The sequence below is a fragment of the Pseudomonas sp. GW460-12-10-14-TSB1 genome (assembly GCF_017349775.1).
GTDB lineage: Bacteria > Pseudomonadota > Gammaproteobacteria > Pseudomonadales > Pseudomonadaceae > Aquipseudomonas > Aquipseudomonas piscium.
The window spans coordinates 1-57,671 of the sequence record NZ_JACNAC010000013.1 but is presented as its reverse complement, the minus strand read 5'-3'; the positions used below and the strand labels follow the sequence as shown (position 1 = coordinate 57,671).

The 57,671-nt window shown below is 61.2% G+C and carries 41 protein-coding genes and 1 pseudogene (1 of these 42 running past the window's edge); 21 read left to right on the top strand and 21 right to left on the bottom strand.

The window, feature by feature from the left end:
* On the bottom strand, nt 1-523 hold the 5' portion of the coding sequence (locus tag J4D52_RS10980; RefSeq protein WP_063431629.1) for a LysR family transcriptional regulator. Its footprint begins 401 nt before the window's first position; the window shows 523 of its 924 coding nt (coding positions 1-523); its start codon is at nt 521-523; its stop codon lies off the left edge, out of view.
* 286 nt (nt 524-809) lie between these two features.
* Here J4D52_RS10980 and J4D52_RS10975 point away from each other — a divergent pair, with 286 nt between their 5' ends.
* Nucleotides 810-1,235 (top strand): AraC family transcriptional regulator, encoded by a 426-nt coding sequence (locus J4D52_RS10975; protein ID WP_063431631.1) that lies wholly within the window; start codon nt 810-812, stop codon nt 1,233-1,235.
* Between the two features lie 93 nt (nt 1,236-1,328).
* Here the strand turns inward: J4D52_RS10975 and J4D52_RS10970 are convergent, their stop codons facing one another.
* Complete coding sequence (locus J4D52_RS10970) at nt 1,329-2,153, bottom strand: alpha/beta fold hydrolase (RefSeq protein ID WP_063431633.1); 825 nt, start codon at nt 2,151-2,153, stop codon at nt 1,329-1,331.
* A gap of 30 nt (nt 2,154-2,183) precedes the next feature.
* Entirely contained in the window at nt 2,184-2,759 is a 576-nt protein-coding gene (locus J4D52_RS10965; protein WP_025810215.1) for a flavodoxin family protein, read from the bottom strand.
* 386 nt (nt 2,760-3,145) lie between these two features.
* On the opposite strand from J4D52_RS10965, the gene J4D52_RS10960 reads away from it, so the two are divergent.
* Entirely contained in the window at nt 3,146-5,962 is a 2,817-nt protein-coding gene (locus tag J4D52_RS10960) for a winged helix-turn-helix domain-containing protein (protein ID WP_102676943.1), read from the top strand.
* On the opposite strand, the gene J4D52_RS10955 is transcribed toward J4D52_RS10960, so the two are convergent.
* Together J4D52_RS10955 and J4D52_RS10950 are read right to left on the bottom strand one after the other, a co-directional pair.
* Entirely contained in the window at nt 5,909-7,405 is a 1,497-nt protein-coding gene (locus tag J4D52_RS10955; protein ID WP_063431637.1) for a winged helix-turn-helix domain-containing protein, read from the bottom strand. The genes J4D52_RS10960 and J4D52_RS10955 overlap by 54 nt on opposite strands.
* A gap of 153 nt (nt 7,406-7,558) precedes the next feature.
* Nucleotides 7,559-8,509 (bottom strand): GlxA family transcriptional regulator, encoded by a 951-nt coding sequence (locus tag J4D52_RS10950; RefSeq protein ID WP_063431639.1) that lies wholly within the window; start codon nt 8,507-8,509, stop codon nt 7,559-7,561.
* 223 nt (nt 8,510-8,732) lie between these two features.
* On the opposite strand from J4D52_RS10950, the gene J4D52_RS10945 reads away from it, so the two are divergent.
* From J4D52_RS10945 to J4D52_RS10930, 4 genes are all read left to right on the top strand, one after another.
* Complete coding sequence (locus tag J4D52_RS10945; RefSeq protein ID WP_063431641.1) at nt 8,733-9,455, top strand: pirin family protein; 723 nt, start codon at nt 8,733-8,735, stop codon at nt 9,453-9,455.
* Between the two features lie 185 nt (nt 9,456-9,640).
* Nucleotides 9,641-10,585: a chromate resistance protein ChrB domain-containing protein gene (locus J4D52_RS10940; protein ID WP_063431643.1), complete on the top strand. Its 945-nt coding sequence runs from the start codon at nt 9,641-9,643 to the stop codon at nt 10,583-10,585.
* A complete protein-coding gene (gene chrA, locus J4D52_RS10935; protein WP_102676944.1) occupies nt 10,578-11,936 on the top strand; it encodes a chromate efflux transporter in 1,359 nt (452 codons plus the stop codon). The genes J4D52_RS10940 and chrA overlap by 8 nt, the downstream gene beginning before the upstream one ends.
* Nucleotides 11,937-12,019: 83 nt before the next feature.
* Nucleotides 12,020-12,472, top strand: a complete 453-nt coding sequence (locus J4D52_RS10930; RefSeq protein WP_102676945.1) for a chromate resistance protein ChrB domain-containing protein — start codon at nt 12,020-12,022, stop codon at nt 12,470-12,472.
* A 103-nt stretch (nt 12,473-12,575) separates the two neighbouring features.
* Here the strand turns inward: J4D52_RS10930 and J4D52_RS10925 are convergent, their stop codons facing one another.
* Nucleotides 12,576-14,183: an MFS transporter gene (locus J4D52_RS10925; RefSeq protein ID WP_102676946.1), complete on the bottom strand. Its 1,608-nt coding sequence runs from the start codon at nt 14,181-14,183 to the stop codon at nt 12,576-12,578.
* A 109-nt stretch (nt 14,184-14,292) separates the two neighbouring features.
* Entirely contained in the window at nt 14,293-14,937 is a 645-nt protein-coding gene (locus J4D52_RS10920; protein WP_110721750.1) for a hydrolase, read from the bottom strand.
* A 395-nt stretch (nt 14,938-15,332) separates the two neighbouring features.
* Here J4D52_RS10920 and J4D52_RS10915 point away from each other — a divergent pair, with 395 nt between their 5' ends.
* Nucleotides 15,333-16,691: an OprD family porin gene (locus J4D52_RS10915; protein WP_102677943.1), complete on the top strand. Its 1,359-nt coding sequence runs from the start codon at nt 15,333-15,335 to the stop codon at nt 16,689-16,691.
* Here the strand turns inward: J4D52_RS10915 and J4D52_RS10910 are convergent.
* Nucleotides 16,661-19,543: an ATP-binding protein gene (locus tag J4D52_RS10910; RefSeq protein ID WP_102677942.1), complete on the bottom strand. Its 2,883-nt coding sequence runs from the start codon at nt 19,541-19,543 to the stop codon at nt 16,661-16,663. The genes J4D52_RS10915 and J4D52_RS10910 overlap by 31 nt on opposite strands.
* A 308-nt stretch (nt 19,544-19,851) precedes the next feature.
* On the opposite strand from J4D52_RS10910, the gene J4D52_RS10905 reads away from it, so the two are divergent.
* From J4D52_RS10905 to J4D52_RS10845, 13 genes are all read left to right on the top strand, one after another.
* Complete coding sequence (locus tag J4D52_RS10905) at nt 19,852-20,370, top strand: MarR family winged helix-turn-helix transcriptional regulator (protein ID WP_102677941.1); 519 nt, start codon at nt 19,852-19,854, stop codon at nt 20,368-20,370.
* Between the two features lie 162 nt (nt 20,371-20,532).
* Nucleotides 20,533-21,711: an MFS transporter gene (locus tag J4D52_RS10900; protein WP_256581577.1), complete on the top strand. Its 1,179-nt coding sequence runs from the start codon at nt 20,533-20,535 to the stop codon at nt 21,709-21,711.
* Nucleotides 21,712-21,828: 117 nt separating this feature from the next.
* On the top strand, nt 21,829-22,635 hold the full coding sequence (locus J4D52_RS10895; RefSeq protein ID WP_102677939.1) for an AfsA-related hotdog domain-containing protein: 807 nt from the start codon (nt 21,829-21,831) through the stop codon (nt 22,633-22,635).
* Between the two features lie 50 nt (nt 22,636-22,685).
* Nucleotides 22,686-23,384, top strand: coding sequence for an HAD family phosphatase (locus tag J4D52_RS10890; RefSeq protein ID WP_102677938.1), 699 nt, complete (start codon nt 22,686-22,688; stop codon nt 23,382-23,384).
* Entirely contained in the window at nt 23,384-23,950 is a 567-nt protein-coding gene (locus J4D52_RS10885; protein ID WP_173678575.1) for a DUF2165 family protein, read from the top strand. Before J4D52_RS10890 ends, J4D52_RS10885 begins: the two co-directional genes overlap by 1 nt.
* A complete protein-coding gene (locus tag J4D52_RS10880) occupies nt 23,947-24,615 on the top strand; it encodes a hypothetical protein (protein ID WP_102677936.1) in 669 nt (222 codons plus the stop codon). The genes J4D52_RS10885 and J4D52_RS10880 overlap by 4 nt, the downstream gene beginning before the upstream one ends.
* Nucleotides 24,616-24,657: 42 nt before the next feature.
* Entirely contained in the window at nt 24,658-25,887 is a 1,230-nt protein-coding gene (locus J4D52_RS10875; protein ID WP_102677935.1) for an efflux RND transporter periplasmic adaptor subunit, read from the top strand.
* Nucleotides 25,884-29,066 (top strand): efflux RND transporter permease subunit, encoded by a 3,183-nt coding sequence (locus tag J4D52_RS10870; RefSeq protein WP_102677934.1) that lies wholly within the window; start codon nt 25,884-25,886, stop codon nt 29,064-29,066. The genes J4D52_RS10875 and J4D52_RS10870 overlap by 4 nt, the downstream gene beginning before the upstream one ends.
* A gap of 165 nt (nt 29,067-29,231) precedes the next feature.
* Nucleotides 29,232-29,708 (top strand): RidA family protein, encoded by a 477-nt coding sequence (locus J4D52_RS10865; protein WP_256581576.1) that lies wholly within the window; start codon nt 29,232-29,234, stop codon nt 29,706-29,708.
* A 124-nt stretch (nt 29,709-29,832) separates the two neighbouring features.
* The gene (locus J4D52_RS10860; protein WP_063431670.1) at nt 29,833-30,117 is read left to right on the top strand and encodes a hypothetical protein; all 285 of its coding nucleotides are present in this window, start codon (nt 29,833-29,835) and stop codon (nt 30,115-30,117) included.
* Between the two features lie 305 nt (nt 30,118-30,422).
* The gene (locus J4D52_RS10855) at nt 30,423-31,142 is read left to right on the top strand and encodes a FadR/GntR family transcriptional regulator (protein WP_063431672.1); all 720 of its coding nucleotides are present in this window, start codon (nt 30,423-30,425) and stop codon (nt 31,140-31,142) included.
* Nucleotides 31,143-31,317: 175 nt separating this feature from the next.
* Entirely contained in the window at nt 31,318-32,208 is an 891-nt protein-coding gene (locus J4D52_RS10850) for an amidohydrolase family protein (RefSeq protein WP_063431674.1), read from the top strand.
* A gap of 69 nt (nt 32,209-32,277) precedes the next feature.
* A complete protein-coding gene (locus J4D52_RS10845) occupies nt 32,278-33,507 on the top strand; it encodes an MFS transporter (protein ID WP_063431676.1) in 1,230 nt (409 codons plus the stop codon).
* Nucleotides 33,508-33,519: 12 nt separating this feature from the next.
* Here the strand turns inward: J4D52_RS10845 and J4D52_RS10840 are convergent, their stop codons facing one another.
* From J4D52_RS10840 to J4D52_RS10805, 8 genes and pseudogenes are all read right to left on the bottom strand, one after another.
* A complete protein-coding gene (locus J4D52_RS10840) occupies nt 33,520-34,458 on the bottom strand; it encodes an AraC family transcriptional regulator (protein ID WP_063431678.1) in 939 nt (312 codons plus the stop codon).
* A gap of 22 nt (nt 34,459-34,480) precedes the next feature.
* On the bottom strand, nt 34,481-35,314 hold the full coding sequence (locus J4D52_RS10835) for an oxidoreductase (protein WP_102677932.1): 834 nt from the start codon (nt 35,312-35,314) through the stop codon (nt 34,481-34,483).
* 438 nt (nt 35,315-35,752) lie between these two features.
* Nucleotides 35,753-36,745, bottom strand: coding sequence for a hypothetical protein (locus J4D52_RS10830; protein ID WP_309147409.1), 993 nt, complete (start codon nt 36,743-36,745; stop codon nt 35,753-35,755).
* A gap of 93 nt (nt 36,746-36,838) precedes the next feature.
* Complete coding sequence (locus tag J4D52_RS10825) at nt 36,839-43,468, bottom strand: DUF3320 domain-containing protein (RefSeq protein ID WP_063431683.1); 6,630 nt, start codon at nt 43,466-43,468, stop codon at nt 36,839-36,841.
* Between the two features lie 463 nt (nt 43,469-43,931).
* A pseudogene (locus J4D52_RS10820) lies at nt 43,932-44,249 on the bottom strand (ATP-binding protein); the annotation flags it as partial.
* Nucleotides 44,250-44,497: 248 nt separating this feature from the next.
* A complete protein-coding gene (locus J4D52_RS10815) occupies nt 44,498-45,820 on the bottom strand; it encodes an OprO/OprP family phosphate-selective porin (protein WP_102677931.1) in 1,323 nt (440 codons plus the stop codon).
* Nucleotides 45,821-46,138: 318 nt separating this feature from the next.
* Entirely contained in the window at nt 46,139-47,026 is an 888-nt protein-coding gene (locus tag J4D52_RS10810) for a LysR family transcriptional regulator (RefSeq protein WP_158246976.1), read from the bottom strand.
* 44 nt (nt 47,027-47,070) lie between these two features.
* Nucleotides 47,071-47,403, bottom strand: coding sequence for a DUF2790 domain-containing protein (locus tag J4D52_RS10805; protein ID WP_025810157.1), 333 nt, complete (start codon nt 47,401-47,403; stop codon nt 47,071-47,073).
* A 333-nt stretch (nt 47,404-47,736) separates the two neighbouring features.
* Here J4D52_RS10805 and J4D52_RS10800 point away from each other — a divergent pair, with 333 nt between their 5' ends.
* Nucleotides 47,737-49,065 carry an OprD family porin gene (locus tag J4D52_RS10800; protein WP_110721749.1) on the top strand — a complete coding sequence of 443 codons (1,329 nt, stop codon included), beginning with the start codon at nt 47,737-47,739 and terminating at the stop codon, nt 49,063-49,065.
* A 218-nt stretch (nt 49,066-49,283) separates the two neighbouring features.
* On the opposite strand, the gene J4D52_RS10795 is transcribed toward J4D52_RS10800, so the two are convergent.
* The 5 genes from J4D52_RS10795 to J4D52_RS10775 form a co-directional block, all read right to left on the bottom strand.
* Nucleotides 49,284-50,546, bottom strand: coding sequence for a tetratricopeptide repeat protein (locus J4D52_RS10795; protein WP_063431684.1), 1,263 nt, complete (start codon nt 50,544-50,546; stop codon nt 49,284-49,286).
* 72 nt (nt 50,547-50,618) lie between these two features.
* Nucleotides 50,619-51,836: an HlyD family efflux transporter periplasmic adaptor subunit gene (locus J4D52_RS10790; protein ID WP_081251659.1), complete on the bottom strand. Its 1,218-nt coding sequence runs from the start codon at nt 51,834-51,836 to the stop codon at nt 50,619-50,621.
* Nucleotides 51,837-51,855: 19 nt separating this feature from the next.
* Nucleotides 51,856-54,012 carry a type I secretion system permease/ATPase gene (locus J4D52_RS10785; RefSeq protein ID WP_063431686.1) on the bottom strand — a complete coding sequence of 719 codons (2,157 nt, stop codon included), beginning with the start codon at nt 54,010-54,012 and terminating at the stop codon, nt 51,856-51,858.
* Complete coding sequence (locus J4D52_RS10780; protein WP_063431688.1) at nt 54,009-55,523, bottom strand: TolC family outer membrane protein; 1,515 nt, start codon at nt 55,521-55,523, stop codon at nt 54,009-54,011. The genes J4D52_RS10785 and J4D52_RS10780 overlap by 4 nt, the downstream gene beginning before the upstream one ends.
* 259 nt (nt 55,524-55,782) lie before the next feature.
* The coding region (locus J4D52_RS10775) for an FG-GAP-like repeat-containing protein (protein ID WP_207272127.1) at nt 55,783-57,671 on the bottom strand (1,889 nt) is incomplete at its 5' end.

Genomic DNA, 57,671 nt, shown 5'->3' with positions numbered 1-57,671 from the left:
TGCAGCCGATGTCCCGCAGCTTCTTGCGCTTGGCATTGGCCGGCAATTCGGTGGTGTAGCTGACCCCGACCGAGATCTCCCCCGAGGCCAGCAAGGCCGGCATCAACAGATAATTGGCCCGGCGCACTACCACCACTATGCCCGGGGCCTCCTCGCGCAACTGGCTCAACAGCGGCGGGAACAGGCCAAACTCGGCATCGTCCGACAGGCCGATGCGGAACAGGTCGCAACTGGTCGCCGGGTCGAATTCCTTGGCCCGGCTGACCGCGCCCGAGATCGCGTCCATCGCCGGCTGCAGCTCCTTGAGGATCACCAGCGCCCGGGCCGTCGGCTCCATCGCGCGACCGTTGCGCAACAGCAGCGGATCGTCGAACAGGTCGCGCAGGCGGCCGAGGGCGGCGCTCACCGCGGGCTGGCCCATGAACAGTTTCTCGGCAACCCGGGTCAGGTTCTTCTCGAACATCAGGGCCTCGAAAATCACCAGCAGGTTCATGTCGATGCGGCGCAGATCGTTACGGTTCATAGGTGCAGTTCCATTGTCTTGTCAGCCAGGCACGAACTATCCGCCGGTATGCCGCCCCGGCTTGCGGGAGCATGCACGCCTGCCCCACGGAAAAATTGCAGCCATGTGCTGAGTTGCCGCGGCTGCCCAGCCTTGCAGGTGAGCGGAATTAACAACGTTTAACTCGCAAGCCCCCCTTCCTGCCACCAAGAATGAAGCCCTCTGCGCAGACCTGTTTTCTAAATCGGGAAGCGCCCGGCCCACCCCGTGGTGCGCCGGCGCATGCCCACCGACACGGAATTTCGTCATGGCCCACGCTCAGCACAACGCCGTCAGGGCGTCCGTCCCGCAACCCCGCAAAACCACCCCCGGCGGCCTTTCTGCCTGGCGCGAAAGCCTGGTCAAGCAAATGATCCTCGACGGCCTGAGCGACACCCTGGAAGTCAGCCAACTCGCTCGGGCCTGCGCCCTGTCCCGCAGCCATTTCTCCCGCGCCTTCAAGTGCAGCACCGGCCTGTCGCCCCAGGAATGGATTCGCTGCCAGCGCATCGCCCGGGCCAAGCAACTGATCCGGAACACCGACCTGAGCCTGACGCAGATCAGCCTGGAATGCGGCTTCTGCGACCAGGCGCACTTCTGTCACATCTTCACCCACAGCGAAGGCATCAATCCGTTCGCCTGGCGGTGCCGGGTCCTGCGCGCCCGCCCCTGCCTCAACCAGGCGAGCGCATAAGGCCGCGGCACGCTCGATAGCCGGCAATAAAAAACGCCGAGGGGTAAACCTCTCGGCGTTCTTTCATGGGTTAGACGCAGGTCGCCGAGCAACTCAGGCCTCGACGAACGCCAGCAGGTCGGCGTTGAGCTGATCCTTGTGGGTGTCGGTCAGGCCATGGGGCGCGCCTGGGTAGACCAGCAGCTTCGCGTCCTTGACCAGCTGGGCCGAGGCGATGCCGGCGGCTTCGATCGGCACGATCTGGTCGGCGTCGCCGTGCACCACCAGGGTCGGCACGTCGAACTTCTGCAGGTCTTCGGTGAAGTCGGTTTCGGAGAAGGCCTTGATGCAGTCATAGGTGTTCTTGTGGCCGGCCAGCATGCCCTGCATCCAGAACCAGTCGATCATGCCCTGGGACGGCTTGGCGCCAGGCAGGTTGAAACCGAAGAACGGCCCGCTGGCAACGTCCTTGTACAGCTGCGAACGGTCGGCCAGGGACGCTTCGCGCAGGCCGTCGAAGACTTCGATCGGCAGGCCGCCGGGGTTGGCCGCGGTCCTGAGCATCAGCGGCGGCACCGCGGAAATCAGCCCGGCCTTGGCGACCCGCGCCGTGCCGTGGCGACCGATGTAGCGCGCCACTTCGCCACCGCCGGTGGAGAAGCCGAACAGCACCGCGTTCTGCAGGTCCAGGTGTTCGATCAGCTGCGCCAGGTCGTCGGCGTAGGTGTCCATCTCGTTGCCGGACCAGGGTTGGCTGGAGCGACCATGCCCGCGGCGGTCATGGGCGATGACCCGGTAGCCCTTGGACGCCAGGAAGATCATCTGCGCCTCCCAGCTGTCGCTGTTCAGCGGCCAGCCGTGGCTGAAGACTATGGGTTGGCCACTGCCCCAATCCTTGTAATAGATCTCGGTACCGTCGCGGGTGGTGAATGTACTCATGGCATGTGCTCCTTCAGGGGGGTGGGTGACTCATATCGATGAATGGCCCAGGCGTTCGGCCAGGCGCGCCACCCGCTCGCCCAGGTGCGCGGCGGTGCGGCGGTCTTCCAGAGGGGGGGCGTGTTCAGGGGACTGTTCGACATTCGACTGGGCCATGGCGCCCAGGGAACTGCCGAGGCGATTCAACTGGCCATCGAATACTCCGATGCTGGAACGCGCCGGCAGCAGGTCGAGGCCGACCCAGATCATCGAGTGCTGGGCGGCGAAGACCGCCATCTGCAATAAGGTGTTGAGCTTGTCGCCACACAGGCAACCGGAATTGGTGAAGCCGGCGGCGAGCTTGTCGCGCCAGGGCTGGGCCAGGTAGAACGCCGCGGTGGCCTCCATAAAGCCCTTGAACGGCGCCGAGGCGCTGCCCATGTAGGTCGGGGCGCCGAAGATGATGGCGTCGGCCTGGTGCAGGCGCTCCCACTGCTCGTGCACCTCCTCGACCGGAATCAGCCGGCAGGCGCTGTTCAGGTGACTCTCCACCCCCTGGGCCACGGCTTCGGCCATGACCCGGGTATGGCCATAGCCACTGTGATAGACCACCACCACCTTGCTCATTCCGGCATCCTCCAGACGTGTTCATCCCTTCTTTCTTCACGCGGCACACACAATCGTCCCTTCGATTGGCCAAGGTGAAGGCCTGGAGTTTTGGGCATAGAGCAGAGGCAGGACGAGTTAAACGTTGTTAATTTTCAATGACGCGGGCACCGCCCCTGCCCGCTGGTCGCCAAGGCCGCGGCCAATGAATACGGGTCCCATCGCTGGCAAGGAGATTGCTGCGGCCAACGCACAGGACGCACGCTCGTCCGCGTTGCGTTGCGTTGTTCGAAAAACCTGAGGAACATGCTCGAAAACCGCGAGATAGAGGCCGTGCCCTCGTCCGCCCGCCCCGCACAGGTGCAACGGGGAGGACTAAAAAAGATAACAGCAGCAGGAGTGAGCCGTTGACCCTAGCCCCCGAACAGGCCGTGCATTTCGGCCCCTACCGGATCTACCCCGGGCAACGCCTGATCCTGGAAGCCGAGCGGCCCTTGCGCCTGGGCCGCCGTTCCATGGACATTCTGCTGATCCTGCTGGAACACGCCGGCGAGGTGGTCAGCAAGCAGCAACTGATCACCCGGGTCTGGCCCAAAAGCGTGGTCGAAGACACCAACCTGCGGGTGCACATGGCGGCGCTGCGCAAGGCCCTGGGCGACGGCCAGGCCGGCCAGCGCTACATCGTCACCGTGGCCCAGCGCGGCTACAGCTTCGTCGCGCCCTTCTCCCTGGAGCCATTTTCCCCCGAGCGCTTCGAGCAAAATCCCGAAGGCGACCGAGCCGAGCCGGGCGGCCATAACCTGCCGGTGCGCCGCACCCGCCTGATCGGGCGCCAGGTCCTGGTGGACAATGTGATGAGGCAACTGGCGCGCCAGCGTTTCATCACCCTGGTCGGCCCCGGCGGCATCGGCAAGACCACCGTGGCCCTGCGGGTCGCCGAACAGCTGATCGGCCAGTATCGGGACGGCATCCGCCTGGTGGACCTGGCCCCGCTCAACGACCCGCGGATGATCACCAGCCACCTGGCGACCCTGCTCGACCTGGCGCTGCACGACGACGAGCCGGTGGCTAGCCTGGCGAGCTTCCTGCGCGAGCGGCAGATGCTGCTGGTGATCGACAACTGCGAGCACCTGCTCGACGCCATTGCGCCGCTCTGCGAAAGCATCCTGCGCGCGGCGCCACAGGTGCATGTCCTGGCCACCAGCCGCGAGAGCCTGCGGGCCGAGGGCGAATTCGTGCAGCGCCTGGAATCCCTGGACTGCCCACCGCCCATCGCGGTGCTGGACCGCGCCCAGGCCCTGACTTTTTCGGCCCTGCAGTTGTTCGTCGAACGGGCGATGGCCAGCCACGACAGTTTCGAACTGAGCCATGACGAACTGCCCCTGGCCATCGATATCTGCCGGCGCCTGGACGGCATTCCCCTGGCGATCGAACTGGCGGCCGCCCAGGTCGGCAACCTGGGGCTCGCCGGCTTGCTCAACCAGTTGCAAGGCAGTTTTCGCCTGCTGACCCAGGGCTGCCAGATCACCCCGGGGCGTCATCAGACCTTGCGCGCCACCCTGGACTGGAGCTTCGAGCTGCTCAATGTCTGCGAGCAGGCTTGCCTGCGCCGGCTGGGCATCTTCAGGGGCGGCTTCACCCTGCAATCGGCCGCGGCGGTGATCGTCGGCGAACACATCGAAGCCCGCGTGGTTTTTACCTCGATCACCCAACTGGTGGCCAAGTCCCTGCTGAACGTGGAGGTCGGTGACGAGGAGGTGTTCTATCGCCTGCTGGACACCACCCGCAGCTATGCCCTGGAAAAACTCGAACAGGCCGCCGAACTGCCGGATACCCGCAAACGGCACGCCGAACGTTGCCTGGCCTTGATGCATCAGGCCCGGGATGACTGGGAACAGACCCCCTCGCCCCTCTGGATCGAGCGTTACGCCCGCAACCTGGAAGACATCCGTGCGGCGCTCGACTGGGGCTTGAATGCCCAGGGTTCGCAACAGCTGGCGATCCACCTGGCCGCGGCGTCCGCGCCGCTGTGGCAGGAACTGTCGCTGCTCAAGGAACACGGCGGCTATGTACGCCAGGCCCTGGCCTTGCTGCACGCGGCGGGCGAGCCCTGTCCGCGCCTGACCCAGGCCCTCAAGCTGGCCCTCGGCAGCGCCTGCTACCACACCCAGGGCAGCAGCGTCGAAGCCATCGATGCCTTCGTCGCGGCCAGGACCCTGGCCGAAAGCAGCGACGACGTGGCCGGCCAGCTCAAGGCGGTGTCCGGGCACATGGCGGTCAACCTCAGTTGCGGTCACTACCGACTGGCCCTGGAACAAAGCCGGCAGTTCGACCGCCTGGCGCTGCGCGACGCCGGCCCGGCCGCGATGTCCCTCAGCACCCAGCGCCTGCAGGTGCTGGCCCTGCACTTTGCCGGCGACCAGCCGCAGGCCCGGGACCAGGCCGAGCGAGTCCTCCAGCTGATGGCCCAGAGCGGGAACCTGAGCCGCTTCACCCGCGGCTTTGCCGTGCAGTACGACCAAAGCGTCGCCGCCCTGACGATCCAGGCGCGGATCCTCTGGCTGCAAGGCCATCCAGAACAGGCCTGGCGCACCGCGCGCCAGGCGCTGGATATCGCGCTGCAGATCAACCACGGCACGTCCATCTGCTACACCCTGGCCCTGGCCGGCTGCCTGATCGCCCACTACAACGGCGACACCGCGACCGCCCGCGAACTCTTGCGCCTGCTGCTGGAGCAGGCGCAGAAGCATTCGGTGCTGCTGTTCTACACCTGGGGCCAGCACTATGCGCAGGTCATCGAAAGCGGCCCGGCGTTCTCGCCGCCGCAATCCGGCGTCGGGCTGATCGGCGAAATCATGGTGACCCTGGACGGCGCGTTCATCGATAACGCCTTGCTGCAACGGGCCGAAAACGGCACGGCAGGCTGGAGTACGGCGGAGATCCTGCGTGCCAGGGCCGAGGCGCTGCTGACCGAGCATGCGACCGACGCCGCCGAGGCGCTGCTGCACAAGGCGTTGGCAGTGGCCAGGGCCCAGGGCGCGCTGACCTGGGAGTTGCGCAGCGCCACCTCGCTGGCCCGGCTCTGGCAGCGCCAGGGCCAGGCCCGGCGCGCCCATGAGCTGCTCGAACCGCTCTACGCCCGGTTCACCGAAGGTTTTGCCACGCCGGACCTAACCCGCGTCCGTGAACTGCTCGATGAGCTGCAACGACAGGCTCTTGACTGACAGCCAGCGCGCCTTGCCGATGGCATGGGCATGCCGCCTTTCGAACACCCGTAGCTGCCCGCTGCGTTCCAGCTTCTCCAGCGCGTAGGCGCGGGTGGTGTTGAGAAAGCGGTAATGCGTCGTGTCCTGGCCCTGCTCCACCGCCAGCAGCGATTTGCGCGCCAGTTGCGCCATCACCTCGGCCACGCACTCGGGCCGCAGCACCGCACAGCTGATGACGTCGATGGCGGCCCGCACGCTGAAGGCCGCGTCGAACACCGCCAGGCGCTGTAACAGGCTCTGCTCCAGCGGGTTCAGCCGCCGATAGCTCCAGTCCAGGGCGGACTTGAGCGTCTGGTGCCGCGCCACGGCGGTGCGCCGGCCCTGGGTCAGCAATTGAAAGCAGTTGTCCAGTTGCGCTTGCAGCCCCACCAGCGCCAGCGCGTCGATCTGCGCCGCTGCCAGTTCAATGGCCAATGGCAGGCCATCGAGCCGCTGGCAGATTTCGCGCACCGCTGCCAGGTCCTGTTCCCGCAAGGCAAAGCCCTGCTGGCAGGCCCGGGCGCGGCTGACGAACAGCTGCACCGCCGAATGACTCATGACCTCGGCCACGCTGTGCAACGACGAAGCCGGCGGCACCGACAGGGCCGCCAGGCCATGCACAGTCTCCCCCGAGGCCCGCAGCGGTTCGCGGCTGGTGGCCAGGATCGACAGCCGTGGCGCCGAGGCCAGCAACTGCTCCACCAGGGCCCGGCAGCGGTCGAGCAAATGCTCGCAATTGTCCAGCACCAGCAAGGCATGTTGCGTTGCCAATGCCTCCAGGCCGGCGTCCAGTTCAAGGCTGTGCCTCAAGTGCTCGACCAGTTGCGCCGGGTCGGCGATGGCCGCCAGGTCGATGAACCACACGCCGTCGCGGTAGTGCTGCAACAGCAGCTCGGCGACCCGCAGCGCGACGGTGGTCTTGCCGATTCCCGCCGGACCGACCAGGGTCATGAACCGGCGCACCGGCAACTGCCGGACCAGGCTGCCGACCACCGGGTCGCGGCCGGTGACCGGGGTCAGTCGTACCGGCAGGTTGTGCTGGGGCTTGTGCAGAGCCGCGAGTGAGACGGTCTCTTCTTGCGCTTCACGCAGCACCGGGGCGCTGAAGCAATAACCGCGCTGCGGAATGTTGAGTATGTAGCCTTGCCCGTCCGGGCCCTCACCGAGGGCGCGTCGCAGGGCGGCGATGTGCACGCGCAGGTTGATGTCCTCGACCACCGAGTTCGGCCAGACACGAGCGATCAATTCGTCCTTGCTCACCACCTGGCCGGCGCGCTCGACCAGCACCCGCAGGATGTCCAGGGCGCGCCCGCCCATGCGCAACGGCCGATCGCCGTCGAGGATCAGCCGCTGCCGCAGGTGGAAGACGTAGGGGCCGAATCGCAGCACCCCGTCGCTGTTCAAGTCTCTGACGCTGTTCATGCACATCCACGTGCTGGAAACCCGGCCCGGCGCCAGGCTCCCGCACCTCCATTGCCAAGAATTCCCCGGTATCTTGGCAGGCAGCGATGACCGCACAACCGCCATGGAGGGAGCGTCACGGCCATCAGGGTGCGCCAGACGGACAAGCCGGCGCTAGCTGAACTGTTCGCGGTACTGGGTGGGGGTCAGGCCGAGCTTTTCACTGAACAGGAAGCGCATGTGCCGCACGCTGCCGAAGCCGCTTTTGTAGGCCACGGTCTTGAGCGGCAGGTCGCTGCTCTCCAGCAGGTTCCGCGCGCGGTCGATCCGCGCGCTTTGCAGGAACTCCATGGGCGTCATGTTCACCTCGCGGGCAAACACCCGGGCGAAATGCCGCGTGCTCATGTTCGCCAAGCCGGCCATGCGCTCGATGCTGAAGGCTTCGTCCAGGTGTTCGAGCACGTGATTCTGCACCCGGGTCACTGGCGTTTCCTGCGGCGCCACCGCGGCCGTCAGCGGGCTGAACTGGGCCTGCCCGCCCTGGCGCTTCATCACCACCAGCAACACCTTGGCCACGTCCTGGGCGACTTTCTTGCCGTGGTCCCGGGCGACCACCGCCAGCGCCAGGTCGATGCCCGCGGTGACCCCGCCCGAGGTGATCAGGTTGCGATCCTCGACGAAGATCTGGTCGGTCTCCACCCTCGCCTCGGGGAAAGCCCGGATCAGGCGTTCGGTGTAGTGCCAGTGGGTCGTCACCCGATATCCGTCGAGCAAGCCGGCATGCCCGAGGATGAAGGCCCCGGTGCAGATCGAGCCATAGACGGCCGAGCGGCGCACGGCCCCCGCCAGCCAGTCGAGCAAGGGTGGGTGCTTTTCGTTGTAGGCCCCCGGTCCCCCGGGCACCAGCAGCAGGTCATAGCGGTCGCGTGCCTGGTCGATATGCACATCGGCCTGGACGCTGACGCCGTTGGAAGCGCGCAACGCGCCGTGCTCGGTGCCGATCGTCGAGAGCTGGTAATGGTCCTTCGGCTCCAGATAACGGTTGGCGATGGAAAACACCTCCATGGGCCCGGCCATGTCGAGCAGGAGAAAGTCTGGAAACAGCACCATTGCCACGGTTTTCATGGGTTGAACATCACTGATATCAAAGGGTTGGAAGCCTAACGCCGACCCTGGAGATTATGCCCGGACGGCGCGCGGCCATTGGCCAAGAATACGTGATTCGGCGCACAAAATTGTCAACTCAAAAGGGACAGTATTTCAGTTTCCATCTACTTATTGCACCACAGGGTAACCATTAGCCTTCTCCTCAACCGGACGAATTCCCGTTCCGACAGGAGATTCCCTCATGCTGACCCTTCGCAAAGCCTCTGATCGCGGCGCCGCCAACCACGGTTGGTTGAAGTCCTTCCATACCTTTTCCTTCGCCAACTATCGCAACCCGCGGGAACAGGGTTTTTCCGACCTGCTGGTGATCAACGACGACCGGGTCGCCGCCGGCAAGGGCTTCGGCCAACACCCGCACCGGGACATGGAGATTTTCTCCTATGTGCTCGAAGGCGCCCTGGAACACAAGGACACCCTGGGCACAGGTTCGGTGATCCGCCCTGGCGACGTGCAACTGATGAGCGCTGGCAGCGGCGTGGCGCACAGCGAGTACAACCACTCGGCCACCCAGCCGGTGCACTTCCTGCAGATATGGATAGTGCCGGATGTCAGCGGCGCCAAACCGCGTTATCAGCAGGAGCATTTCAGCCCGCAGCAAAAACGCGGCCGCCTGCAATTGATCATCTCCCCCGAGGGGACCGGGGGTTCGCTGCAGGTGCGCCAGGATGCGCGGGTCTATGCCGGGCTGATCGACGGCCAGGAAAGCGCCAGCCTGAAGCTCGATGCCAACCGCTACGCCTATGTGCATGTGGCCCGCGGCTCGGTCGACCTCAACGGCCTGCCCTTGCAGGAAGGCGATGGCGTGCGGGTCCGCAAGGAACAGGCGCTGACCTTGAGCAAGGGCGTGGATGCCGAAGTGCTGGTGTTCGATCTGCGTGCGCAGGAACTGCCAGAAATGCCTTGACCCTCACCTGCCCGGGGCCCGTGCCCCGGGCTTTTTTTGCCCGGTGACAAGGCCTCGACAGCCCGGGCGCCGGTCCAGGCCGGGGCAACGCCTCGCCGTTCACCACAAGCCTGTTGAAACCCCTTTGCAATCTCTGCGTGCAAGAATAATGTAGCGATATCTACATTTTTCAGATCTTTCACTACATGAATAATTGGCTAGCGCTGATCCTCGGATTGCCGACCGCGAACGCAACGGCGCGCATGCGCGCCTGGCGGGCCCTGAAAGCCTCCGGGGCCGCGGTGTTGCGCGACGGTGCCTACCTGTTGCCGGACACCGCTGCCTGCCGCGAAGCGCTGGCCGCGGTTGAGCGGGACATCCTGGCCATCAATGGCACCGCCTTTGTCCTGCCCGTGGTGGACCCCAACGGCGAACGCTTTATCGGGTTGTTCGAGCGCAACGAGGACTACAGCAAGCTGCGCAACGATATCGAGGAGTGCCGGGGGCAACTGACGGCGCAGAATGCGCTGGCCAGCACCCGGCAGATTCGCAAGCTGCGCAAAGCCTACGATCAGCTGGCCAGCATCGATTTTTTTCCCGGCCAGCCGAAGCAGCACACCGACGCCGCCTTGCAAGAGTTGGAGACGGCGGTCAGCAGGGCCTTGTCCACGGATGAGCCACATAGCCGGGACCTGCCAATCACCCTGCTCAGCCCGGGCGACTATCAGGGCCGGGTCTGGGCGACCCGCAAGCGCCCCTGGGTCGACCGCCTGGCGAGTGCCTGGCTGATCCGCCGTTTCATCGACCCCAAGGCGCGGATCCTCTGGCTGGACCAGCCCCAGGACTGCCCGGTCGACGCCCTGGGTTTCGACTTCGATGACGCAACCTTCAGCCATGTCGGCAACCGCGTGACCTTCGAAACCCTGCAAGCCAGTTTTGCCCTTCAGCAACCCGGTCTGAGCCGCTTCGCGGCCCTGGTGCACTACCTCGATATCGGCGGCATCCAGCCCGTGGAAGCGGCCGGCATCGAACGGGTACTGGCCGGGCTGCGCGAAACCATCAGCCATGACGACCAACTGCTGGCCGCTGCCAGTGCCATCTTCGACGGCCTGCTCGCCGAGTTCGTGAAAGAGGAGCCACCCCATGAGTAAGGTTTCCGAGTCGGCGCTTGAAACGGATCTGCCGAGGCCCGAGCCGATCGGTTTGCGCGAGGCCTTCTGGTTCTGGCTCAAGCTCGGCTTCATCAGCTTTGGCGGGCCAGCGGGGCAGATTTCGATCATGCACCAGGAACTGGTGGAACGCCGGCGCTGGATTTCCGAGCGGCGCTTCCTGCATGCCCTCAACTACTGCATGTTGCTGCCCGGGCCCGAGGCCCAGCAACTGGCGACCTACATCGGCTGGCTGATGCATCGGACCTGGGGCGGCGTGATTGCCGGCGCGCTGTTCGTATTGCCTTCGCTGTTCATCCTGATCGCCTTGTCCTGGCTGTACATCGCCTTCGGTGAAGTACCGGTGGTGGCCGGGCTGTTCTATGGCATCAAGCCCGCGGTGACGGCAATAGTCGTGCAGGCGGCGCACCGGATCGGCTCGCGGGCCCTGAAGAACCCTTGGCTGTGGGCGATAGCCGCGGCGTCATTCACCGCGATCTTCGCCTTCAATGTGCCGTTTCCGCTGATCGTGCTGGGGGCCGCCTTGATCGGTTACCTCGGCGGTCGCCTGGTGCCCGAGAAGTTCAAGGTCGGCGGGCATGGCGCGGCTAAAAAGTCCTTCGGCCCGGCCTTGATCGATGACGACACCCCCTCCCCCGAACATGCCCGCTTCAGTTGGCTGAAACTCACGCTGCTGGCGTTCATCGGCGCCCTGTTGTGGGCCTTGCCGATGGGCGCCCTGACCGCGCTGTTCGGCTGGCAAGGCACCTTGACCCAGATGGGCTGGTTCTTCACCAAGGCCGCCTTGCTGACCTTCGGCGGTGCTTATGCCGTGCTGCCGTATGTCTATCAGGGCGCGGTGGGTCACTACGGCTGGCTGACCCCGACCCAGATGATCGACGGCCTGGCCCTGGGGGAAACCACCCCCGGGCCGCTGATCATGGTGGTGGCCTTCGTCGGCTTCGTCGGGGCTTATGTCTCCCAGGTGTTTGGCGCCGATCAGGTGTTTCTCGCTGGTGCGGTCGCGGCGGCCCTGGTGACGTGGTTCACCTTCCTGCCTTCGTTCCTGTTCATCCTCGCCGGCGGCCCGCTGGTGGAATCGACCCACAACGAGCTCAAGTTCACCGCGCCGCTCACCGGGATCACCGCCGCGGTGGTGGGGGTGATCCTCAACCTGGCGTGTTTCTTCGGTTACCACGTGCTGTGGCCGAACGGCTTCAGCGGCGCCCTCGACTGGCCCTCGGCGCTGATCGCGATTGCCGCGGCGGTTGCCCTGTTCCGCTTCAAGCGCGGCGTGATCCAGGTGTTGATGGCCTGTGCGCTGGCGGGCCTGGCCGTGCACCTGCTGCGTTAGAGCATGTGAACTGATTGACGATCTCTGGCGGGCGCCGGGCCTGCCAGCTCACCCAGCCTACCGAGTCAGGCAGGAGGTGTTCCATGAGGTGGATTACCCGCGAACGACCCAAGATCGACCGCATCGCCTGTCCCTGGTTGATCACCCGTTTCATCGATCCTCAGGCGGAGTTTTTATACGTGCCCAGCGCCGATGTGCTGCGGATCGCCGCGGAGAAAGACGAGGCGCCCTACGACATACCCGGTGTTGAACTGAGCCACGAGGGCGAGTTGTGCAGCTTCGACGCCTTCCTGAAGAAGTACCGACTCAGCGAGCCGGCCTTGCAGCATCTGGCCAGAATCGTGCGCGGGGCCGATACCTCGCGCCTGGACCTGACCCCGCAATCGGCGGGGTTGTACGCGATTTCACTGGGCCTGTCGCAGCGCTATGGCGATGACCAGGAAATGCTCGCCCACGGCCTGGTCCTGTACGACGCGCTCTACGCCTGGTGCAAGGATTGCCAGGGCGAATCCCATAACTGGCCTCCACAGATGTGAGGCGGCCAGCTCGTCACCAAGCCCAGCCTGACGCTGGGCTTTGGCTTTTAGAGGCAGTGGCAATCGTGGGTCCTGTGATCGATGGCTGACGGCAAGCAGCCCCTCAGCCCTGCCCCTTGAGGAAATGGCGGATGCGGATCTTCACCCCGTCGCTCTGGAAGCGGCGGGCGGCCGCCTCGATCTTCAGTTCGGCGCGGGTTACTCGCTCATGGTGACGCAGGTGGCCGACCCAGGATTCGTCGAAGAACACTTCACACCACAGGCGCGGGTTTTCGCTGTCCTGCAGCAGGCACCAGGAAAACGAACCGTTGCGCTGGCGCATGCGGCGCACCGGGTTCATCGCCTGCTGGAAGGCCTGGGCGTGTTCGGGGGCGATGTCGTATTCCAGGCTGATCATCACCGGGCCGCGCTCCAGGTCCTGGTCGGCGCTGAGCAGCGGTTGCGGCCAGTGCAGCGACGGCGCCAGGTCTTCGGCGCTGCGCTGGGGCAAGCCGACCCGCCAGGTCAGCCCGACCCCGGCCAGCAAAACTGCTGCCGCCGCGCTCAGGGCAAGGCTCATGGACAACAGGCTGGCCACCCAGCCCCAGAGCAACCCGCCCAGGGCCATGCTGCCGAAGAACATCAGGATGTACACCGCCAGCGCTCGCGCCCGCACCCAGGCCGGCACCGAAGTCTGGGCCGCCACCTGGAAACTCGAGAGTACGGCGATCCAGGCGCCGCCGCTGATCAGCATCACCGGGATCAACAGATAGAAGTCGCGCAGCCAGGCCAGGGCGAACAGCACCAGGGCGTAGGTCACGCTGGCCAGCGCCACCAGGCGATCCACCGCCAGGTGCTGGCGCAGCCGCGGCAACAGCATCGCCCCCAGCACCGCGCCGAGGCCGACGCTGCCGAGCAACACGCCGAACTGGGTCGCGCTGCCCTGCAGTTCGCCGCGCACGATCAACGGCAGCAAGGACATGCCGGCGCTGGCGCCGAAGAAAAACCCCAGGGTGCGAATCAGTACCCGTTGCAGAGGATGGGAACTGCGGGCGTAGCGCCAGCCCACGCGGATCGCACTGAACAGCCGCTCCGCCGGCAACACCGCGACCTTCGGCTCGCGCCGCCAGCAGGCGAGCACGGCGATCACCGCAAAGAACGACAGCGCATTCACCGCGAAGGTCGCCCAGGGACCGGCCAGGCTCACCAGGACTCCGGCGATGGCCGGGCCCACGGCGCGCGCCACGTTGGTCCCGACGCTGCTCAAGGCGATGGCCGCGGGCAATTCGCCGGCAGGCACCAGTTCCGGGGTCAGGGCCGACCAGGCCGGCATCATCAGCGCCGTGCCGATGCCCATGGCCAGGGTCAACAGCAGCAACAAGGGCACCGTCATCAGGCCGCTGAGGGTCAGGAACGCCAGGAGCATGGCCACGCTGGCCATCCAGCCCTGCACCAGCAACAGGTAACGGCGCTTGTCGACGATATCGGCCAGCGCCCCCGCCGGCAGCGCGAGGAAGAACATCGGCGCCGCGGCGGCCACCTGCACCAGCGCCACCGTCATCGGGCTGGCCGACAGCGAGGTCATCAGCCAGCCGGCGCCCACCTCGTGCATCCAGGTGCCGATGTTCGAGGCGATGCTGGCCAGCCACAGCCCGCGAAACAGGCCATGCTTGAGCGGGCTCCAGGGCGAAAGGGAGGCCGCGCTACGGGAGGAATCGAGGGTCTGTTTCATGACGGTCCTTGAGTCGTGGGAAGGGTTTGCAGTCCGGGCGTTTTTGCGCGCCAACGACCTCCGGCCGGCGCAAGCGGGTTGCGTCGACCGGAGGTCATTCGCGGCAGGCCTACTTGACCTGACGCTGCGGTGCCTTGTGCACCATGGTGTAGGCGTAGTCCACGCCCATGCCGTAGGCGCCGCTGTGCTCGCGCACCAGATCCATCACCGCGTCGTAGGTTTCCTTGTGCGCCCAGTCGCGTTGGAACTCGAGCAGCACTTGCTGCCAGGTCACAGGCACCGCGCCGGCCTGGATCATGCGTTGCACCGACATGTCATGGGCTTCCTGGGTGGTACCGCCGGATGCGTCGGTGACGATGTACACCTCGTAGCCTTCGGCCAGGGCTTCCAGGGCCGGGAAGTTCAGGCAGACCTCGGTCCACAGCGCGGCCATGATCAGTTTCTTGCGTCCGGTGGCCTTCACCGCTTCCACCAGTTTCTTGTCTTCCCAGGAGTTCATCGAGGTGCGCTCGATCGGCTGGTGGCCAGGGAACACGCCGAGCAGTTCCGGCCAGATGTAGCCGCTGAAGCTCTCGGTTTCCACCGAGGTGAAGATGGTCGGCACGTTGAAGATCTTCGCCGCCTTGGCCAGGCCCACGGTGTTGTTCTTCAGGGTCTGGCGGTCGATCGACTGCACGCCGAAAGACATCTGTGGCTGGTGGTCGATCAGGATCAGGGCGGAGTTGCTTGGGTTGAGCAGTTCACGGATAGACATGGCGCGTTCCTTTTGCTGTCGAGTGGGTTCAAGCGTTGATTTGCACAATTCAGGGGCTCGGCGCAGGTTCCGCTGGGGAGGCTTGGCTGCCGGCTTGGTGGCTAATTTAGGGCTCAAAACAAAAAGGGACAATTCAGCAAAACCGAGAATAATTGATTCCAAAATAGGGACAATTCAAAAACGGCCGCACAGCCCACCGCGAATGACGCCTGCCTGCGCAAACGACCGAATGCAGCACAGCCGTACAATCCCCGCGCCCTGTAATAGGCAACCATGCTTCGCCTCGATCCGATGGCCACGCCGAGCGGACGCGGGTTGACCGAAGGCCAGCCGGCAGTTGCCGGAACCGAGGCCAGCCGCGTCCCGGGCCACCCACCTTGACGCGGAAAATAAGCATGCTGCTTGCCTCGAAACACCTCACCGTCCCAGGGCCGGTGAGCCTGCGCCTGAAGCCGCTGTGGCTGCTCGCCTTGCTCAGCGGCGGCGCCCCGGCACTGGCCGCACAGAGCGCGCAAGACACCCCAGGTTTCCTTGAGGGGGCGAGGCTTGAAGTGCTCAGCCGCAACTTCTACCTCAACAACGACTATCGCTCCCCTACCCCGGCCGGCAAGAGCTACCAGCAGGAATGGGCCCAGGGCTTCATCGCCTCGTTCGAGTCCGGCTTCACCCCCGGCACTGTTGGCGTGGGGGTCGATGCCCACGGTTTCCTCGGCTTGAAACTGGACGGCGGCAAGGGGCATTCCGGGACGGGCCTGTTGCCGCTGGATCATCACGGGCGCAGCGAAGACAGTTACTCCAGCGCTGGCGGCGCGCTGAAATTCAAGGCCTCGCGGACCACCCTGGCGCTCGGTGAAATGACCGTGGCGACCCCAGTGTTCGACACCGCCGACAAACGCCTGCAACCGGAATACGCCAGCGGCCTGCTGCTCTCCAGCCGGGAGATCGAGGGGCTCGATCTGCAGGCCGGTCACTTCAGCGCCTTCAAGAACCAGGACGCCTCGACCGGCCAGGGCGACTTTTCCGGTTACGGGGCAACCACCCGCCACGCCAGCATCGACTTCATCGGCGCCGACCTGTTCGCCGGCCAGGTCCTGGGCGGCGCCCTCTACGCCTCGGAGCTGAGCGACACCTGGCGCCAGTACTACGCCAACCTGCATGCCAGCCTTGGCCAGCTGTTCCTCGACGGCAACCTGTACCACAGCCGCGACCAGGGCCAGGCCGTGGCCGGCGCCATCGACACCACGGCCTACAGCCTCTCCGGCAAGTACCGGATCGACGCCCAGGCGTTCACCCTGGCCTATCAGAAAGTCCACGGCGACACGCCCTTCGACTTCGTCGGCGGCGACTCCATCTACCTCGCCAACTCGATCAAATACGCCGACTTCAACGGCCCCGGCGAGCGCTCCTGGCAAGCGCGCTACGACCTCGACCTGGGCACCCTGGGCATTCCCGGCCTGAGCTTCATGGCCCGCTATGTGAGCGGCCGCGGCATCGACGGCAGCCACGCGCCCCAGGGCGGCGCCTACAACCCCTTCGATAGCGCCAGCGGCACCTACAGCCCGCAACAGGGCCGGGGCGGACGCCACTGGGAACGCGACCTGGACCTGCGCTACATCCTGCAGTCGGGCCCGGCCAAGGACCTGTCGCTGCAACTGTCCCACGTCAGCCACCGGGCCAACGCCGCCCAGGCCGGCGACGACATCGACAGGCTGTACATCGTCATTCAGTACCCGCTCAAGCTCGGGCCGTTCTGATCTTGCGCGGCAGATGCGATAGCCTGCTGCAGCGTTTCCAGCGTCGCAGGCTTGAACAGGATCTCGTCCATGCCTGCGGCCTTGCATCGTTCCACCGCGCTCGCTTCGATGCTGGCCGTCAGGGCAATGACGCGACAGCGTGGACGGCTACTCTGGGACTCCTCCCAACGGATCCGCCTGGCCAGTTCGAAGCCGTCCATCCTCGGCATCATGCCGTCCGTGAGCACGATGTCGAAGTCCGCGCTCAGCCAGCGCATGAAGGCTTCCTGCCCATCTTCCGCGACCACGACCCTATGCCCCAGGGTTTCAAGCTGGGTGGTGAGGGTGGCGCGATTGAAGGCGTTATCTTCGGCCAGCAAGATGGACAATGGATGCGCTTCGGCAGCAATGGGCTGAGCCTGCTGCGCAGCTTCGCCCTCGACAGCGGCTGGAGGGTCGCAGATGGGCAGGCTCAATTCGAGGCTGAAGCAGGATCCTTTGCCGGGTTCGCTACGCGGGTTGATCTGGCCCCCCATCAGCTGCACCAGACGGCGGCTGATGTTCAGCCCCAAGCCGCTTCCGGACGCCTGCCCCGCGCCCGGTGCGCCCACCTGAGAGAAGGGCTTGAACAGCTTGCCCATGTCCTCGGCGCAAATGCCGATGCCCGTGTCGATGACATCGAGGTCCAGACGCAACCTGTCCCCGTCACGGCGGGTGCGGGCCTGTAGGGTGACGCCTCCACGTTCGGTGAACTTGATGGCGTTGCTGAGCAGGTTGAACAGCACCTGCTTGAAATGCAGCGGGTCCATCAGCACCCATGCCTGCAGGTCGCCTTCGACCTTGACGTCCAGGGTCAGGCCTTTTTGTCGCGCCATGCCGAAGGCGATAGAGGCGACGCCTTCAATCTGGTGGTTGATGAGCACCGGCTCGGGAAACGAATCAATCTTTCCGGACTCGATGCGAGAAATATCCAGCACATTGCCCAGCAGCAACAGAAGCCCCTGGGCCGCTTCCTGGGCCACGGACAGGGACAGGCTGTCGGCCTCCCCCTGTTTCGCCCTCCGCAACGCGAGTTCCTGCATGCCGATGATCGCGTTCAGCGGCGTGCGTATCTCATGGCTCATCGTCGACAGGAAGACCGTCTTGGCCTGGTTGGCGGCCTCGGCCCGCTCCTCCGCGGCCCGGGTCCTGCGGACCTGGCGTCGCAGGTAGAACGCCCAGATCAGCGAGATGGCGATCAGGACAGCGAAGAGCCCGCCCAGTTGGAGAATCTTGTCGCGATGGTCACGCCAGAAGTCGCTCCCGCCCTTGGCGAAGCGCGGCGCCCAGGCCTGGACTATTTCCGCGACCTCTTCCGGCGTGATTGCCAGCTGCGCCTTCTCCAGGATGCTGCGCAACTCCGGCTGGTTCTTCGCCACACCGATGCCGATGGGCGTGGAGATGTTCTGCAGGATCCCGGTGACCTGGATGCGATTGTCGAAGTATTGGGCCGACAGATAGCGGCCGGTGTAGTCGCTGCTCAGGTACACCTCGCTCTGCCCCGAATCGACCGAGCGCATGGCCTCGAGGAACGTGGGGTATAGCTTGAGCTGAATCGCCGGATAGTCACGTCTTATCGTATCGATGAAAAAGTAGCCCTCACCCGTCGCCAGCGTCCTCCCATTCAGATCGGCAAGGCCGGTGAAACGCCGGCCGGCGTGACGGCCACCACTGGCGGCGGTCATCAGTACGGTGGAGCTGCGCAGGTACGGCGGCAAGACATCCAGTGGTGTCTCGAACAGGTCGGACTGAGGCATGGCCGGGGTCAGAAGCGCCCGCCCCTCGGCGATGAGCTTGTTGGTTTCAAGGGTGTTTTGCGTGCCCAGGTAAGAGAACTTCAGGCCGCTGCGCTGGCTGATCAATTCCAGGTAGTCGCGGCCAATGCCGGTGACGCTGCGGTCCCGTCCCAACTCACCCAGCGCCCCAAGCGAGTAGTTGATGGCGACGGGCACCTGCGGGTGGCTGTCCAGCCAGCGCTGTTCCGCGGGTGTCAGCTTCACCCGCTCTTCGTCGATACTCAAGCGGCGGCCAGCGCTCCAACTGCGCAGGATGTCTTCCCCATAGCGCCTGGATATCCTGGGTATCGCCCGGTCGATGATGTCCCTCAGCGACTCGTCTCCCGGACGCAGAAGGAAGCGGAAACCCTGGCTGTCGACGGGGGCGAAGTTATCGATCCGCAGACCCAGCAGATAATGGGTTTGAATCAGGTAATGCGAGGACACGGCGTCCCCCAACACCGCGTCGACATCCCCCAGCACCAGCCCTTCGAGCGCCCGTTGAGGCGAATCGAAATACTCCACCTGGCTATGGGGGTAGGCCTCCCGTACCGCCTGTTCCTGAAGATAACCGACGGTCATACCCAGCACGCTACCGGCCTGGTTGGGATCGAAAGACTGGGCCTGGGACGTCACCAACACCGGGCGGTCGGGCAGATAGGACTCGCTGAGCAGCAGCCCGTTTTCCTGGCCTTCAACGTCGCTGCCCGCGCCCAGCAGGTCGATCTCGCCACTGCGCAAGGCCGCCAGCGCGGAGGCCCGCGACGAGTAGGCGCGCACCTGGGGCGGCCGTTCGAACATCAGGGCCAGGTAGTCGGCCGTGATGCCCTGGTAGCGATCTCCATAGAACACCGACAGGGGCGGATAATCGAGAAGCACGACCCCGACCCTGAGCGGCCCGCGCCCTTCCAGCCATTGCCGCGCCTTGGCGTCCAGCCAGGGGTGGCTGCTCGCGGTCATCCGACCGGACAACGCGATGTCATGTGCGTGAGCGGGAAATATCGGTGAAAGAAAACCCAGCAACAGAATGCCAATAGCTGCGAGGGACCTCAGTAGCATGGGGAACCTTCCTTGAGGTACTTGCGGGATTTGTGGCAGGTGGCGCTTCGCAGGCGGTCACTGCGGCGCGGTCGAAAATGTCGTGAACTCAACTGCAACTCTAGGCCTTGGCGGCTTTGCCGACAGCAAATAGCCCATCCTAGACCATCGAGGGCAGGGGCTGACAGACGAATACCGCACAATGAGCAGCACTGCTTCTCGCCCCCTCCATGATTTATCTGAATTGGTCAGCCCAATTCGCGTTGGCTTGACATCTCGACTACTCGGTCACCAACATGCAGCCGACTACACAGCCATGCACAGATATCATGTTCGAACTGAAAGACCTGCCTTCCCGCGAAACACTCGAGCACTTCGGCAAGCTCTATGACAACCCCGACGTCGAAGGGCTCTATACCTGGCTGGTATGGGCGTCGGCGACGGATGAAATGCTCTCGGCATTCAACGCCAACCTGGCGCGCGAGAATCTTGCACAAACCCCCTTCTTCGTCCTGCTGCTGCTCAAGCGCAACCCCGGGGGACTCTCGATCGGCGCGTTGGCCGATGGGGTGGCCGTGGCTTCGCAGACGATGACCCGGGCCATCAAGCAGATGGAAGCCGCCGGCCTTTGCACGAAACATCCGGACCCGGACGATGGGCGCTACTGGATCGTCCGGCTGACCCCGGAGGGCGACAGCACCCTTGGCCGGGTGCTGCCCAAACACTATGAGTGGGTCGCCAAGTTCATGAGCCACTTCAAGGAAGATGAGCGCGAGCTTTTGGTGAAGCTGATGATGAGGGTGGCCCCTGCCCTGCGAACCATGCGCCTGGAAACGGAACTCGGCTGATCGGCCGAGTTTCTTGGAAACCATGTAGCACGCTACACAGCAACCTACAGAAAATGAAACCTTGGGCGGCTCCCTCAGGTCGCGGCCAGTAACGTCGTGACTTCAATGCCCTGGCGCCTCTATTAATCGAGATATGTAGCAATGCACACATCTACACAGGATATGACTCAACAACCCACAGCCATCTTGCTGGTGCAGATGGTGTTCTGCGCGCTCGCCGTGGTCTCTCTCTTGTATATCCCGGTGCCTATCCTGCCCCTGTTGGCACGGGCCTATCAGTTGCCGCCGGAACAGGCTGGCCTCGCACTGGGCGCCTTCGGGTTCGCCTACGCCACCGGTTTTCTGGTGTTCGGTCCCTTATCCGATCGCCTCGGCCGCAGGACGGTCATGGTCAGCGGCCTGGTGCTGCTGGCCATCATCACGGCGGGGCTCGCCTGGGTGGAGACGCCGGCCCTGTTCATCTCGGGCCGGGCATTGCAGGGATTCGCCGCGGCCTCCTTCCCGCCCGTGGCCCTCGCCTACTTGTCCGAACGCGGTACCCCCAAGCAACGGGTGTGGGGCGTGGCCTGGATGAGCACGGCATTCCTGTCGGCAGGTTTGCTCGGACAGATCTACGGCAGCCTCGTTGCAGGGCGCTGGGGCCTGGGTTACGCCCTCATGCCACTGGTGGTGATCTATGCCGTGACCGCGTTGCGGCTGGCCAGGGTCCCGGAAGGAACTCGAGCGGTACGTCCGAAGGGCTCGATGTGGGAAGGATATCGACCCATCTTCACCTTGCTCGGTGACCCGGCCTTGCGCCGTGTGTATCTGCCCGCGCTCCTGCTGCTGATGTCATTTGTCGCCTTTTACATAGGACTGGATATGCACCTGGGCGAGGTCATCGAAAGCCAGGGCATCAGCAGGATGCAGGCACGTGGCGTGGCGTTGCCGGCGTTTCTCGCGCCACTGCTCGCCGCCAAATTGATTGGTCGCTGGGGAGCCAACCGGGTCGCGACCACGGGGCTTGGCGTCGCGGCGTTCGGACTGGTGCTTTGTGCAGGCGCCGGTCAAGAGCACATCCCCCTGCTGCTGGCAGCCAGCGTCGTCTATGTCGCCGGAGTGGCCATCAGTGTCCCCGGGCTGATCGCTCGAATCGCGGCGGCGGCATCGCCCGACGTCCGCGGCCTGGCGGTGTCCTTCTACACCTTCGTGCTCTTTGTCGGGGCGAGCCTTGGACCCTGGCTGGGAAACATCAGCCGCGCCTGGCAGGTGGAATCTTTTCTTCTGGTACTCGCAGCGGGGCTCGGCGCTGCAGCGTTGTACAGCGCAGTACGGGTAGCTGACAACTCTCGTGCGCGCTAATCGAGCGACCTTGGTTTCCACGCAGGATGTCAGTGGGAAGTGGGTCTGTTTTTGTAGTAATCCGGTATCGGCCAAACGACCTGCCGAAGGCCCCGGATATTGAAAGGGAATCCATTGATGGGTATCTACGTTGTAGTTGCAAACCAGTTCGAAGACTTCGCAAGGCATGAAAACGTGATGTCCTACAGCACGCTGCTGCAGGCGCTGAAGACATCGGGACAATCCGTGCTGAGAGGTTGCAAGGTCATTGCCGGGCAGGGGCTTGGCCGCAAGGAAATTCAGCATGCCTATCGCATGGCGATCGCCAGCGGGTATGCCGATGAATTCGATCACTGGAACCTGTGGACGGACGCGGAGCTGGCAGGCCAGGAGCTCGCCCACAAGCGCCAGCGCAAGAACGTGCTGATCTCCGTTCCCGAGAAGCATGATGAAGGTCTCTATACCGCCAACCTCCTGCTCCATGCCGAAAACGAGCTGATGCTCGACCACCTGACTGGACAGCATGTGCAAGGCATGGTGCTGCTCGAAGCCTGCCGTCAGATGTTCCTGGCGGTAACGGAGCGTTTCCACCTGGACGACTACAAACCGCATAAACGCTACTTCGTCCTCAACGAGATGAATGTCCGCTACACCGCCTTCGCCTTTCCGCTGCCGGCGCAGATCCGCTATCGCTTGATCGACCTGAAGCAACCACGCCCCGACCGCGTCGAAGTGCAGGCAACGATGGAGGTCTGGCAGGGCGAACACCCCGTCACTGGCGTGGAGGTCAAGTTCTGTGTCATGGATGCCGAGCGCCTCGGTCTGCGCGAGGCCACCCTCGCCTCTCGCGCCCTGTCCTCGCAAGTCAGCACCTTGCGCCGCCGCTTGCGCATGACCCCGCGCACCGATGCGCAGTTGATGACCGAGCCAATTCCCACTCTCTGATCCAATCGTCCGCTTGCACCCAGGTGCAAGCGGCCTTTCGAGTAATCGCAATGAAAGCACGAAGAATCGCGTTCTTCGACGTCGATGAAACCCTCATCGACCTCAAGAGCATGTTCAGTTTCCGAGCCTTCTACTTCCGCCGGCTCTGGGGAGAGGAACGTGGCGGCGAGGCGGAAGCGGCCTGCGCCAAACGTATCGATGAGTACGTCAGAAAAGGTTTCGATCGCTCTGCCATCAACACGCTGTTCTACGAAGACTTCCGCGACCACCAGCCTGCTCTGGTGGCCGACGCGGCCCTGGCCTGGTACGTCCAGGAAAGGACGCGCTCGGGATTCTTCATCCTTCCAGTCCTGCAGGCACTTCAGAAGCACCAGAGCAACGCAGACATAGTCGCCTTCGTCTCGGGCTCGGCCGTGGAGTTTCTGACCCCACTGGCGACGGAGCTCGGGGTCACCCACGTTCTGGCGAATCGAATGGAGACGCGCGACGGGCGTTTCACCGGCCAGCTCATCCCACCGCAAACCATTGGGCTGGGCAAACAGCAAGCGGCCTTGCGCCTGATGGACAGGCTCAACGTCGATCCGGCCGACTGCTACGGATACGGTGATCACCTGACGGACCTCCCCCTCCTGATGAGCATCGGCAACCCCACCGTAGTGGCAGGCGACCCGGCCCTGCTCAGGCATGCAGCGCAACTTGACTGGCCAATCCTCTACCCCGGCGCCTCCCTGCATCGAGGAGAAGCATGATGTCGTTTCACGTGTTCGCCTTCAGCCGCCTGGCGGTAATGGCCAGCCTTGCCCTCTGGTTGAGCATCGCCGTCCTCAACAACCTCACCGACCCGGAAACCAACCGTTTCCATATCGGCAACACGCTTTCCATGGTGCTGCTGGAAGAGGAGGAACTGCTGGGCGCGGCCCTGCGTTGGCGGGCCTGGCCGGCGCACTGGGCCGAAACCGCGCTGTACGCGGTGGCAGGCATTCAGGTCGCCGTTTCGGCACTGCTCTGGTATGCGGCATTCGGCTACGTCAAGGCCTGGCGCCTGGGCAGTCGTGCCGTGCTGGACAGCGCACGCAACCGCGCCGTCGTCGCCCTGACCTGCTTCCTGTTGCTGTGGTTCGGCTTCATCTGTGGCGGCCTGTGGTTCGGCTACTGGCTGAAGCAGGGTGCCATTCAATCCGTCCACATGACCCTGATCCTGATTGGCCTGGTCGCCCTGCTCTTCGTGCAGGGCGAACCCCAGCCATGGCCAGCCGTACAGCCCGCTGCCCCTGCCACGCCTGGCAGTCAACCGCTCGAAAGGAGCCTTCCATGATCTCGTCAGTTCGCACCGCAAGCGTTGCCCTCGCCATGGCCCTGGCAGCGATCACTGCCAACGCCAATACCGACTCGCCCAAGGAGAAACCTGCCATGAACCAGCCCGCCACCCGCCCGATCGCAGTGCCTTCTGGCTACCAGGAGTCCGATCACCGCCAAGTGACGGTCGATGACGAGCAAGGGGTACTCACACGGTACGTCCGCACCGATGGCCGCAACCCAAGGCTGGGTGGCGAACACTTCAGCACCCTGGTTTCGGACAGCGGCGTGCTCAAGGGTTTCGCCAATATGTCGCTGGACCTGGTCGGCAAGCCCCTGCCGTCGCGCGAACGCGCCGAGGAAGTAGCCAGGCTGTTTCTCCAGCAGCATGCCCCCGACCTGATCGAGCGCATGAAGATCAGTTGGATCGAACCCCACGACGAGCCGTTGAAGGTCACGCACGAGGGTCGCGAGGAGGTCGTCACCTTGAGCGGTATGAAAGTCAAGGCACGCAACCTGGCTGACGGTCGGTGGTTCTGGATCATCGTCGGCAGCGACGGGAAACCCATGGTGTTCGAACGCGACATCGTCTGGATCACCTTTCCCGGCAAGCGCAAGACCGAGAAATGGCTGCATGACAGCTGGCTGGCAACCCAGCCTGGCCCTTGGGCCCAGTCACTCTGACGCCGCCGTCAGGGCCAGGTGAACCATCTTTGGGAGTCAATCATGCGTATCTCCAGTTCCAACAGCATCAAGCACGCCTTGGCGCTGGTCGCCGTCAGCACGCTGAGCGCTTGCGGCCAGTCCGAACAGGGAGCGACGGCTGAACCATCGCCCCCCGTGGTCAGCGTCGCGGAGGTCGTCGTCCAGCCCCTCGCCGATTGGGACGAATTCTCAGGCCGGCTTCAAGCCCCGGAGTCAGTCGAGCTACGGCCACGGGTCTCCGGGCATATCGACCGCGTTCTGTTTCGCGACGGCTCGCTCGTCAAGAAGGGCGATCTGTTGTTCCAGATCGACCCCAGGCCCTTTCAGGCCGAGGTCGATCGCCTGGACGCCCAGCTGCAACAGGCCCGCGCCAGGCAGACCCGCGCCGCCAGCGAAGCCCAGCGCGGCGAGAAGCTGCGGGCCAACCAGGCGATTTCCGCCGAGCTGGCCGACGCGCGCAAGACGGCGTACCAGGAAGCCAGTTCCGCCGTTGCGGCGACCCGCGCCCAACTCGAAGCCGCACGTCTGAACCTGAGTTTCACCCGCATCACGGCGCCCATCGACGGCCGCATCAGTCGAGCGCAGGTGACCGCCGGGAATCTGGTCAATGAGAGGGCGACCCTGCTCACCACGATAGTGGGCACCAAGGAGCTCCATGCGTACTTCGATATCGATGAAGCCACCTACCTGAAGCAGGTCCGTCGCATACCCAGCAAAAAAGCCCTCGCCCACTCGCGCGTGCCGGTGCATCTGGCCCTGAGTACCGATGAACGACCGGCGTACGAAGGTCGCCTGGACTTCCTCGACAACCAGGTCGATCCGCGTACCGGGACCCTGCAGGCACGCGCTGTCGTCGACAACGGCGCAAACGAGCTGACACCGGGGCTCTACGTTCGCCTGCAATTACCTGCCAGTGACCTCTACCCCGCCATGCTGGTCCGAGACGAAGCGATTGGCACCGACCTGGGCAATCGCTTCGTACTGGTGCTGGGCAAAGACGCGGTGGTGAGCTATCGCGCCGTCCGGCTCGGCCCCAAGGTCGAAGGCCTGCGCGTGATCCGCGAGGGTCTGCAGGAAGGCGAGCGCATCCTGGTCAATGGCCTGCAGCGCGCCCGCCCTGGCGCCAGGGTTACGCCGGAACAGGTGGCAATGGCGACCGATGAGGTGCTGGCTCGCTTGACACGACTGAATGCCTCCACCGAACCGATGCCTGTCGCACAGCAAGGCCGAGAGCGGAGGACATCGCCATGAACTTCTCGCAGTTTTTTGTGCGACGCCCGATCTTCGCCATCGTCCTGTCGCTGCTCATCCTGATCGGCGGGATCGTCTCCCTGTTCCAGTTGCCGGTCAGCGAGTATCCGGAAGTCGTGCCGCCCACCATTGTGGTGCGGGCACAATTTCCGGGCGCGAACCCCGACGTGCTCGGCAAGACCCTGGCCTCGCCGCTGGAGCAGGCCATCACCGGCGTGGAGAACATGCTCTACATGTCCTCCCAGTCGACCTCGGACGGCTCGATGACCCTGACCCTGACCTTCGCGCTGGGGACGGACCTCAACGCCGCACTGGTCCAGGTACAGAGCCGGGTCACCCGCGCGACCACCCAGCTGCCTCCGGATGTCCAGCGGTTGGGCGTGACCGTGGACAAGACATCGCCGGCGCTGGCCCAGGTCGTTCACCTGTATTCGCCGAGCGGCCAGTACGACCCGACCTATCTTGCCAACTACATGACCATTCACGTCATCGACGAGCTGTACAAGATCGAGGGTGTCAGTGATATCCGCCTGCTGGGGATGGGCGACTATGCCCTGCGGGTCTGGCTGGATCCGGACAAGGTGGCTTCCTACAACCTGGCCGCGACGGATGTGATACGCGCCATCCGCGAGCAGAACCGGGAGGTCGCCGTAGGCTCTCTCGGTACACCGCCAAACGCGAGCGACAACGCCTTCCAGTTGCTCATCAACGCCCGGGGCCGGCTGGTCGACGAGGACGAGTTCGAGCGCATCATCGTGCATGCCGGCGAGCGCGGCGAAATCGTCCGCCTGCGCGACGTCGCACGCATCGAACTGGGCTCGAGCCAGTATGCGCTGCGCGCGCACCTTGACGGTCGCCCTTCCGCCGCCTTGCAGATTTTCCAGGACGCGGATGCCAATTCCATCGAACTGTCCGACCGGCTTCGCAAGCGGATGAGTGAGCTCGCTCAAGACTTCCCACCGGGCGTCGAACACTCGATCGGCTACGACCCCACCATCTTCGTGCGCAGCTCCATCACCGCGGTGGTGTATACCTTGCTGGAGGCCGTCGCGCTCGTCGTGCTGGTGGTCATCCTCTTTCTGCAGACCTGGCGCGCGTCGATCATTCCCCTGGCCGCAGTGCCTGTGTCCCTGATAGGCACGCTCGCGGTCATGCAACTGCTGGGCTTTTCCATCAACGCGCTATCGCTGTTCGGCCTGGTGCTGGCTATCGGCATCGTGGTCGACGACGCCATCGTCGTGGTGGAGAACGTCGAGCGCAACATCGGCCTGGGCAAGTCACCCGTAGAGGCAACCCGCCAGGCCATGAAGGAAGTCACCGGTCCGGTCATCGCCACCGCCCTGGTGCTGTGCGCGGTGTTCATTCCGAGCGCTTTCATCACCGGCCTCACCGGGCAGTTCTACCGACAGTTCGCGCTCACCATCGCGATATCGACGGTGATCTCGGCGTTCAACTCGTTGACCTTGTCGCCGGCCCTGGCGGCGATACTGCTCAAAGGCAAGGACGTGCCCAAGGATCGTCTGTCGAAGCTGATCGACCGCCTGTTCGGGGGTTGGCTGTTCCGTCCGTTCAATCGACTGTTCCAGCGGGCAAGCGCGGGTTACGTCAACCTCGCCACGCGACTGCTGCGAGCCGGCGCCATCGTCCTGATGCTGTATGTCGGTCTGCTGGGGCTGGCCTATCTGGGATTGGAGAAAACCCCCACCGGCTTCATCCCTCAGCAGGACAAGCAGTACCTGGTCGCCTTTGCCCAGTTACCCGAAGGCGCCAGCCTGGACCGTACCGAGGCCGTCATCCTGAAGATGTCCGAGCTTGCCCTGAAGCACCCGGGGGTGGCCAATACCGTGAGTTTCAGCGGCCTGTCCATCAACGGTTTCGTCAACAGCGCGAGCGCGGGGCTCATGTTCATCCCGCTTGAGTCCTTCGCTGAACGCAAGGACGCCTCGATGTCCGACACCGCCATCGCCCAGGCCTTGGCCGCCGAGTATGGGCGGATCCAGGAGGCCTTCGTGATGGTGGTTCCCCCACCGCCCGTGGAAAGCCTGGGCTCTATCGGAGGCTTCCGGGGGCAGATCGAGGACCGCGGCAGCCTGGGGCATGAAGCGCTCTACCAGCAGATTCAGTCACTGGTGGACAAAGCCCGGGCGCTGCCCGAACTGGCCGGTGTGTTCTCCAGCTACCAGGTGAATGTCCCGCAGATCGACGCGGATATCGATCGGGACAAGGCCAAGGCCCATGGGGTGGCGATCGACGAAATCTTCGACACCCTGCAGGTCTACCTGGGCTCGATATACGCCAATGACTTCAACCGCTTCGGGCGGACCTACCACGTCAATGTCCAGGCTGAGCAGGCCTACCGCATGGCGCCGGAGCAGATCGGCAGGCTGAAAGTACGCAACCGACAGGGCGACCTCATCCCGCTGTCATCCTTCGTCCGGATACGGGAATCGGCCGGTCCTGACCGTGTGATGCATTACAACGGTTTCCTCTCCGCCGAGATCAACGGCAGCCCGGCTCCAGGGTACAGCTCCGGCCAGGCCCAGGCGGCCATGGAGCGGCTGTTGCAGCAGGAACTGCCCAACGGCATGGCTTATGAGTGGACCGAACTGACCTACCAGCAGATTCTCGCCGGCAATACCGCGCTGCTGGTTTTCCCCTTGTGCGTGCTGCTGGCGTTCCTGGTGCTGGCCGCGCAGTACGAGAGCTGGAGCCTGCCGCTGGCGGTGGTGCTGATCGTCCCTATGACCCTGCTGTCGGCCATTGCCGGGGTGCTGCTCACCGGCGGCGACAACAACATCTTCACCCAGATCAGCCTGATCGTGCTGGCGGGGCTCGCGTGCAAGAACGCCATCCTGCTGGTGGAGTTTGCCCGGGAGAAACAGCAGCAGGGCCTGGACTGCGTCAGCGCAGTGCTGAAGGCCTGCCATCTGCGCTTACGCCCGATTCTGATGACGTCCATCGCCTTCATCATGGGCGTGGTGCCTTTGGTGTTGTCCTCCGGCGCCGGCGCCGAGATGCGGCGGGCCATGGGCATCGCGGTGTTCTCGGGGATGGTCGGTGTCACCTTCTTCGGCCTGCTCCTGACGCCGGTGTTCTATGTGTGGCTGCGTCGCCTGGTGGAAAGACGCAGCCAACGGCGCGCCGCCATGAAGAAGGTGCTTTGGGAGGGCAAGGCATGAGTCGCCTGTCATCTCCCGTCAACATCGGCCTGGCCGCGCTCCTGCTGACGGGATGCACGGTTGGGCCGCAGTACAGCCGCCCGACACAGTTGCCCTCTATCGGGCCCTGGGAGGCGGCTGGCAATCCAGTTGAAGCAGCATTTTTGTCGAAGGAGAAGTAGCGTTATGAAAGCTCTCGCAGTTGCCTGTGCTCTGGCAGGCCTGATCAATGCTCTGCCCGCATCGGCGGCAGACACCCCCATTTCAGGTAATGGAGAAACCTCAATGGTCATCAGAAAGAACTATCCCACCTTGCCTGAACCGGCCGGCCCCTACTCCGTTTCGGTTCGTCACAACGGCACCCTGTACCTGTCCGGCATGACCGCATTCGATACACCGGCCCAAGGCAAGGACATCGCCAAGCAGGCCGAAGCCATATTCGAACAGGTCAAGCGCGTCACCCAGGCTGAGGGGATCACTATGCGCGACCTCATCAAGGTGACCATCTTCGTGACCTCCATGGACGAAGTCGGCGCGTTACGTGAAGTCCTGTCGAAGCACTATGACGGCGCCTACCCGGCCAGCTCGCTGGTAAAGGTGGCCGGTTTGTTCTCGCCAGAGGTCAATATCGAGGTCGAAGCGGTATTCGCAATACCTGGCTGAGTTCGGCCACGGAACCTGTGGATGGTCCTCATTGGAGAAGAGACGCCATCCCGGTATAGCCGCCGGTTTTGTAGCAGTAATTGCTATGCCCGGCGTTCACATCGATGGAAACAAGGAGTGGTAGATGTCTGTTTTTTTGGTCACATGGAATCTCAATAAGGAACGCAGCAATTACGATCAGGCTCGTCAAGCATTCATCCAACATCTGGAGCGCTATCAGAATGTTAAGGACCCTGGACTGGAGTCCGTTCGCTGGATCAGCAGCAACGCCACGGCAGCCCAAATCGATGAAGATCTTCGACTTAAACTTGATAGTAATGACCGCATCTTCATCACCAAACTGAACAATAGGGAATATCAAGGTTGGCTTAACAAGGATGTTTGGACCTGGATCGATACACGGCTCTAACGTTGTTCCAGATCCCCTTGCGCCTTATGGGTTGCTAACTTAGATCCTCAGACAGGCGCTCGATTAATCGAGCGCCCTCGATGCGAGGCTCCAGACAGAGCACTGACATCCACATGACTCATTGGCAACGCCCCCAAGACGGTAAGCGGTCAACGCGATGAGCAGCAGTCACAGCGCGGCTTTGCGCATGAAGCTTTGAATTCAGAGCCAAATTAAATCAGATATCCCCTACTTGATAATCATCCCAATCTGCAAGCGTTCGCTCTTAAACTCTTGGCCATGTCTGACAACCGGACTATAAGTTCATGCGTACGCTCAAACGTCCCGACTCCCTCGTCACCCGTGTCGCCAATACCATCCGCCACGAGATCGACTCTGGTCGGCAACCGCCTCAATCACAGTTGCCCACCGAGTTCGAACTGGCGGAACGTCTGAACGTCAGTCGTTCGGTGATTCGCGAGGCGGTATCCCAGCTCAAGGCCGATGGCGTGCTGATCAGTCGCCGGGGTGCCGGGTCATTCGTTTCGGATAAACCGACCGGGACGGTCTTTCGCCTGCCGGAGATCCGGGGCCGACGCTCCGACCTGGAGCAATTGTTTGAAATGCGCCTGTGGGTCGAAGTGCAATCGGCCAGCATCGCGGCGGTCAGACGCTCAGCAGGCGACCTCGAACGCATGAGCAATGCCCTGGACACCATGGACAACGCTTCTTTGGACCTGGCGAAATCTGCCGCTGCGGATGTGGCGTTTCACCGAGCAATCGCTGCCGCATGCAAGAACGAATACTTCCTGGCCTTTCTGGATTTCCTCGGTCAACAACTGGCCGAGGCCCGGCGCGGGGCCTGGGAGAACTCCGCACGCATGATCGGAGGTTCAGAACCGGCGCAGGCGGAACATCTGGCCTTGTTCAAAGCCATTACGCAGCGCGACCCCGAAGCCGCCGCCCGTACTGCCGCAGCGCACCTTGAGGCGTCTGCTCAACGCCTCGGTATCGTTTTACCCAAAGGCACATTCATCACCCGATAGCCGTCCGCGGCCATCCGGGAAGCAATTCTATTGCCTTATATGTCCGACAACCTGACATTAAACGGCAGTCATAAAACAACAGGTGACAGCTTCACCCTCCATCGCTTTCAACCCCCCACAAACCAAAGGAACCTCCGCTTCAACATCCTGATCGCTTCCACATGAAGAGGCTTATATGGACAACTTCTCTCCCGATATCCTGCGCTCCACCGTTCAATGCCTGGCACCGCTGGACAGCCTGGAATCCGCCCGGTTCAAGGTGCCTGAAGGTGCCTGCGATACCCACGCACATGTCGTGGCCCAGGACCCTGGCTACCCTATGGTCGAGGGCCGCAGCTATACCCCGCCACCAGCGCCAGAAGAAAAGTATCTGGCCATGCTTGCTGCCACTGGCATGAGCCGTGGCGTGCTCGTGCAGATCAGTGTGTACGGCTCGGACAACCGCTACATGCTCGAGGTACTCAAGCGCAACCCCGACCGGCTGCGTGGCGTGGCGGTGGTTACGGAGGACGTTTCAGATCAGGAACTGTTGGAGATGCACGCCGCCGGCGTCAGAGGTTTGCGCATCAACGTCCTGTTCGGCGGGGGAACAGGTTTTGATGCTATGGAAACGCTGGCATCGCGTATTGCGCCCCTGGGATGGCACATGCAATTTCTGATGGACCTGCGCCAACTGCCCGAACTGATGCCGCGCATGCAGAAGCTGCCCTGCCCATGCGTCGTCGACCATATGGGACATATGCCCGTATCCCTGGGGCTTGATCACCCGGGCTACCAGGCACTGCTGCACATGGTCACGGCTTACGGCTGGTGGAGCAAACTCTCGGGCGCTTATCGCATCAGCGAATTGTGGCAAGACAACTATCGCGACGTCGTCCCTCTCGCGCAAAAGCTTATCGAAGCCGCACCTGAACGCATGCTCTGGGGCAGTGACTGGCCGCATGTCGCCCTTTCTCGCATGCCCGACACTGGGCGATTGCGCAATCTGCTCGCCATCTGGGCTCCCGATGAGCAGGTACGCAAGCGCATCCTGGTCGATAACCCTGCCCGCCTTTATGGCTTCTGAATAAAAACAAAAAACATTGTCGAGCGCCCACTGAGGGGCGTCGAGACAAGACCAGCAGGAGGCATATCCATGAGTTGGTTCAGCGATCTCAACAAAAAAGAAAAGAGCACCTTCATCTCCGCCTTTGGCGGCTGGGCCTTGGACGCTCTGGACTTCATGATTTTCACTTTTGTCATCGCCACACTGATGAGCCTCTGGCACATCGACAAAGGCCAGGCAGGCATGCTGAGTACCGTCACCCTGCTGTTCTCCGCCGTAGGCGGCTGGGGCGCGGGCATTCTTGCCGACCGCTATGGCAGGGTGCGCATCCTGCAGATCACTATCCTGTGGTTCTCCTTGTGCACGGTGCTGATCGGCTTCGCCCAGAACTTCGAACAGATCTTCGTCCTGCGCGCTTTGCAGGGCCTGGGCTTCGGTGGTGAATGGGCGGTGGGCTCGGTGTTGATGGGGGAAATCGTCCGCTCCGAACACCGAGGGAAAGCCGTAGGCACGGTACAGAGTGGCTGGGCCATCGGCTGGGGCGCGGCGGCGCTGCTTTACACCTTGGCATTTTCGCTGCTCCCCGAGGACTGGGCATGGCGCACGCTGTTCTGGATAGGCGTGATTCCGGCATTGCTGGTGCTCTACATTCGTAAGCATGTGCCCGAACCGGAAGTATTCCAGCGCGCGCAACGTGAGCAGCAATCCAAGGCGCAACGCGTTTCGCCCCTGGTCATCTTCTCGCCGGCATTACTCAAAACAACGCTATTGGCCGCGCTGCTGTGTACTGGCGTACAGGGTGGCTACTACGCCATCACTACATGGCTCCCCACTTTCCTCAAGACCGAGCGACACCTGTCTGTGGTAGGAACGGGCGGCTATCTGATGGTGATCATCCTCGGCTCATTCGTGGGCTATATCTGTGGGGCCTACCTCACCGACAAACTGGGAAGGCGAGCCAACCTGCTGATCTTCGCGCTGCTTTCGAGCGTCACCATCTTCGCCTATACCCAACTTGAACTGAGCAACTCACAAATGCTGTTTCTAGGCTTCCCTCTGGGTTTCGCGGCCTCAGGGATCTTCAGTGGCATGGGGGCGTTCTTGACCGAACTCTATCCTTCGGCGGTGCGCGCCACTGGGCAGGGATTCACCTACAACTTCGGCCGAGGAATCGGTGCGCTGTTTCCCGGCCTTGTGGGCTACCTGAGCCAAACCAGCAGCCTGGCCTCCGCCATCGGAATGTTTGCAGGCGGAGCCTATGGAGTGGTTCTGGTAGTGACCCTGCTGCTGCCGGAAACCAAGGGCAAACAGCTGGATTGATCGATTCCGATGCTAATGCGACGAGACATAGACAGATGGCGTGGACGGCGCAGGCAATACATAGGTCGCCTTCATCCATTCGATCTCCGCCTGGGGCGTTCGGCCGAAGAAGCGTTTGAACTCGCGGCTGAATTGCGAGGCGCTTTCGTAGCCTACGTTGAAGGCCGCCGTCGAAGCGCTCATGGCGTTGCGCAGCATCAGCAGTCGCGCCTGGTGCAAGCGCGTCGACTTCAGGTACTGCATCGGAGAGGCGTTCGTCACGCTGCGAAAGTGCAGGTGAAAGCTGGGTACGCTCATGCTGGCTTCCTGGGCCAGAGACTCCACGTCCAGGCGCTCCTGATAGCAACTGTGGATCTTGCGGATCGCGCGAGTGACCTTGCCGAAGTGCCCCTGGCGATTGAGCGCGACACGCATCGAGCCGCCCTGCTCGCCCGTCAGGATGCGGTAATAGATTTCCCGCACCAGCGACGGCCCGAGTATCTGCGCGTCACCTGGAGTACTCATTGCCTCGAGAAAGCGCAGTGTCGAGGCGCGCAGCAGATCGTCCATTGGCGAGGCATACATCCCCTTGGGCTGGGCGTTGCTTGGCCCGAGGATTTCATCCACTTGCAGCATCAATTCGCTGGCCACCTGCAAGTCGAGACGCATATAGACCGCCAGCATGGGCTCTGCCTCGCTGGCGTCGGTCTCCATGGTGAACGGCACGGGCACCGACACCACCAGGTAATGCTGGGCGTCATAGACGTAGACATCATCCCCCAGATAGCCACGCTTGCGCCCTTGGCACAGGATGACGATGCCAGGGTCATACAAAACCGGAGTGCGGGTCAGAGGCCGGTTCGAACGCAGGAAACGGATATCCTCCAGCAAGCTGAGATTGTAGCCTTCGACCGGAGCCAGCTTTTCCATCAGCTGCACCATGCGCGAGGTCTGTGAGTCGGCCTGATTCATTGACGTCCCCTTGGCTGGCCGTTCAACCATCGGTCGAACGGCTCAGCGCTTCCCATTGATCGATCTCACTGGCCGCCTGCTCCAGCCTGCCGCGCACCAGGCTCAAGGCATCGCTGCCCAGCAGCAGGTGTGCGGGTGGCGTCGGGCTGGCAATGACCTGCAGCATCGCTTGCGCGGCTTTGCGCGGGTCGCCCAGCTGCTTGCCGCTCTTCTCTTCGCGGGCTTTGCGCACCGGATCGAAACTGGCGTCATAGTCGGCAATGCTTCGTGGAGTGCGCTGCATCGAACGACCGGCCCAGTCCGTGCGGAACGAGCCTGGCGCCACGGCGGTCACGAAGATATTGAACGGCCGCAATTCTTTGCTCAGCGTATCGGAGATGCCTTCGAGCGCAAACTTGCTCCCGCAGTAGTAGGCGATACCCGGCATGGTGATGGTGCCGCCCATGGAGGTGATATTGAGAATGTGACCGGCACGCCGCTTGCGAAAATAAGGCAGGAATGCCTTGGTTACCGCGACCGCGCCGAACACATTGACGTCGAACTGGCGACGTAGCTCCTCCAGCGGCGACTCTTCGAAGATGCCCTCATGACCGTAGCCGGCGTTGTTGACCAAGACATCGACCGGGCCATGAGCGGCTTCGACAGCCGAGACCACGCTGTCGATCCGCTCGAAGTCAGTGACATCCAGAATCACCCCATGAGCGTGATCCACGGAAAACGCCTGAAACGCCTGCAAGGCCGCTTCATTACGCACAGTGCCGATAACCCGGTGGCCCGCGGAAAGCGCTTCCTGCGCCAGTGCATTGCCAAAGCCGCTGCTGACACCGGTGATAAATAGGGTTTTTATGCTGTTCATGGCGGGCTCCGATAAGTAGGGATGGGCCATGCTATCTAGCGAAAACCCGGTCACCTATGCCGGTTTGTCTCTGAGCATTGCCTATTCCTATCAGGGCCAATAGTTAAGTGGGGTACGCGTTTAACCACACAACATGTGTTGGCCGTACGTCTCCCTGAAAAACAGTTCAAACAGCGAGCGAATGGAAGGGTCCAACCCCAAACTGAATCAACCCAAGCGGCACCGCCTAAGTTCGGGGTGACAGGAAGCAGTTGGCAGCATAGCGACTCTTTATCGCGAGCCGACCAGCAACAACTAGTAAGCGATACATCTGTTTCATCCCTCTCCGTCATGAAGACATTCACACCTCAAGACAAGAGGGGCAACATAGAGTAAGAACCTAATCCCTACTCTATTTTGCCCCCAAAAAAGGTTAGCTCTCGCACTAGCAGTTGAAGGCTACGAAATAACCTTCGTGGCAAACCGCCCCGATTCGAGAGCGCTCACCGGGAAGAAACCAGCTGTCTTTTTAAACGCCATGTTGTGCACGAAGTTTTTCATGGCATCGGAAGGATCAATAGCCTCCACGTTGAGAGCATCAACAGTGGAGCGAGAGAATGCCACGCTGAGGATTGGCTGCTCCTCCATGTGGCCCGTTGAGCTATTGAGCACGTTGTCCAATGCGGTAACAATCACCAAATCGTCCGGCAGGATTGCCAGAAATTCGCGCCCCACACGCAAAGCGCAGCTGCAGACGTAGTCCTGGTGAAGTTCGTTAAACCGGCCTAAGGGCATTGTCTTGGTCGACAACTTGCCACTCTTAAGCAGGGATTTGACCTCTGTCGGGATCACGTGGGAACCATGAATCGACAACTGGGCCTCCAGGATGCCGTTTTCATGGACAATCATCTGAATGGCTGATCCGAGATGTGAGATTTCTGTTAAGGGCTCGAACGCTTCGATGGCATCAAGCTTCGCCTGATAATCACCCTCCAGGATACGCTTGGCGAGATCTCGCTCCTCCGCCCAATCGGAGTGAGCGACTTTCCACTCTTCCAACTCTGCTTGGTACCGATTCTCGTCCTCCATCTGGGCAGTCCCAATCTTTATGACAAGTGCTTCTCGCTGACGAGCATCTAGCTTAAACAGGCGAGCCCAGAAATTCGGTCGATAGGTTGCGCAGGCATGTGTAGCAGCTTGCTCGAGCATGTCGTTCTTCTGAGGTTTCTTAGGCTCAGACTTGGAGAGAAGTTGCTTCCATTTGATGGGCTCACCACATTCCTTGTGCACGGAGAGGAGAACCTCAAGGTGATTTTCATACACCTCAACTTCGTACGCAGCTTGCTCAAGAGCCTCCATGCGAGAGTACTCTTTGCTTTGCCGCTCCAGTTCACGCTGCCGGCGATGAGCATTGCGCTCAGCTCGTCGTGCTGATGCCTGCAGCGAACGCACAGTCCCCTTCCACCCCATCTCAACTCTCCCTAGTTTGATCAAGTAAATGAAGGGGCCCCTCGCGGCGCGCGCCCCCTCTTACAATGAGTGCTATTAGTATTCGCGTTTTTGGCGAATAGCTTTCTCGATCCTCAATCGACCTGCATGAGCAAGTTTGCTAACACCCGCCTCTTTAGCAACTGCATAGACCAAAGTTTCGCCCTCATGGCCTCTTAGAGCCATCTCCTCAGCAAGAGCAGACAACTCTGGAAGGCAAATCTCAGCAAGCCCTCGAGTAGAGTCATCGTCACCCGCTCTACGGAACACGACACTGGTGTCTGTTTCGAGATGAGCAGGCCAGAAGAAGAAGCCAATCTGCTCTTCCTCGTGAGATCTGAACCGCGAACGAGCGATCTGATCAACGCGATCACGTATACGTGAGCCCGTCCGAACCCAACCATGTGCCCGAGCAATACGCCTCGCTAGCTCGGTGTCCAGTACCGGCCCCTCTTCAGACACTACGTAAGCAATCATCTGCTCCAGAGTGGGCGTATAGCTCGGATCAAAGAAACGATCTGGATCGACACCTTCGACTGCTTGGCTTGGGTCTGTTTCCCTGTATAGGGGATGATTCAGCACAGGGGCAAACGCAACCACTTCTTCAGCAACGCTTACTGTCGCCGCCTTGGCGTATTTCAACTCCGGTAGTGCGCCTTCAAGGTCATTGGCAACGGGGACGGTCTCTTCCGCCACTACAACGCTTACTTGATCTACAACCTCAATTACCTTGGCAACAGCTGCATCTATTTTCAGCCGCTCGGCCTCTTGCGCAGCATCGATGACCGCCTGCTTGGCACGCGATTCAGCCAAGATCTCATTCAAGCGCTGATGAACCTTCTCGGCCGTCCCAACGGCATCAACCCACCAATCCGTTGACCAAATCCGTACGATCTCCCAACCAAGTCCCCGCAGTACGAATTCACGGAGTTTGTCACGATCTCGAGCGGTGGCACTACGGTGATAGGTGGCTCCATCACACTCCACTCCAGCAAGGAACCGACCTGGTGCGTCTGGGTGAACGACCCCCAAGTCAATACGGAACGAAGATACGCCAATCTGCGTGTGTACTTGCCAGCCCTTCTTTGCAAGCGCGGCTGCGACTGCTTCCTCGAACGGGCTATCAAAGCCACCAACACTTCCAAAATTCGCCTCCGCCAGGGCACGAGGGCCACGCTCAGCGAATTCCAGGAAGTGCTTCAAGTCACGCACACCTACCGCCTGTGTGCGAGCCAGATCAATGTGCTCTGGACGTAAGGTCGAGAACACTACCAGCTCCTGACGGGCGCGAGTGATGGCTACGTTCAAACGACGTTCGCCACCGGGACGGTTCATCGGTCCGAAGTTCATGGACAGAACGCCCGCAGCATCTTTCCCGTACGTGGTCGAAAAGTAGATAATGTCTCGCTCATCACCCTGAACGCTTTCCAGGTTCTTGACAAACACCGGTTCAAGCTCGGACTCAGAGAAGTAAGAGTCCAACGAAGGATCCTTCCGGCATGCCTCATCCAGCATGTCCATGATGAGTTTCTGCTGCTCGCCATTGAAGGTTACAACCCCCACGGTTCGCCTGCTTTCACGGAACGTTGGTGACTGAAGACGAGTGATCAGCTCAGCAACCAAAGCTCGTGCTTCAATCAAGTTTGTCCTCGACCCGCCTTTGTCATAGACACCCGCGACAGGGCAAAGCCTTACCGCTTTATCAGCTGTAAACGGCGATGGGAAGGTCACCAACTTAGACTGGTAATAGCGCTGATTCGAGAAGGCAATCAGGCTTTCATGACGACTACGGTAGTGCCAGTTGAGATTACGCATTGGGAGATTCGCACTGATACACTCGTCCAGGATGCTCTCCAAATCAGCCTCAACATCCTCGTCATCAGCAGTCGACTCAGCTCGGTCAAAGAAGGACGTAGGCGGAAGTTGCTTGGGGTCGCCTACCATCACTACCTGACGCCCTCGAGCCATTGCACCGATAGCGTCCCAAACAGGAATCTGAGAGGCCTCATCGAAGATCACGAGGTCAAACGGACTGGAAGCAGGAGGCAGGTATTGGGCGATGGATAGCGGACTCATCAGCAAGCACGGTGTCAGCTTGGTCAGCGCCTCCGGTGCACGATTCATTAGCTCACGCAATGGGATGTGCTTCGTCTTCTTGCCCATCTCGTGACGCAACAGCCCCCATTCCGAAGAACGACTCACGCTGTCTTGGCTTGGAAGATCCGCGCACAAGCGGGCACGAAGCCAATCCTTGGTCAACGCTGTGAACTTATCATCCAATGTCCGGAAATCGCGAATGCGCTGCTCGTGCTCGACGCTGACGAATGTCCGGATCACTTCCTCGTTGTCCACCGTGGTGTTCAGCCACCAGCGAGCATAGTTAACTTCCAGTACGCGACGGACTTTACCTGAGGAGATAGAGCCGGTTTCCATCGCTTGAACAATCGGTGCCAAGCCAACGGCATATGCCTCGTCGCGAACTTTACGCCAGGCACACCATGCCTTGAGTCGTGATTCGGACGAGACAACAACTTCGCAGTTTTGCTTGAGCTCACTCAGACCCAGATCAACTGCTTCGTTGACACCCGACTCAGTAAAGTGCCCTACTGCCATCAAGTGTTCTGACCGGCCGCCTAGCTGCTCAAGCTTCTCGCGAAGACTGACGCCCGCAATAGCAATGGCACCCTCCGGTTCTAGTAGTGCGTTGCCATCCCCCAGCAGAGTTTGAAGCGGCGATTTATAACCAGCGACTTGTTCAGGATTGAGCGCTAGTTTGGCAATCGCGATGGCCAGCCGGCCCTGGAACTCAATCGCCTGTCGAGCAGGCTCGACCTTTGTCTTCAAATCGTTCCAGAGTGGAATAACTTCACGCAGGTCGGCCAGTTCCGACAGGTCTCGCTCAATTGCCGCCCTTTGTTTCAGTAACTCGAAGTCACCTTTCAAGGAAGATCCGCAGCAGCCTTCCTCCACTTGAGGGTGATCGTCAACCAGACGGCCACGCTCCTCAATATCACGTCGTTCAGCTTGGAAGCGTAGCGCTGCGGTCAGCAACTCGGTGTCGGTGTGCAGGCCTTTCCAAAGTTCACCAGTATCAGCACTCAGATCTGCCAGCTCGCCAAGATCAATACCAAGACGAGTGATAGTACGCAGCCGGATGAGTTCTGCCTTCAAAGCTTCACCAAGGTGGCCTTGCTCAATCAGCTGGAACTCCTCATCCACCCAAGTAGCATCATCCTTCTGATGCCTGATGGCCTCCTGCAGCTTGATTGCCGCTGCAAGGTGGGCCGCTTCAGATTTCGCACCGTGCCAAACAGCAACGCACTCATGACCCGGTTCCAGTTCATCAATCGCTCTACGTACCGAGCGGATCTCAGTCCATGTGGTGAGATCCTTACCGACATCTGCTTCATCGGTGGCGGTCTGAGTCGAGGTCATTACACCGGCAATCCGGCGCTTGCCGAACCAAGACTTAGGCCAGAAAGCCTCCTCTGCTTCTTTCCACTCGCGCTGCAGGAGCTCTACATCTAGAGCCTCAATTGCGTCTCCATAGTTAACTGTTAGCTGCTGCTTAAGACCGTCAATCTGACTCAGCATCTCCAACGCTTGGTGAAGTACCTCAGTAGCGGTTTGCGACCAGGTGGGGCCGAGCTCTGCAAAGGTAGCGCGACGTTGCTTCAGAAGGTCGATACCACGCTTGACTTCAGAAACAACGCGGGTAGACCAAATAGGTGAGAGCTTGGCATTGATGTCACGATGCTGTTCGACCCAGGCACAACCGTCACTCAGGCGCTGAGACAATGAGCGGGCATCCGGTCGCAAAGCGAAGCGCCAATCCTGGCCTGCAGCGGTAGGTAGCGCTTGCGAGAGTATCGACAACCCCTCAAGGGTAGAAGGTGTATATGTCGTAGCAGGCAGTCCGGACAACTCAACGAAGCGATCGGCAGATCGCTGTATTTCAAGGACAGCGGGAAGTACATCACGGGCGGCCTGTACGAATTGCTGCTGCCAATGAGGCGACCACTCTGCCTGGCCAACAGCCGATAAGGCGTTGCCAGTTAACTGACCATAACCCACGGCTTGAGCATTGACCTCAAGACGGTCACCCAGCTCTCGGAGCTCGAGTATGGCTTTCTGGTCATGTACGTCAGGGGATGCCCAGCCGAGCGGAGCTACTGGCTCATCAGTACCTGATGTAACCACGCCAATCGCATCGTAAATGGAGTAACCGTTGCGATGCCGACGGTGCAGACGCTCGACGTAAATATTGAGGCTATCTCGAATTGAGGCGAGTCGCTGCGCTTCCACTTCCCACGCGGCAGAGTCGACCTGCCCCTTCGCTTCCCAAGCGGACTGCAATTGAGCCAGGACATCAGTCTTTCGAGCCTTACTGGAGTGAAGCTCGAGGCAGAACTCACCGAGGCCAATCTCACGTAAACGCCTATACACAACATCCAGGGCCGCGATTTTCTCTGACACAAAAAGCACACGCCGCCCCTGGGCTATCGACTGGGCGATCATGTTGGAAATTGTCTGACTCTTGCCGGTACCCGGCGGACCTATAAGAACGAAGTCCTTCCCCTTTGCCGCGCCCATCACTGCAGCAAGCTGGGATGAGTCCGATGGCAGCGGGCAGAACACGTCGGTGGGGCCGTAGTCGCGATCCAGCGACTCAGCTTCGGGGAAAGGAGCGTCAGAGATGAACGAGTCTCGCGGCGTATCGAGCAGGTGCTGGACAACAGGACTCTGCCGAAGGTGCTCTGCGTTCTCGGCAAGATCCTTCCACATGAGATACTTGGCGAAAGAGAACATCGAGAGCACAACGTCCTCACTCAACTCCCATCCAGCGATGTCCTTGATCGCATGACCGACCTTTTTCCAGATGCCTGCGATGTCCAGGCCCGAATCATCCCGCGGCAGCTCGTGCTCTAGCGATCCGAGGCCAAGCTCGAAGTCCTGACGCAACATCTCAATCAGCGTCGGGTTAAAGCGTGGCTCGTCATCGTGCAGCACCATGGTGAAACCGGAACGGGCGCTCTTGCGCTCCAGGGTTACTGGCACTAAGACCAAGGGCGCACGATACCTCTGGCCAGCCCTATCCTCTCGCGTCCAGCTCAGGAAACCGATGGCCAAGAACAAGGTGTTGGAACCACCCTCCTGTAACGCGGTTCGAGAACTTCGATAGAGTTCGGTAAGTCGAACATCCATCTCCGTGGCAGTCAGTGCTACAAACACTTCTTTGCGCTTCAGGGCATCCTCAGCATGACGGCGACGAACATCCTCTCGTTCACGCTGCTCATAGAGCGCACGCTCGCGCGGATCTGCTCCATCCATGAGGTCAGGTCTGGTCAACAGTTTCAATGCCTGTCCACTGGAGAGGATATCCTCCAGGGCTCCGGGATCAGGAGACTCAAGTTTCAGCGCCCGCTTACCCATTTTGAAGTTGAGCAAGTTGTTTCGGAGTGAAAGATCTAGAAGTTTGCGCTGCCACCGACCGAGACGATCTGCCGGGTCAAGCTTGGAAAGATCCTCAATCTGAACCTCTCCGCTATCGTCCGAAATGTCGAGTCCTTCCTCGACCAACAACGATGAGTTTTCATCTGACTCAGCAATAGCTACACGCGCTATCTGTGCCTCTGAACTGGCTAGCGGCTTGATGCGTTGCAAACGAGCACGACGAATATCCAACAGCATTTCAAAGTCGCTTTCAGCGTCTTCAGCTATCTGTTTGCTGCCCTGCTCTACTGCGTATGAGAATGGAGGTATTGGATTGTGAGTAATCAGAGTGGTCTCAAACAGCACAAGCTCTTGGAGCTTCACACGCTTACGCACAGCAGTGACGTCATCCACTAACGTAGTCGTGAACTCTTCAGGCTTGAGCCACAAACCTGCGAACGCATGTCCACGGGTGAAGACGATAACCGGGTTGAGGCCAATTTGCTCCAATGCAGCACAGAAGAGCAGAGTGAGGTCTAGGCAAGTGGCCAAGCCGGAATCGGCAATTTGGCTGGGGCTGCGAACCTTCTGTCCTGACTGTTCGAAGCTCGCTGGCGGTAATGCGTAGTCCAGCTTCATCCGTGCCACTGCCCCCCAGGCTGCCGAAGCCAACTGCCAAGCACGCTTGGGACCATCTTCATAACCATTGAGGGCAGATGACTTATCGCTCAGGCGAAGCAGCTCAGCGGCCTGCTTAAGCAAACGCTCTACAGCTGCATCATTGGGCTGGACGAAAGCAGCGGTCATATCTGGGATATGCCTGAGGCCGCCCCATTGATTCCTGGGAAGAAGATCGACAATTTGCTCAAGCCGAGCAACTTCTTTCCGGCCACCCTCAGTTTCCTTGTCATCGGCCTCAAGAACAAACGTGAAGGTGGACATCTCGGCTTCTGTCAGACGGGTCAACAGAGGACCATCCAGAACCAGATCAAGGCCTGGTATCACTCGAAAGGTGTCAGGAGCGATCTCATCAATTCGCCAAACCTTCGACTTGAATATCTCAGGAGATGAAGTAAGTGTGAGGGTGGCGTTGACGAAGCGATAACTCGTCTCATTCGAAATACGAAGCTCTCGAATCACCGGGATGGCGTTCTGGAAATCTGCGAGGTTCAGCTTCGCCACTAAAGTGGCGAGGATCTTGATCTCTTTGGGCTGTTCTTCGAGGGGAGTGACAGACTGAACGATGTCGTCCATGCGCAACTATCCTTGTCGTAATGCCCAAGGGAGTGCAGGCGAATGCCCGGTCAATTGGGCCCCGCTTGAGCTGATGGCGAGATGATAGCCTGTCTGCTCACAGCCGTAATGGGCCTTTAGTCGCCAATCTCCGCTTCAGCAAGTCAGATACGCTCCAGCGTGGCAAAAGGGAAAGGAGCAAAAAACCTCTGGGTGACTAAGCAAGACCACCGTGGATTATCGAAGGGAAAAGCGTCCTGCTTCAAAATCCGCTCTAGTAAAAAAACACGTCATGCCAAGGCGCGACTTCCAAACAAGTCTTGAACCAAGGGACGCCGAAAAAACAGAACTTAAAACCACTGCTGGCCACTGATGGCCTGACACTAGGCCTCCTGCGCCATGCATCAAGAGTTCCCGCTCATTCGATACACGCCTATATGGGCACACATCAACCTGCCGTTTTCTTACATCTATGTAAGGTGCCTCAGGCCTGTTTTACGTCCGCGCCAGGCAGCTCTATATGAAAGGCTGCTTTGCCATTTGAAGACGTGCACCACATCTTGCCGTCATGCGCTTCGATGATTGATCGAGTGATAGATAAACTCAGCCTGGCGTTGCTTGGGCTTCCTTCTCGTCGCGCCGAATCGACGCGATAAAATCGATCGAACAGCTTTTCAAGGTGCTCAACAGCGATGGGCTCTCCAGGGTTCTCCACCACAACCACTATTGAAGTTCCTTTCTGCTGGATATCGACACGAATGCACTTCCCTTCGGAGGTGTACCGAAGCGCATTCGAGAGCAAATACAGAAACTTGACTGAAGAGTAACCAGCGATGCCTTTCAGAAAGCTGCCGCGAATATTACTTATAGGTAAGGCCACGCCTATGCATCCTCCATGCAGATCCTGGATGCCTGGTTTTGGGCGGGCCGCATTGCACGTATCAGACAAGCGTCAGGACGACGCTCGAATCTTTTGCCGGTTCGGGCAGCGCCCTTGCGAGAAATCCCGCGAAGGCGTTGCCCTTCATCCAAGGTGTACAGGTCAGGGCTCTAGAACTGGTATTGCGCGCGCATGACCATGCCGCTGCCGGTGTCGTCGCCCACGGCATTGCTGATGTTATCGGTACGTGCCTTGACGTAGTTGGCGCTGAGTTTCAGCGCCTCGTTGGCGTACCAGTTGACCCCTAGGGTATGGGCCTTGCCCTCGGTATCGCCGACCTGGCGGGTGGCGGTGCTGACGACCACATTGTCATCCTCGACCTTGATCGAGTCGTAGCGGTAGAACAGCTCCCAGGCGCCCCACTGCTTGTTTTGCGGCTTGATCGTATCGAACCGGGCACCGTCCAGCCTGTAGATGCGCGGCTCCCCGGTCAGGGTGTAGGCCAGTTGCGCATAATAACCCGAGGCCTTTATGTCGCTTTGCGCCGCGTCGGCCTTGAGCGTCCGGCTCAGGTATTCGCCCTGGACGGAAAAAGCGTCCATGGCCCAGGCGCCCTCGACGCCCCAGACCGAATCGTCCGCCCATAAGCCCTGTTGCGCCGTAGTGCCGCCAAACACCGCGCGATTGCCATTGCTACCGGCGTTGTTGCCGCCGTTGGTCTCCACCCCGCGCATGCCCATGCGCGAACGGATACGGGTATCGACGGCGCTGTCCTTGAGGTCGCGATAAGCGAACTGGGCGCCGAGGTGCAGCACATTGCCGGACTCATGCAGCGGCGCGAACACGCCCCGCAGGTTGTAACGCTTGACGCTGTCGCCATCGGTGTCGTTGTTGTTCTCGCTGTACACACTGCCGGACAGATAGGCCATGCCCCCCACCACAGCGTTGGCCTGTAGCCCCATGCCGTTGTTGTCGTTGACCCACTCCGCCAGGTCATAGGACAAATTGCGCTCCATGGCAGTGACCCACTTGGAACTGTTAGCCCTTTCCATGCCGAAGTCGGTATAGAAGCGCCCCACTTTCAGATTCAACGGATTGAAGCCGGTATAGGTCAGGCTACCCTCGTCGAAGTAACCCGTGCTGTCGTTGCCCACGTTACGGGAAAAGTCGTAGTTGATCTGATACTTCCAGTCCCGGTAGAGCGTGCCGCCCAACTCAAGATAGGCCCGGCGAAAGTAAGCCGCATCGGCGGAGTTGCCGTTCCTGGTGTAATAGCCATCGAAGCGTCCATAGTCCGCCTGTACTCGGCCACCCAACTTGAAACTGAACTCCTTGTCAGTGGTTGCCAGTTCCAGACCGCCCTTGGTCTTCAATACGATGTCGGCCCCATCAGTGGTCACGGTGCCGGCCTGGACCGTCGCTGACAGCGATGCGCCGATCAGACTCCAGGCAATACTGTTCCCCAACCCCATATAGAGCTTTTTAATAAACATTCGAGACTCCCGATTTGGCTTTTAGTGTGGCGGCAACCTGTAACAAATAAATTCAATAACTGAATCAGGTTGACCCTGGGCGATCCTGGGAATCTCACATGACACTTTTTGTTTATTAAAAAGATATTTCAATGACAACTAAGCAGACGCAATATTGTTCTTCCTCGCCCCCTCGGAAACACCTGCATCTCACAAAAAAACCGCCTTGCCGTTACCCGGCACCGATATGTCAGAAACATTGCACTTTTAAAAAAGTTCGAACAGGCACTGAAAACGCCCCCTGGCAGCGCCGCTGAAAAATGCTCTCCCCAGGTCGACTCAAAACCACTCTTGCCGATCGTTGAACGTCTGGCGAATCAGCGCCACGAGCGCCTGGACTTCCCCCCGCTTGGCCGACTGCGCATGGGTGCTCAGCCAGGCGCTGCGCTCCATCTTCTGTTGGAACAGCTCAGGGAGCGCGACCAGGTTGTTATCCAGGGCGGTGATGTAGGCAGGCAGTACGCCGACACAGGCACCGCGCCTGATCAGTTCCAGGGCCAGCTCATGGCTGGGCACCTGCGCCACTCCCGCGGGTCGCTGGCGGACCATCCGGTTCCAGGGTTCGAGTGCCGCCACGCTCTGGTACTCACGGACCTGCACCAGCAGGTAATCATCCAGATGCCTGGCCTGGCTGGGTAATGCCGCCTCTCGCGAATAACGCTTGGCGACGCAGGCCTGATAGCCGATTCGGGCCAGGGCGACGGGCGTGGTGGTCGCGAACCCGGGGTCGGGGCGCGGGCTGCCCGGCTCGGCGAGCCAGAGCATGATGTCGACCGGACGCCCCGGATCGCAGGGGCTGGAAGACACATCCAGGTCCAGGCGCACGGCAGCGTTACGCCGCAGAAATGCCAGCAGATCACGCAGGACCAGGTCGTGCAGCAAGGCGTCTGCCACCGCCAGGCGCACCACAGGCACAGGCGCGCGGCCGGCCTTGGGCAAGGACTCATCGAGCTGCGCCGACAACGACGCCTGCAGCCTCTGCCCCTTGAGGGTCAGGCTCAGAATGTTTTGCCGGTAGACGAACAGTGGACCGCCGAGGCGTTCCTCCAGCTGTCGCAGCTGCCTGCGCAACACCGTCGGACTGATATTCAGGCTGCGTGCAGCCTGCTTGAAACACGCACAGCGAGCACTGGTCAGGAAATACTCGGCCACATGCCGGTCAATCAATGCAGTCTCCAATGCTCGCGACTCATCGCACATAGGCTGCACATTCAGCTGCCGTTGGTACGGCATTCCCCGAGGACCTTGTATTCGATGGTGATGAGCTTGCCCGCCGAGTCCTCATAGGTCATGCGCGAAGGCACGACATTGCAGGACTTGATCGGCGGGGTGACGTTGACCACCTTCTTGATATCCAGCTCCGTCTCGTAGGTGTAGTTCTTGACGACCGGCGCCTCCTTGCCCTGCTTCGCCGCATAGGCCGCCATGGCCCGCTCGTTCGCCTGCATGGCCCGCTCGAAAGTGCGGTCGCCGCCACCTTCGGCCATGGCCAGGGACGACAGGGAAAGTACCAAGGCGGCCATACTCAATTTAAATAACTTCATGACTGCTTCCTCGTTCCGGTTAGTTATGACGAGGATAATCAGCCGCCGCTGTCAGGAAGATCACGCGCACATTACTTATATGTAATTAACCTCAAGCCGCCTCTTTCCCAAGTGCAAAACCCATACAAAACAAGACTTCCAGCCGCCACGAAAAACAAATTCAAACCTTCAACCTTACTGATTTGTAATAACCAGGTCATCTCAGCGTTATCTGTTGTTTGCAACTATCGATGTTGACTCCAGCCGTTAACCAGACGGTTCGCGAGTACAACTAACAAGAACGCCCCAGGCGACATATCAGCTGATAGCTGCCCATATCCAGGAGCAAACAACATGCGCACTCAAACCCGTTGGTCCCTGTCCGTGTTTTCCGCGGTACTGGGGCTCGGCCCATTGGCCGTGAACGCGGCGCAGGAGCAGCCCGAAGGTTTTATCGAAGGCAGCCGCCTCGACGTGCTGGCCCGCAACTTCTACTTCAATCGCGACGATCGCAAGGGCCAGTCCAGCCCCTCCGGCAACAGCTATTCGGAAGCCTGGACCCAGGGGTTGATTGGCAAATTCGAATCCGGTTTCACCCAGGGCAGCGTCGGTTTCGGCCTCGATGCCTTTGCCATGTATGGCCTCAAGCTCGACTCCGGCCGCGGTCGCAGCGGCGGCGGTGGATCCTTCGGCGTATTGCCGGAAGACAGCGACAACACGCCCGTCGGCAACTACAGCAAGATCGGCGGCGCAGCGAAAATGCGCCTGCTCGATACGGTGATCAAGGTCGGCGACGTCTTTCCGAAAACCCCGGTGGTGCACTACGGCGACTCGCGCCTACTGCCGGAGAGCTTTCGCGGGACCATCTTCGAAAACACCAGCATCGACGGTCTGAGCATCCAGGGCGGACGCCTGCACAGCATGAGCCAGCCCGACAGCAGTAGCCTGCGCGATGGCTTCGCCACCTTCTATGCCGGCAAGGTCGACTCGCCCTGGGTCGCCTACTTCGGCGGCGACTACAGCCTGAACAAGCACCTCAGCGTCAGCCTCTACAGCAGCCGCCTGAAGGACGCCTGGGACCAGTACTACTTCGGCACCGCCGCCACCTGGCCGGTCTCCGACCAGCTCTCGCTGTTCGCCGGGTTCAACTATTACAAGGCGGTGGACGAAGGCAAGAAGCTGCTCGGCGAGTTCGACAATAACATCTGGAGCGCCAAGGTCGGTGCCACCTATGGCGCCCATACCCTGTCGCTGTCGCACCAGCGCAACAACGGCGACGACGACTTCGACTACCTGCGCCAGTCGGACTCGATCTTCCTCGACAACTCGATCCAGTACAACGACTTCAACTCGCCGAAGGAACGCTCGTGGATGGTCCGCTACGACCTCGACATGCAGCCCCTGGGCATCCCCGGCCTGTCGTTCATGACCCGCTACGGCAAAGGCCGCGACGCCGACTACAGCAATGCCAACGCGGTCTACATGCGTCGCGGTGCGGACGGCAATCCGCTGACCGACCAGCGCCGCTGGGAGCGTGATATCGAAGCCAAGTACGTAGTGCAGGGCGGCAGCCTCAAGGACCTGTCGCTGCGCATCCGCCAGGCGACCATACGCTCCAGCAGCTTCGAGTCGGACCTGGAGGAATTTCGCCTGATCGTCGAGTACCCACTGAGCATTCTTTAATGCCCGCGCCATATCGTGCTCTATCGCCTGGCAAATGGCAGTGTGAATATTTTCAGAGCGTGTCGCAGGCAAAACCAAAGAAAGACTTTTCTTTGGACGAAAAAAAGGACCTCTTTTCAGAGGTCCATTTTAATATTTGGAGCGGGAAACGAGACTCGTATCTGGTGTCCTACCCAAGGAGTAACTCCAAGGCAAACTAATGGATTAACACGGCAGCATCAGAGCATTTGCAACCTGATTTCAGCTTCCACACGGCTGATCATCCTGGCGAACCGCGCCGGAATATGCGCGGTTACCAGTCCCGCCTTCACCACGCCAGGATAGCAACAGACCACGACCTCTTGCTCCGCTTGTTTGAGCAGTAATGTCCATTGCACCGGGGTGCCATCTGCCCATTCCGCCCGGGCCTTGAACAGTGGTGAACCTTCGGCATAGCCGACATGAAAATCGGCCGGCATGGGGCCACCGGGGAAGGTCCGTGCCTGCATGAAACCGAACATCGAATCATGCTGCAGGAGGCTCTGCCGTGCATAAGGCCAGACGTACTGGCGCAGGAAATACTGATCCGCGAAGTGCTGCGACTCGACACCGGCGCTGAAGAACGATTGCGTCAGCTGTTCCAATGGCGGTAGAGCGCCGGCCACCATGCCCCACAGCCCCGCCAGCATCAGCTCGGTATGGGTCGCGCAATCACGCATGCAGTGAAACCTGCAATCACTGTGCAACCACTCCTCGACCGCCTCGGCCTCTCGGGTCGAAATCACCGAGTCAGCGTCCCGGAACAGCACTCGGTGCAGGCGCAGGTCCTGCAGCGCGAGAAACCGCCACATAGGGCCGGGCCAGCCGTGGGCTTGTTCATCGACCTGTATGACTTGCGCTCCCGCTGCGACCAGTCTTTCGAGCACACTCGACGGCACGCTGTCGTCGATATAAAAACGGCATGTCCAGTGCGGATAGATCGTCGGTTGCTCGATCACGTTGAGCACTGCCGTTTCGCAATACTTGGAATCGGCGCCGAATAACGAGAACGCAATGACGTTCTTATCCCGGGTTTGTGTGGAAGGCAAAGGCGGCATTACCGGTGCCGCATGGGGCACCTCCGGCGTCACGCCGAAACGCTGATCCCGCAGTTGCAGGGCCATCAAGCCGTACTTCCTGACGTCCTCCCATTGCCGCAAAGCGCCATGACCATGGGACAAGGCGTCGAACAAGGCAAAACTATGGCCTCCACGCGCCAGTGCCTGTTCGGCATAACCCACTGCCTGCTGCCAGCGTTCAAGCTTCAAGCAGTTGACCGCTGCGTCAGTCCAGGCTTGCGTCAGTCCGGGGGTCATGCGGATTGCCTGCTGGCATACATTGAGCGCCTCTTCGTAGCGCCCTTGCTGATGCAGCGCCTTGGCGCGCTTGCCGGCGGTTTCGACCAGTAACTGCGCCGAATTGCGGATTGCCGGAATACCGGGTTTTCGAGCTTTTTTAGCCATGACAAGGTCCTCGCTGGGCCGCCCCGAAGGCCAGCCCTGCGTACAAATGATGTTGTATGGAACAGGTGAGACTTAGCGTTCGCGCAAGGCTTCGCGAGCCCTGTTGAGCGGTTTGACCAGGTATTCCCAAACCGTCTTGCCACCGGTGTGGATGTCCACGGTGGAGATCATCCCGGGAAAGATCGGGAAGGCTTCGCCACTTTTGTTGAACAGCGAATCGCTTTGGGTGCGGACAAAGACCCGGTAGTAATAGACATCGCGTTTGACATCGTCCTGGATGGTGTCTGGCGAGATGGTCACCACTTCACCCTCCAGGCCACCGTAAATGGCGTAGTCATAGGCGCTGATCTTTACCGTCGCCCGCTGCCCCGGATGCAGGAAGGCGACGTCCCGCGGCGAAATGCGCGCCTCGACCAGCAACTGGTCTTCAATCGGCACGATCACCATCAACCGGCCGTTCGGTGGAACGACACCGCCCACGGTGTTGACCTCGATGTCTTTCACCACGCCGCGCACCGGCGACATCACGGTCAGGCGCGACAGCATGTCGGCACGCCCACGGGTCACCGATTGCTGGGCCTCGACTTCGCCGTTGGCCTTGGCCAGTTCTTCACGCGAACGCACAAGGTATTGGGTGCGCGTATCGTTGGCCTTCATTTCCAGTTCGTTGGCCTGGCGCTTGAGGCGCAGGACTTCAACGTTGCTGGCCGCGCCCATCTTGGCCAGGCGCTCGGTCATCACCAGCTCGCGCCTGACCAGGGTCAGCGCTTCCTGAATGCCCGCCAGGCTCTTGGCCAGGCTGTCTTTACGCGACTTGAACAACGCCGTTTCCGAACGCACCAGGGCCGGATCCTCCATGACATAGTCGGGAAACGTCAGGTCGCTCCCCTCGACCTCCGCCCGCAAGCGGGTGGCCGTTGCCAGGGCGGCACGAGCCCGGGAAGAACTTTCGTCCACCGACGACTTGGAACGTGTGCGGTCCAGTTGCGCAAGCACTTGCCCGGCCTGGACCACATCGCCTTCCTTGACGTTGAGTTGCGCCACAATCCCGCCTTCGAGGGATTGAATGACCTGTTCCCGTGAGCTGGGAATCACTTTCCCGGTGCCGCTGGAGACCTCGTCGAGGGTAAAGCAGTACGCCCAGACCAACAGCAAGGCGAGGCCGGCGAAGGTCAGCCAGATGAACCAGGATGCCCGCGGAAGACGGCTGTGGGCTTCGAACAGGTCCGGACGGGTCAGGCTGAAATTGATCGGGTTCAAGCGATCGGATGAAGGTAATTTGATGTTCATAATCTCTCCCGTTCGGCGATCAGGCAGCGGATGCGCGCGGCTTGCTCATCTGGCCGATGACGATGTGTTTGGTGTCGTCCAGAACCACTCGGCCCTTGTCGACCGCGATGATGCGGTCCACCCACTTGAGGACGGCCGGCCGGTGTGTGGCGACGATCAGCGTGCGACCTTCGAGCCACGGCAGCAGCTTTTCAATCAGGTGCTGTTCGCTGAGTTCGTCGAGCCAGGCGGTCGGCTCGTCCAGCAGCAGCACGCGGGGGTTGCGGATCAACGTACGAGCCAGCAAGAGCATTTGCCGCTGGCCGCCGGACAGGCCCTTGCCACCTTCACGGATCTGGTGATCCAGGCCATCGGGCAGCGACTGCACCAGGGACAGCGCGCCACTCAAGGTCAGGGCCTGAATGATCTCGTCGTCAGTGGCCATGGGTTTACCCATGATGATGTTGTCCCGCAGCGAGCCGAAGAACAGCGAGGCCTGCTGGCTGAGAAAGCCCACATCACGGCGCACGTCATAAGGGTCGATCATCGACAGGTTCAATGAGTCCAGCAGTACGTTTCCTTCCTGGGGGGCCTGCAAGCCGGACAACAGATGCAGCAAGGTCGACTTGCCTGCGCCGTTGCGGCCCAGGATCGCCACTTTCTCGCCGGCCTTGATCGTCAAGCCCGGGATTTCCAGCGATGGCTGCTTCTGCTGCTGCTCGTAGCGGAACTTCACGCCCTCGAAGCGGTAGTCGCCCTGGATCACCGGACGGTGCAACATCTTGCTATGCAGGGGCTGGTCGACCGGGCGCTTCATCAATTCATCCAGGCCTTCACGCGCGACCTTGGCCTGCTGCCAGCGCGACATGACACCGGACAGCTGAGCCAGGGGCGCAATCATCCGCGACGACAGGATCGAGGTACCGATCAAGGCACCCGTGGTCAGGTCGCCACTGATGACCATGAAGCAGCCCACCAGAATCACCAGCACATACACCAGCGATTGCAGCTCCTGGGTCCAGGTCATCAAGGCACCGGTGATGAAGCGCTGGCGCATGCTGATGTCGGCCGAGACCTGATTGAGGTGGTTCCACTGGGTCTGGAAGCGCTGCTCGGCGCGCAGCAGCTTGATGTCTTCGTTGCCTTGGACCGCCTCGATCAGGATCGCATTGCGCAACGACGCTTCGCGCATGCCTTCCTTGGAATACTTGGCCAACCAGCGCTGGGCCAGCAGGCCGGGAATAATCAGCAACGGCAGGATCGCCAGCGGAACCAGGGCCATCATCCCGCCGACGTACCACAGCACACCGAGGAACAGGAAGAAGAACGGCAGGTCCGCCAAGGCATTCACGGTGGTGGACGTGATCAACTCACGCACCTGCTCCAGCTCGCGGATCTGCGAGATGAAGGAGCCGGTGGATTTCGACTGGTCCTGGGTACGGATGCGCAGCGCATGACCGAAGACCCGATCGGAAATCCGCAGGTCGGCGCGCTTGCCGATCTTGTCGGTCAGATGGGTGCGCGACAGACGCATGCAGAACTCGAAGACGATCGCTATGACCACCCCGCCGAACAGCACCCACAGGGTCGGCTCGGACTGGGCCGGAATCACCCGATCGTAGATCTGCATCGAAAACAGCATGGCGGCCAGGGCCAGGACGTTGGCGATCAGCGAGGCCAGCATCACATCGGAGTACCGCCGCCAGTCGTGCAGCGCCAGTTTCCAGAACCAGTTGGCTTCATAAGGTTTGATGTAGTCGTCGACCCGGGCATCCGGCGCCGACACTTCAGGACGCAACAGCAGAACCCGTTGCACTCGCGCGCAGACTTCGTCTACCGGCAAAGCCTGCAGCACACCCTGCTCACCGCTCAAACGCACACCGGCGAACTGGCCGTTGTCGACACTTTCAATGACGCCGACCTGCCCGTTGTCGAACTCAGCCACTACCGGCAGGCGCCAAGGGTCCAGGATGCCTTTGTCGAGCGTCTCGAAGCACAGCGACATACCCATGTCGCGGGCCATTTGCTTGAGCTGTACATCGGCCGGATGGCCGGCTTGCCAGTCGAGCATGACACGCACACGCTCTGCCGAGGTCTCCAGCCGGTAATGCCGGGCCACTTGCAGCATGGCGTCCAACCAGGGGTTCGCTACATCCGTCACAACGGTCGGGGAATCAGCTTTGGGGATAGTGGTCATGATGAGGCTCCCATCAGAGCGAATACGTTGCGCATGTGGCCGGTGGCATTGATGTAGTTCACCTGGGCCAGCCAAAGATCGTGCCGGGAGTTTTCCTGGTCGGTCTGGGCCTGGAAGATTTCCTGTTCGGCGTTCAGCAGATCGAGCAAGGACCGCGTACCCAGCGCCAGGTATTGCTGTTCGTACAGCGCACGGGTATCGACCATGCTTTTGTAGCGGTCACCCAGCACCTTGATCCGGCTCGACAGCCCGGCCATTTGTTCTTGCAAGCGGAACCAGGAGTTCTGGGCTTCGAGCTTGCGGGTATGGATGCGCTCTTCGGCGGCACGGGCTGCCTGGCCCGCTCCGCGAATCCGCGCCGATGGCGCACCGCCGTCAAACAGGCTGTGCTTGACGCTGACGGTCAGGGTGTAGGCGTACTCGTCCCGACCGGTGGGGACATTTCCCAGGTACTTGTCGACGCCCGCGTCCAGAGACACGGTCGGCTTGGCGTTGGCCCGGGCCTGGCTGACCTGCGCCTGGGCGACACTCCATTCGGCTTCGGCCTGCTGCACCCCAATGGTCATTTCCACATTGGGATCAATGGTTGCCAGGGCCTGGACCAAACGATTCTCGGGCACCGCAATCTTGTTGAGCGGCTCCTGGCCAATCAGGGTGCGCAGCTTGCTGCGTTGCTGGCTCAGTTGGGTCTGGCTGGCGAGCAGCGACGCTTCGGCCGCCTCGACCCGCGATTGCGCCTGGATCAGGTCGGCCTGGGTGCTGGCCCCTTCGCTGACCCGGCGCGCAGCCAGTTGCTGCAGTTTTTTCAGTTGGTCTTTTTGCGATTGGGCGGCATTGACCAGCGCTTCGTAGCGACGCACCTCGATCACCGCCTCGGCGGCCTGCAGGGCGATGTCGTCGATCTCGCCCTGCCATTTCACTTGTTGCAGCACGACGTTGGATTCGGCCTCGCTGACAGCTCCGCCAACCTTGCCGAAGTCATACAGCATCTGGCTGGCCGTGAGCGACAGGGCCTGACCGTTGCTGCCAAAACTCTGCCGACCGGAACTGATGCCCACGTCCACTTTTGGCAGGTAACCGGCGCGTGCAACGTCGATGCCTTCACGTTGCTCCTCGAGAACCGACGCCGCATCACGAATCGATGGGTAATGACTGACCGCCAGCGAGACGACTTGCCATAAATCATCCGCTTGTACCGGTGCCTGGTTTGCCGAAGCGAACGGCGCGCGTGCGGCCTTGCCGTCCATTGCCGGCAAGCGGTCATAGGAGAACGGACTACGTTTACCCGTGGTGCCCGGCTGCTTGTATACAGGCTGCGCAGGTACCGATTGAACCGGCCGCAGGGCTGGCTCTGGAGAAGCGCTTACCTGTGTACATTGCGGATTGCAGACGATGTGCTTCTGCGCCTGGGGACGAGGTGATGCATCGGCAATCACCTGTTCGGAAAAGCCCAACAAGGCGATCGACGATACAACAGTGATCAGGCCTGCTTTCCAATATTTGTAACGCATTGTGGTAGACCTCCATGAAGCAAGGTCTCCATGGTAAGAACCCCACACGGCGGGATCTGTAGGGTAAACCCTAAAGCGAAAACAACCTGATAAGGCGCAATGTCCGTCACGGAAAACCTGGGCCAGGCTTGCGATCGGCACTGTTCCTGCAGGTCGGATTTTTGGATGGGCGAAAACAAAAAAACGCAGACGATTGTCTGCGTTTTTCTCATGCCAAACCTTTCCCGGCCGATCCGTCGGCCGGGAAAGGGTCTTTACATCACACCACCAGTTGGTGGTTTTGCAGCAGGGTCAGCAGGTCGGTCTTGACATCGACCAGCGTGGCGATGGAGCTGAAGCCGAACTCGGCCCCGGCACCGTCACGGTCAACGCTGATGACCGTGTCGTTACCCACGACCTCCACCTTCAGGTAGTCCTGCAACCCGGTAGAGGCACTGTCCAGCTTGGTCACGCCCTGGTCCTGATACAGCCCCGCCGTGCCTTTGTAGCCCAGCAGTTCGCTGACATCGATAACATCGGCATTGCCGTCGCTCAGCACATTGCCTACGTGGAAGCTGTAGACCTTATCGCTGCCATTGCCACCGGTGGCATTGCTGGCGTCCAACACCTTGTACAGCAGCGTGTCATTACCGCCATTGCTGAGGTAGATCACATCGTTGCCGGCGCCGCCTTCGATCCGGTTGTTGGCCGAACTGTCGGTGATGCTGTCGGCGTGCGCACTGCCGATGATGCCTTCGATGCTGATCAGGGTGTCGGTCCCCATGCCGATCGCCACACCCGACTCCAGGTTGATCTGCATGGCCAGGGTGGCACGACTGTAGTCGACCACGTCCATGCCCTGGGTCGCGCTCCAGGTCTGAGTGCCGTCCATGGCGGTGTTCCAGCCCCCACCACCGTTGATGGTGTCGTTGCCTTCGGTACCGAAGAAGGTGTCGTTGTAGCCGGTCCCGACCATCCCCGACTCGCCGATGGTGTCGTTGACCGCCGCGGTCGACTCCGCCGTCAGCACATAAGCATCGTGCGCTGCACCGGTCGTCAGCCCGCCCCAGTTCAGGTTCACCGTGCCGTTGACATAGTTCTGCTGATAGGTCGAGGCCCCCACATGGTTGATGGTGCTGTTTTCGGTGCGCAACAGCTGCACCGAGTACGTCTCGCTGGCATCCAGGCCGTAGAAGTTCACCAGGCCCTGGCTGTTGCTCGATGCCGAGGACTGCGGGTTGATGATCTGCGTCGCCACCAGGTCCCCTGCCGAGTTGTACAGCTTGACAGTGTTGCCGTAGAACACGTTCAGACCATTCTTGTCCAGGATACGGACATGCAGGCTGGTGCCGTCGGCCACCACGTTTTCGTTCCTGATCAGGATCGAGGTGGCGGTATCCGCATCCAGGCCGGCACTGGTGCTGCCGGCACGGTACATGATCAGGTCGACCGCGCCGTCCCAGTCATAGTCCACCGCCGTCGCACCGGTGATGTTGTCGTAAGCCGTCGCGCCACTGAGGGACTGCCCCGTGCCGCTCCACACGTTGTCGCCCTGGTTCAGGTACACCGTAGGCGAGCCTGTCTGAGCCGAGCTGTTGGACGCATTGCGACGTGGCACCTCGATAACGTCCATCTGCCCGTCGTGGTTCCAGTCCACGGCGAACGAAGCACCGCCGTCCATGCTGTCGCCAAATTTCAACGACTGCTCGTTCTGGCTCATCCCCAGCCAGTTACCGTTGGCATCGTTGCCAAGGTTGAGGTAGATACGGCTTTCGTCAGTATCGGTTGCACGGTCGTCACCCAGGCTACGGCTGATGAACAGGTCCAGATAACCGTCACCGTTGAAGTCCGCCCAGGTCATGGAGATCGGCAGGTTACTGTTGTCGTCCTTACTGTCACGGCGGAACACACCACCCTGGTTATAGGTAGAGGCGATGCTACCGTCCGCATTGCTCAGTTGGACCGACAAGCCTTTGGTCCAGTCGTAGCCCGAGTGACCGGCCAGCTCCACGGTACCGTTATTGTTGACGTCGACTGCACTGATTTCATGGGCGAAGTTGGTGCCGCCATTTTCCATCGTGTAGTTCAGCGTCCCCTTATCGTTGGTGACCTTGACGTAGGCACTGTCATTGGAGCCGGCGAATGCGAAGTCCAGGTAGCCGTCACCTT

Coding starts and splice junctions, on each gene's coding strand:
- J4D52_RS10975 (WP_063431631.1), top strand. CDS start 810: ATGGCCCACGCTCAGCACAACGCCGTCAGGGCGTCCGTCCCGCAACCC.
- J4D52_RS10970 (WP_063431633.1), bottom strand. CDS start 2,153: ATGAGTACATTCACCACCCGCGACGGTACCGAGATCTATTACAAGGAT.
- J4D52_RS10965 (WP_025810215.1), bottom strand. CDS start 2,759: ATGAGCAAGGTGGTGGTGGTCTATCACAGTGGCTATGGCCATACCCGG.
- J4D52_RS10955 (WP_063431637.1), bottom strand. CDS start 7,405: ATGAACAGCGTCAGAGACTTGAACAGCGACGGGGTGCTGCGATTCGGC.
- J4D52_RS10950 (WP_063431639.1), bottom strand. CDS start 8,509: ATGAAAACCGTGGCAATGGTGCTGTTTCCAGACTTTCTCCTGCTCGAC.
- J4D52_RS10945 (WP_063431641.1), top strand. CDS start 8,733: ATGCTGACCCTTCGCAAAGCCTCTGATCGCGGCGCCGCCAACCACGGT.
- J4D52_RS10940 (WP_063431643.1), top strand. CDS start 9,641: ATGAATAATTGGCTAGCGCTGATCCTCGGATTGCCGACCGCGAACGCA.
- chrA (WP_102676944.1), top strand. CDS start 10,578: ATGAGTAAGGTTTCCGAGTCGGCGCTTGAAACGGATCTGCCGAGGCCC.
- J4D52_RS10930 (WP_102676945.1), top strand. CDS start 12,020: ATGAGGTGGATTACCCGCGAACGACCCAAGATCGACCGCATCGCCTGT.
- J4D52_RS10925 (WP_102676946.1), bottom strand. CDS start 14,183: ATGAAACAGACCCTCGATTCCTCCCGTAGCGCGGCCTCCCTTTCGCCC.
- J4D52_RS10920 (WP_110721750.1), bottom strand. CDS start 14,937: ATGTCTATCCGTGAACTGCTCAACCCAAGCAACTCCGCCCTGATCCTG.
- J4D52_RS10915 (WP_102677943.1), top strand. CDS start 15,333: ATGCTGCTTGCCTCGAAACACCTCACCGTCCCAGGGCCGGTGAGCCTG.
- J4D52_RS10910 (WP_102677942.1), bottom strand. CDS start 19,543: ATGCTACTGAGGTCCCTCGCAGCTATTGGCATTCTGTTGCTGGGTTTT.
- J4D52_RS10905 (WP_102677941.1), top strand. CDS start 19,852: ATGTTCGAACTGAAAGACCTGCCTTCCCGCGAAACACTCGAGCACTTC.
- J4D52_RS10900 (WP_256581577.1), top strand. CDS start 20,533: ATGACTCAACAACCCACAGCCATCTTGCTGGTGCAGATGGTGTTCTGC.
- J4D52_RS10895 (WP_102677939.1), top strand. CDS start 21,829: ATGGGTATCTACGTTGTAGTTGCAAACCAGTTCGAAGACTTCGCAAGG.
- J4D52_RS10890 (WP_102677938.1), top strand. CDS start 22,686: ATGAAAGCACGAAGAATCGCGTTCTTCGACGTCGATGAAACCCTCATC.
- J4D52_RS10885 (WP_173678575.1), top strand. CDS start 23,384: ATGTCGTTTCACGTGTTCGCCTTCAGCCGCCTGGCGGTAATGGCCAGC.
- J4D52_RS10880 (WP_102677936.1), top strand. CDS start 23,947: ATGATCTCGTCAGTTCGCACCGCAAGCGTTGCCCTCGCCATGGCCCTG.
- J4D52_RS10875 (WP_102677935.1), top strand. CDS start 24,658: ATGCGTATCTCCAGTTCCAACAGCATCAAGCACGCCTTGGCGCTGGTC.
- J4D52_RS10870 (WP_102677934.1), top strand. CDS start 25,884: ATGAACTTCTCGCAGTTTTTTGTGCGACGCCCGATCTTCGCCATCGTC.
- J4D52_RS10865 (WP_256581576.1), top strand. CDS start 29,232: ATGAAAGCTCTCGCAGTTGCCTGTGCTCTGGCAGGCCTGATCAATGCT.
- J4D52_RS10860 (WP_063431670.1), top strand. CDS start 29,833: ATGTCTGTTTTTTTGGTCACATGGAATCTCAATAAGGAACGCAGCAAT.
- J4D52_RS10855 (WP_063431672.1), top strand. CDS start 30,423: ATGCGTACGCTCAAACGTCCCGACTCCCTCGTCACCCGTGTCGCCAAT.
- J4D52_RS10850 (WP_063431674.1), top strand. CDS start 31,318: ATGGACAACTTCTCTCCCGATATCCTGCGCTCCACCGTTCAATGCCTG.
- J4D52_RS10845 (WP_063431676.1), top strand. CDS start 32,278: ATGAGTTGGTTCAGCGATCTCAACAAAAAAGAAAAGAGCACCTTCATC.
- J4D52_RS10840 (WP_063431678.1), bottom strand. CDS start 34,458: ATGAATCAGGCCGACTCACAGACCTCGCGCATGGTGCAGCTGATGGAA.
- J4D52_RS10835 (WP_102677932.1), bottom strand. CDS start 35,314: ATGAACAGCATAAAAACCCTATTTATCACCGGTGTCAGCAGCGGCTTT.
- J4D52_RS10825 (WP_063431683.1), bottom strand. CDS start 43,468: ATGGACGACATCGTTCAGTCTGTCACTCCCCTCGAAGAACAGCCCAAA.
- J4D52_RS10815 (WP_102677931.1), bottom strand. CDS start 45,820: ATGTTTATTAAAAAGCTCTATATGGGGTTGGGGAACAGTATTGCCTGG.
- J4D52_RS10805 (WP_025810157.1), bottom strand. CDS start 47,403: ATGAAGTTATTTAAATTGAGTATGGCCGCCTTGGTACTTTCCCTGTCG.
- J4D52_RS10800 (WP_110721749.1), top strand. CDS start 47,737: ATGCGCACTCAAACCCGTTGGTCCCTGTCCGTGTTTTCCGCGGTACTG.
- J4D52_RS10795 (WP_063431684.1), bottom strand. CDS start 50,546: ATGGCTAAAAAAGCTCGAAAACCCGGTATTCCGGCAATCCGCAATTCG.
- J4D52_RS10790 (WP_081251659.1), bottom strand. CDS start 51,836: ATGAACATCAAATTACCTTCATCCGATCGCTTGAACCCGATCAATTTC.
- J4D52_RS10785 (WP_063431686.1), bottom strand. CDS start 54,012: ATGACCACTATCCCCAAAGCTGATTCCCCGACCGTTGTGACGGATGTA.
- J4D52_RS10780 (WP_063431688.1), bottom strand. CDS start 55,523: ATGCGTTACAAATATTGGAAAGCAGGCCTGATCACTGTTGTATCGTCG.